The organism is Vibrio sp. TRT 2004 (assembly GCF_050113735.1).
In the GTDB taxonomy this organism is placed as follows: Bacteria; Pseudomonadota; Gammaproteobacteria; order Enterobacterales; family Vibrionaceae; genus Vibrio.
This window is the reverse complement of the sequence record NZ_JBNJOH010000005.1, coordinates 57,672-115,342: the sequence shown is the minus strand read 5'-3', so window position 1 is coordinate 115,342 and position 57,671 is coordinate 57,672. Positions and strand designations below refer to the sequence as shown.

General features: G+C 45.5%; 52 protein-coding genes and 1 other RNA gene (2 of these 53 cut by a window edge). 33 read left to right on the top strand and 20 right to left on the bottom strand.

Features of this window, described 5'->3' with window-relative positions:
• Together ACQEXR_RS03920 and ACQEXR_RS03915 are read right to left on the bottom strand one after the other, a co-directional pair.
• Positions 1-515: the 5' end (the start) of a DHA2 family efflux MFS transporter permease subunit gene (locus ACQEXR_RS03920; RefSeq protein WP_427019779.1), read on the bottom strand. 1,033 nt of this gene lie to the left of the window's left edge; the window shows 515 of its 1,548 coding nt (coding positions 1-515); its start codon is at positions 513-515; its stop codon lies off the left edge, out of view.
• 3 nt (positions 516-518) lie between these two features.
• Positions 519-1,580 (bottom strand): HlyD family secretion protein, encoded by a 1,062-nt coding sequence (locus ACQEXR_RS03915; protein WP_426950423.1) that lies wholly within the window; start codon positions 1,578-1,580, stop codon positions 519-521.
• 128 nt (positions 1,581-1,708) lie between these two features.
• Here ACQEXR_RS03915 and ACQEXR_RS03910 point away from each other — a divergent pair, with 128 nt between their 5' ends.
• Entirely contained in the window at positions 1,709-2,605 is an 897-nt protein-coding gene (locus tag ACQEXR_RS03910) for a LysR family transcriptional regulator (protein WP_427019778.1), read from the top strand.
• Between the two features lie 16 nt (positions 2,606-2,621).
• On the opposite strand, the gene yfbR is transcribed toward ACQEXR_RS03910, so the two are convergent.
• Entirely contained in the window at positions 2,622-3,230 is a 609-nt protein-coding gene (gene yfbR / locus ACQEXR_RS03905) for a 5'-deoxynucleotidase (protein ID WP_138970821.1), read from the bottom strand.
• Between the two features lie 73 nt (positions 3,231-3,303).
• Positions 3,304-4,518 (bottom strand): pyridoxal phosphate-dependent aminotransferase, encoded by a 1,215-nt coding sequence (locus ACQEXR_RS03900; RefSeq protein WP_426950420.1) that lies wholly within the window; start codon positions 4,516-4,518, stop codon positions 3,304-3,306.
• 186 nt (positions 4,519-4,704) lie between these two features.
• Between ACQEXR_RS03900 and ACQEXR_RS03895 the strand changes: the two genes are divergently transcribed.
• From ACQEXR_RS03895 to ACQEXR_RS03865, 7 genes are all read left to right on the top strand, one after another.
• Positions 4,705-6,045, top strand: a complete 1,341-nt coding sequence (locus tag ACQEXR_RS03895) for an isochorismate synthase (protein WP_427019777.1) — start codon at positions 4,705-4,707, stop codon at positions 6,043-6,045.
• Complete coding sequence (gene menD, locus ACQEXR_RS03890; protein ID WP_427019776.1) at positions 6,046-7,776, top strand: 2-succinyl-5-enolpyruvyl-6-hydroxy-3-cyclohexene-1-carboxylic-acid synthase; 1,731 nt, start codon at positions 6,046-6,048, stop codon at positions 7,774-7,776.
• Entirely contained in the window at positions 7,766-8,554 is a 789-nt protein-coding gene (gene menH, locus ACQEXR_RS03885) for a 2-succinyl-6-hydroxy-2,4-cyclohexadiene-1-carboxylate synthase (RefSeq protein ID WP_426950416.1), read from the top strand. The genes menD and menH overlap by 11 nt, the downstream gene beginning before the upstream one ends.
• Before the next feature lie 38 nt (positions 8,555-8,592).
• Positions 8,593-9,459 (top strand): 1,4-dihydroxy-2-naphthoyl-CoA synthase, encoded by an 867-nt coding sequence (gene menB, locus ACQEXR_RS03880; RefSeq protein WP_269375994.1) that lies wholly within the window; start codon positions 8,593-8,595, stop codon positions 9,457-9,459.
• A gap of 163 nt (positions 9,460-9,622) precedes the next feature.
• Positions 9,623-10,612, top strand: coding sequence for an o-succinylbenzoate synthase (gene menC / locus ACQEXR_RS03875; protein WP_426950414.1), 990 nt, complete (start codon positions 9,623-9,625; stop codon positions 10,610-10,612).
• Positions 10,609-11,979 (top strand): o-succinylbenzoate--CoA ligase, encoded by a 1,371-nt coding sequence (gene menE / locus ACQEXR_RS03870; RefSeq protein WP_426950412.1) that lies wholly within the window; start codon positions 10,609-10,611, stop codon positions 11,977-11,979. The genes menC and menE overlap by 4 nt, the downstream gene beginning before the upstream one ends.
• 94 nt (positions 11,980-12,073) lie before the next feature.
• A complete protein-coding gene (locus tag ACQEXR_RS03865; RefSeq protein ID WP_426950411.1) occupies positions 12,074-12,247 on the top strand; it encodes a hypothetical protein in 174 nt (57 codons plus the stop codon).
• Here the strand turns inward: ACQEXR_RS03865 and ACQEXR_RS03860 are convergent.
• The 3 genes from ACQEXR_RS03860 to ACQEXR_RS03850 all read right to left on the bottom strand — a co-directional run bounded on the left by ACQEXR_RS03860 (position 12,244) and on the right by ACQEXR_RS03850 (position 15,773).
• The gene (locus tag ACQEXR_RS03860; RefSeq protein WP_426950409.1) at positions 12,244-13,167 is read right to left on the bottom strand and encodes a YeiH family protein; all 924 of its coding nucleotides are present in this window, start codon (positions 13,165-13,167) and stop codon (positions 12,244-12,246) included. The two genes, ACQEXR_RS03865 and ACQEXR_RS03860, sit on opposite strands and share 4 nt — an antisense overlap.
• A 119-nt stretch (positions 13,168-13,286) precedes the next feature.
• A complete protein-coding gene (locus tag ACQEXR_RS03855) occupies positions 13,287-15,158 on the bottom strand; it encodes an MFS transporter (protein WP_426950408.1) in 1,872 nt (623 codons plus the stop codon).
• Positions 15,159-15,182: 24 nt separating this feature from the next.
• Positions 15,183-15,773 carry a TetR/AcrR family transcriptional regulator gene (locus ACQEXR_RS03850; protein WP_427019775.1) on the bottom strand — a complete coding sequence of 197 codons (591 nt, stop codon included), beginning with the start codon at positions 15,771-15,773 and terminating at the stop codon, positions 15,183-15,185.
• A 193-nt stretch (positions 15,774-15,966) separates the two neighbouring features.
• Here ACQEXR_RS03850 and ACQEXR_RS03845 point away from each other — a divergent pair, with 193 nt between their 5' ends.
• Positions 15,967-16,845, top strand: a complete 879-nt coding sequence (locus ACQEXR_RS03845) for a Tim44 domain-containing protein (RefSeq protein WP_427019774.1) — start codon at positions 15,967-15,969, stop codon at positions 16,843-16,845.
• Between the two features lie 125 nt (positions 16,846-16,970).
• Positions 16,971-17,291, top strand: coding sequence for a DUF1244 domain-containing protein (locus tag ACQEXR_RS03840; protein WP_171052124.1), 321 nt, complete (start codon positions 16,971-16,973; stop codon positions 17,289-17,291).
• Between the two features lie 72 nt (positions 17,292-17,363).
• Here ACQEXR_RS03840 and ACQEXR_RS03835 read toward each other — a convergent pair whose 3' ends face one another.
• Positions 17,364-18,431: a PLP-dependent cysteine synthase family protein gene (locus ACQEXR_RS03835; RefSeq protein ID WP_138970834.1), complete on the bottom strand. Its 1,068-nt coding sequence runs from the start codon at positions 18,429-18,431 to the stop codon at positions 17,364-17,366.
• Positions 18,432-18,548: 117 nt separating this feature from the next.
• Here ACQEXR_RS03835 and ACQEXR_RS03830 point away from each other — a divergent pair, with 117 nt between their 5' ends.
• The gene (locus ACQEXR_RS03830; protein WP_171052125.1) at positions 18,549-19,022 is read left to right on the top strand and encodes an Lrp/AsnC family transcriptional regulator; all 474 of its coding nucleotides are present in this window, start codon (positions 18,549-18,551) and stop codon (positions 19,020-19,022) included.
• Positions 19,023-19,049: 27 nt separating this feature from the next.
• Here ACQEXR_RS03830 and tesB read toward each other — a convergent pair whose 3' ends face one another.
• On the bottom strand, positions 19,050-19,910 hold the full coding sequence (tesB, locus tag ACQEXR_RS03825; protein ID WP_331417276.1) for an acyl-CoA thioesterase II: 861 nt from the start codon (positions 19,908-19,910) through the stop codon (positions 19,050-19,052).
• Positions 19,911-20,104: 194 nt separating this feature from the next.
• Here tesB and ACQEXR_RS03820 point away from each other — a divergent pair, with 194 nt between their 5' ends.
• Complete coding sequence (locus ACQEXR_RS03820; protein ID WP_427019773.1) at positions 20,105-20,530, top strand: YbaY family lipoprotein; 426 nt, start codon at positions 20,105-20,107, stop codon at positions 20,528-20,530.
• Between the two features lie 21 nt (positions 20,531-20,551).
• On the opposite strand, the gene ACQEXR_RS03815 is transcribed toward ACQEXR_RS03820, so the two are convergent.
• Complete coding sequence (locus ACQEXR_RS03815) at positions 20,552-20,854, bottom strand: DNA base-flipping protein (RefSeq protein ID WP_426950388.1); 303 nt, start codon at positions 20,852-20,854, stop codon at positions 20,552-20,554.
• A 49-nt stretch (positions 20,855-20,903) separates the two neighbouring features.
• On the opposite strand from ACQEXR_RS03815, the gene ACQEXR_RS03810 reads away from it, so the two are divergent.
• The 10 genes from ACQEXR_RS03810 (at position 20,904) to ACQEXR_RS03765 (ending at position 32,857) form a co-directional block, all read left to right on the top strand.
• Positions 20,904-21,644, top strand: a complete 741-nt coding sequence (locus tag ACQEXR_RS03810; protein ID WP_138970838.1) for a hypothetical protein — start codon at positions 20,904-20,906, stop codon at positions 21,642-21,644.
• 233 nt (positions 21,645-21,877) lie between these two features.
• Complete coding sequence (locus ACQEXR_RS03805) at positions 21,878-23,887, top strand: diguanylate cyclase domain-containing protein (protein WP_427019772.1); 2,010 nt, start codon at positions 21,878-21,880, stop codon at positions 23,885-23,887.
• Between the two features lie 127 nt (positions 23,888-24,014).
• Positions 24,015-24,111: signal recognition particle sRNA small type (gene ffs / locus ACQEXR_RS03800), an RNA gene on the top strand.
• Positions 24,112-24,796: 685 nt separating this feature from the next.
• Positions 24,797-26,437, top strand: a complete 1,641-nt coding sequence (locus tag ACQEXR_RS03795) for an ABC transporter substrate-binding protein (RefSeq protein WP_426950369.1) — start codon at positions 24,797-24,799, stop codon at positions 26,435-26,437.
• A 71-nt stretch (positions 26,438-26,508) separates the two neighbouring features.
• Complete coding sequence (gene oppB, locus ACQEXR_RS03790) at positions 26,509-27,429, top strand: oligopeptide ABC transporter permease OppB (RefSeq protein ID WP_331417280.1); 921 nt, start codon at positions 26,509-26,511, stop codon at positions 27,427-27,429.
• 15 nt (positions 27,430-27,444) lie between these two features.
• On the top strand, positions 27,445-28,347 hold the full coding sequence (gene oppC, locus ACQEXR_RS03785) for an oligopeptide ABC transporter permease OppC (protein WP_269375978.1): 903 nt from the start codon (positions 27,445-27,447) through the stop codon (positions 28,345-28,347).
• 29 nt (positions 28,348-28,376) lie between these two features.
• Complete coding sequence (locus tag ACQEXR_RS03780) at positions 28,377-29,348, top strand: ABC transporter ATP-binding protein (protein WP_427019771.1); 972 nt, start codon at positions 28,377-28,379, stop codon at positions 29,346-29,348.
• Positions 29,345-30,340: a murein tripeptide/oligopeptide ABC transporter ATP binding protein OppF gene (gene oppF, locus ACQEXR_RS03775; protein ID WP_331417282.1), complete on the top strand. Its 996-nt coding sequence runs from the start codon at positions 29,345-29,347 to the stop codon at positions 30,338-30,340. The genes ACQEXR_RS03780 and oppF overlap by 4 nt, the downstream gene beginning before the upstream one ends.
• 178 nt (positions 30,341-30,518) lie before the next feature.
• Positions 30,519-31,463, top strand: coding sequence for a glutathione S-transferase family protein (locus tag ACQEXR_RS03770; protein ID WP_427019770.1), 945 nt, complete (start codon positions 30,519-30,521; stop codon positions 31,461-31,463).
• 119 nt (positions 31,464-31,582) lie between these two features.
• Positions 31,583-32,857 (top strand): MgtC/SapB family protein, encoded by a 1,275-nt coding sequence (locus ACQEXR_RS03765; RefSeq protein WP_427019769.1) that lies wholly within the window; start codon positions 31,583-31,585, stop codon positions 32,855-32,857.
• A gap of 63 nt (positions 32,858-32,920) precedes the next feature.
• Here the strand turns inward: ACQEXR_RS03765 and pta are convergent, their stop codons facing one another.
• Entirely contained in the window at positions 32,921-35,086 is a 2,166-nt protein-coding gene (gene pta, locus ACQEXR_RS03760; RefSeq protein ID WP_426950365.1) for a phosphate acetyltransferase, read from the bottom strand.
• Positions 35,087-35,207: 121 nt separating this feature from the next.
• Positions 35,208-36,404: an acetate kinase gene (locus tag ACQEXR_RS03755; RefSeq protein WP_426950362.1), complete on the bottom strand. Its 1,197-nt coding sequence runs from the start codon at positions 36,402-36,404 to the stop codon at positions 35,208-35,210.
• Positions 36,405-36,754: 350 nt separating this feature from the next.
• On the opposite strand from ACQEXR_RS03755, the gene yfbV reads away from it, so the two are divergent.
• Positions 36,755-37,207 (top strand): terminus macrodomain insulation protein YfbV, encoded by a 453-nt coding sequence (gene yfbV / locus ACQEXR_RS03750; RefSeq protein ID WP_138973341.1) that lies wholly within the window; start codon positions 36,755-36,757, stop codon positions 37,205-37,207.
• 130 nt (positions 37,208-37,337) lie between these two features.
• Here the strand turns inward: yfbV and ald are convergent, their stop codons facing one another.
• On the bottom strand, positions 37,338-38,462 hold the full coding sequence (ald, locus tag ACQEXR_RS03745) for an alanine dehydrogenase (RefSeq protein ID WP_138973340.1): 1,125 nt from the start codon (positions 38,460-38,462) through the stop codon (positions 37,338-37,340).
• A 174-nt stretch (positions 38,463-38,636) separates the two neighbouring features.
• Between ald and lrp the strand changes: the two genes are divergently transcribed.
• Positions 38,637-39,131 (top strand): leucine-responsive transcriptional regulator Lrp, encoded by a 495-nt coding sequence (gene lrp / locus ACQEXR_RS03740; protein WP_004414493.1) that lies wholly within the window; start codon positions 38,637-38,639, stop codon positions 39,129-39,131.
• A 181-nt stretch (positions 39,132-39,312) separates the two neighbouring features.
• Positions 39,313-42,222 (top strand): DNA translocase FtsK 4TM domain-containing protein, encoded by a 2,910-nt coding sequence (locus ACQEXR_RS03735; RefSeq protein WP_427019768.1) that lies wholly within the window; start codon positions 39,313-39,315, stop codon positions 42,220-42,222.
• Between the two features lie 196 nt (positions 42,223-42,418).
• Here the strand turns inward: ACQEXR_RS03735 and dsbB are convergent, their stop codons facing one another.
• Both dsbB and nhaB read right to left on the bottom strand, forming a co-directional pair.
• The gene (gene dsbB, locus ACQEXR_RS03730; RefSeq protein WP_426950359.1) at positions 42,419-42,940 is read right to left on the bottom strand and encodes a disulfide bond formation protein DsbB; all 522 of its coding nucleotides are present in this window, start codon (positions 42,938-42,940) and stop codon (positions 42,419-42,421) included.
• A gap of 88 nt (positions 42,941-43,028) precedes the next feature.
• Positions 43,029-44,618, bottom strand: a complete 1,590-nt coding sequence (gene nhaB, locus ACQEXR_RS03725; protein ID WP_426950358.1) for a Na(+)/H(+) antiporter NhaB — start codon at positions 44,616-44,618, stop codon at positions 43,029-43,031.
• Between the two features lie 684 nt (positions 44,619-45,302).
• Between nhaB and fadR the strand changes: the two genes are divergently transcribed.
• Positions 45,303-46,142 carry a fatty acid metabolism transcriptional regulator FadR gene (gene fadR, locus ACQEXR_RS03720; RefSeq protein ID WP_138973336.1) on the top strand — a complete coding sequence of 280 codons (840 nt, stop codon included), beginning with the start codon at positions 45,303-45,305 and terminating at the stop codon, positions 46,140-46,142.
• A 61-nt stretch (positions 46,143-46,203) separates the two neighbouring features.
• Here fadR and ACQEXR_RS03715 read toward each other — a convergent pair whose 3' ends face one another.
• Positions 46,204-47,376 (bottom strand): DUF1887 family protein, encoded by a 1,173-nt coding sequence (locus ACQEXR_RS03715; RefSeq protein WP_331417292.1) that lies wholly within the window; start codon positions 47,374-47,376, stop codon positions 46,204-46,206.
• 144 nt (positions 47,377-47,520) lie between these two features.
• Positions 47,521-49,512: a methyl-accepting chemotaxis protein gene (locus ACQEXR_RS03710; RefSeq protein ID WP_427019767.1), complete on the bottom strand. Its 1,992-nt coding sequence runs from the start codon at positions 49,510-49,512 to the stop codon at positions 47,521-47,523.
• A gap of 223 nt (positions 49,513-49,735) precedes the next feature.
• On the opposite strand from ACQEXR_RS03710, the gene hinT reads away from it, so the two are divergent.
• The 7 genes from hinT to ACQEXR_RS03675 all read left to right on the top strand — a co-directional run bounded on the left by hinT (position 49,736) and on the right by ACQEXR_RS03675 (position 55,806).
• Complete coding sequence (gene hinT / locus ACQEXR_RS03705; RefSeq protein ID WP_138973333.1) at positions 49,736-50,086, top strand: purine nucleoside phosphoramidase; 351 nt, start codon at positions 49,736-49,738, stop codon at positions 50,084-50,086.
• A 110-nt stretch (positions 50,087-50,196) separates the two neighbouring features.
• On the top strand, positions 50,197-51,591 hold the full coding sequence (locus ACQEXR_RS03700) for a hypothetical protein (RefSeq protein WP_331426597.1): 1,395 nt from the start codon (positions 50,197-50,199) through the stop codon (positions 51,589-51,591).
• Positions 51,588-51,977, top strand: a complete 390-nt coding sequence (locus ACQEXR_RS03695) for a YcfL family protein (RefSeq protein ID WP_331417294.1) — start codon at positions 51,588-51,590, stop codon at positions 51,975-51,977. The genes ACQEXR_RS03700 and ACQEXR_RS03695 overlap by 4 nt, the downstream gene beginning before the upstream one ends.
• Positions 51,978-52,014: 37 nt before the next feature.
• Entirely contained in the window at positions 52,015-52,605 is a 591-nt protein-coding gene (gene lpoB, locus ACQEXR_RS03690) for a penicillin-binding protein activator LpoB (protein ID WP_138973330.1), read from the top strand.
• A 27-nt stretch (positions 52,606-52,632) separates the two neighbouring features.
• Entirely contained in the window at positions 52,633-53,487 is an 855-nt protein-coding gene (locus ACQEXR_RS03685; protein WP_426950356.1) for a phosphotransferase, read from the top strand.
• 100 nt (positions 53,488-53,587) lie between these two features.
• Positions 53,588-54,127 carry an alpha/beta hydrolase YcfP gene (gene ycfP / locus ACQEXR_RS03680; protein ID WP_138973328.1) on the top strand — a complete coding sequence of 180 codons (540 nt, stop codon included), beginning with the start codon at positions 53,588-53,590 and terminating at the stop codon, positions 54,125-54,127.
• Between the two features lie 389 nt (positions 54,128-54,516).
• Entirely contained in the window at positions 54,517-55,806 is a 1,290-nt protein-coding gene (locus tag ACQEXR_RS03675) for an NAD(P)/FAD-dependent oxidoreductase (RefSeq protein ID WP_138973327.1), read from the top strand.
• 57 nt (positions 55,807-55,863) lie between these two features.
• On the opposite strand, the gene ACQEXR_RS03670 is transcribed toward ACQEXR_RS03675, so the two are convergent.
• The 3 genes in view from ACQEXR_RS03670 to mfd are tightly spaced (at most 50 nt apart) and all read right to left on the bottom strand, a layout consistent with a single transcriptional unit that may run on beyond the window.
• Entirely contained in the window at positions 55,864-56,400 is a 537-nt protein-coding gene (locus ACQEXR_RS03670) for a GNAT family N-acetyltransferase (protein ID WP_427019766.1), read from the bottom strand.
• 36 nt (positions 56,401-56,436) lie between these two features.
• Positions 56,437-57,204, bottom strand: coding sequence for a peptidoglycan binding protein CsiV (locus tag ACQEXR_RS03665; protein WP_138973325.1), 768 nt, complete (start codon positions 57,202-57,204; stop codon positions 56,437-56,439).
• A gap of 50 nt (positions 57,205-57,254) precedes the next feature.
• A protein-coding gene (gene mfd, locus ACQEXR_RS03660; RefSeq protein ID WP_427019765.1) for a transcription-repair coupling factor crosses the window boundary here: on the bottom strand, positions 57,255-57,671 show its 3' end. Its footprint extends 3,045 nt past the window's final position; 417 of the gene's 3,462 nt are visible here — the last part of the coding sequence; its start codon lies beyond the right edge, outside the window; its stop codon occupies positions 57,255-57,257.

Sequence of the window (57,671 nt, the reverse complement as noted above, 5' to 3'; positions counted from 1 at the left end):
AGATTTTCAGTCAGCCATCCGCCAAAAGTCGGCCCAATTGAGGGAGCAAAAGTGGCGGTGACACCAAACAGCGCCATACCGACAGCGCGCTTATTGAGAGGAAGTAGCTGAACCACAAGCGAAAAGGCGAGGGGAATCAAAGCCCCGCCACTGAATCCCTGCATAGCGCGAAAGACGATCATCGAAGTCATATTCCAAGAAAAAGAACATAACAGCGACGACAGCGTAAAAATTGCCGTTGTCCATGTTAGGTAACGGCGTTTACCCAAGGCTTTTGATAACCATCCACTCAGCGGAATCGCGATCATCTCTGCAACCAAATAGGAGGTAGAGATCCAAGAACTTTCATCTAAGGTAGCGGAAAGCGCACCTTGAATATCTTTCAACGACGAGTTGGTGATTTGAATATCAAGGATTGCCATAAAGGCGCCTATTAAACCTCCGAATAAGGCTATCCAGTGGCGGGTCGGCACATGATTGGTTTCTGCTTGCACAGAGACAGTCGCATGGCTCATGGTCTAGCCTCGTGTATCGATGGTTGCTACCACAGATAGGCCGGGTAGTAGGCGTCCTTTGAGTGCTTTTTGATCGGCAATGATGATCTTGACGGGTACACGCTGAACGATCTTGGTGAAGTTACCTGTCGCATTCTCCGGAGGCAGCAGCGCAAACTTAGCACCAGTGGCAGGAGAGAAGCTATCAACGACGCCTTCTAGTGACTCGCCAGGGAAAGCATCGAGTTCAACGGCTACTTTTTGTCCCTGATGGATACCACTTAACTGAGTTTCCTTGAAGTTGGCTTCAATCCAAACACCTTGCTCTGGAACCAAGCTCATTAGCGGTGAGCCAGCTTGAACCAGTAACCCTTCACGTACACTGCGCTTGCCAACAACGCCATCAGTCGGTGCGTAAACCTTGGTGTAGTCGAGATTGAGTTGCGCTTGCTTTAGTTGTGCCTGAGCTTCAGTTACCGATGCTTGTGCTTGTTCAATTTCACTGGCGATGACGATCAACTGATCATTGCTTGCCGCGAGGTTCGCTTTTGCTTCTTCTAGCTCAGCAAGCGTGACCTTTTGCTGCGCTATCATGCTGTCCAGTTCATCTTGAGAGGCGTAATTACGTTTGATTAGGCTACGGGAACGAGTGACTTGTTGAGTCGCACGATCATATTCAGCCTGAGCAGAATCGACCCGACTGGCTGCTTGATTAATTTGACTACGCTGCAAGGTTTGTTGAGCGATAAGATTTTTGACGCTGGATTTCGCAACCACAAGGTGCGCCTGAGATTGAGCCAACGCTGCCTGATAGTCACGGTCGTCAATCTGTACTAACAGTTGGCCTTGCTTGACTTGTTGGTTATCAGAAACATAAGACTGCACAATATAACCAGACACCTTTGGACTGATAGTGGTGATATCACCTTGCAGGTAGGCATTATCTGTCGATTCAAAATACTGACCGTAACTAAACCAGTATCCACTCCCCAATAGACCAAGAGACAACATCAATGCGGTCGCAATCAAAGGCGCTTTTTTACGTTTAGGTGTCGTTGTGGTGCGTGCTTGCGGTGTCTCTGCCATAGTGTTCTCTTTATCGATATGAAGTATAGATGTAACGAATTGTAAATGAATAGCATTGGTTGATAAGATAGGAAAAAAGGGAAACACTGTTGCAATAATTAATCTAATTGACCGTTCTAGGAGGCCACATGGACTTAAATGCAGTGACTGTATTTGCCCAAGTTGTTGATTGTGGGAGCTTTACGCACGCGGCGGAAATGCTCAACATGACTAAATCAACGGTGAGCAGAAAACTGGTCGAGCTAGAACAACACCTTGGCGTGAGATTGATCACGCGTTCTACACGCAGCTTAGTATTGACCCCAGAAGGTGAAAAATTCTATCAATCCAGCTTACAAATGCTTGAAATCATTAATCAGGCGGAACTTGAGGTGTCAGCCAACCAAGATTTAATTCGCGGGCCTCTCAACGTCGTCTTGCCCGTTGAGCTAGGTCATCAAGTATTGGGTAGCTATATTCATCGTTTCTTGCTCGATTTTCCGCACGTCACCATGAACTTAGAGTTGAGCAATCGAGAAGTTGATATTATCGGCGAGGGCGTTGATCTGTATGCTCAAATCGGGGAACTAGAAGATTCAAATCTGGTTTCTCGCTATCTAACATCGTCAAAGCGAGCGCTTGTTGCCAGCCCTGACTACTTAGCTAAGTACGGCGAAGTGACCACTCATAGTGATTTAATTGCACCACACCATATGGTTGAGGTGCAGAACAAAGCCGCTCGATTGCCAAAATGGCATCTCCAGCTTGAAGGTGTCGAGTCGTATCATATTGATCTGCCCTATCGTCTAAAGGTCAACACAATTACGGCTTGTCTTAAAGCTTCTATCGATGGCTTAGGCTTGGCGGTACTGCCTGAGTTTATCTGTCGAGAGCATTTTGAAAGTGGGGCGTTGGTGCGCTTATTACCTGAGTACAAAATGCCTGAAGTACAGGTGAGTCTTGTCTATGCAGATAGGCAACTGATGCCGAAACGTAAGAAAGTGTTGATTGAATATTTGCTTAACGCGTTCCAGCATCGTAATTAAGTGGCAACAAGCTGTATTAGCTGATCTCGTCTAAAGAGAGCTCGAAGCTTGGTGCGAAGGTATTTAGGAAATATTCCATCTCTGGGGTAAAGCGTTGCTTTAAGGTGACATCTAAGCGTTTTTTCGCCAGCGCATACTCATGATTGCCTGCACTCAGTTCTTCGAGACATTTCAGATAGGCGCAAATGGTATCGGCTTGCTTAACTATCATGGCATCATCGGAATGCGCTTGTTGGGAGATTAAATATGGGGTGAAATCATCGTGAAATTCTTCGGGCAGCATAGATAGCAGTTTCTTTTCTGCGGCAGCCTCAATCTTTTTGTATTCTTTGGCTATCTCTGGATTGTAGTACTTAACGGGTGTTGGTAAATCACCGGTTAACACTTCACTGGTGTCATGGTACATACCTAAGATAGCGATTCTTTCTGGGTTAAGGTTGCCGCCAAACTTCTTGTTTTTGATCAGTGCCAAAGCGTGGGCAACGAAAGCAACCTGTAAGCTGTGTTCTGAGATGTTTTCACTTGATACTGAACGCATCAACGGCCAACGCTGAATCAGTTTCATGCGCGCCAAGTGGGCGAAAAAGTGGCTTTCCTGAACAACTTTGTTTGGACTATCTGACATTTCTCTACTCCATGAAATGAAAAAGGGCACTCAGTGAGTGCCCTTTAAGAATATGAGAGATTGAAGCTAATTACTACTGACTATAGGTCGACAGGAAGCGTTCAAAGCGACCGATCGCAACTTCAAGATCTTCGACGTGAGGTAACGTCACGATGCGGAAGTGATCAGGTTTAGGCCAGTTAAACCCTGTCCCCTGAACAAGCAGCACTTTTTCTTGAACCAAGAAATCGAGCACCATCTTCTGGTCATCTTTGATGTTGTAAACCTTAGTATCAATTTTTGGGAACAAGTACATCGCCCCTTTCGGTTTGACACACGATACCCCTGGGATCTGGTTAATCAATTCCCATGCGCGATCACGCTGTTCGAGCAGACGACCACCAGGCAGAATCAATTCATTAATACTTTGATAACCACCTAATGCAGTTTGAATCGCATGTTGCATCGGCACGTTAGCACAGAGTCGCATTGACGCTAGCATATCGAGACCGTTTATATAGCCTTTGGCCATATGTTTAGGGCCCGTCATAAACATCCAACCGCCACGGAAACCACACACGCGATAAGCTTTCGACAATCCATTGAACGTCATCACGATGACATCGTCGGTTAAGGTGGCAACGGAAGTATGCGTTGCGCCGTCGTAAAGAACTTTGTCGTAGATTTCATCAGCGAAGATGATGAGTTTATGCTGACGTGCAATCTCGATCACTTCAAGTAGGAAGTCACGGCTGTATACCGCACCGGTTGGGTTATTCGGGTTGATTAATACGATGCCGCGTGTTTTTGGCGTGATTTTACGCTTGATGTCGTCAAGGTCTGGATACCAGTCCGCTTCTTCATCACACATGTAGTGCACCGCATTACCACCGGAAAGAGCAACGGAAGCGGTCCATAGCGGGTAGTCAGGTGCAGGGACGAGCATTTCGTCACCATTGTTTAGCAACGCTTGCATTGCCATAACGATAAGCTCAGAGACGCCGTTACCAATGTAGACGTCTTCGACGTCTAGTGAATGAATTCCCTTGCGCTGATAATGCTGAACGACGGCTTTACGAGCTGAATAAATTCCCTTTGAATCACAGTAGCCTTGCGAAGTAGGCAAGTTACGGATTACATCGACTAGGATTTCGTCAGGTGCGTCAAAGCCAAATGGGGCGGGGTTTCCGATGTTTAGCTTTAGTATTTTATGCCCCTCTTCTTCCATGCGTTTAGCATGTTTTAGTACCGGACCCCTAATGTCATAGCAGACATTATCGAGTTTCGACGACATCCCGATATTTTGCATTGATTTAAACCTAAAAATAATTGAATTTCTTTATTAAAGTACATCAAAAAGAATTTTTTTAGAATAAAAATCTGGTTGAATGGCAAGAAATAACAACTTGTAGCACGCCCGTTATCACAGGATTTTGCAAAACATTCACCACAACCTTGATTTGAGAGGGGTCTATAAATAGAGTAACCACCTACAATGAATAACAATCCCCATGCATACGAGGCTGATTTGTCTAATTTTCATCAAGCCGTTACTGAACTGATCGAACGCGTAAAGGATGCAGGAGACGGTATCACTCGTCTGGTTCAAGTTCTTGAGGAAAAACCGGACTTTGCGTTTATCGACTGGCTTGAGGCTCAGCCGATTTTCCCTCAGTTCTATTGGCAATCGCGCGATACTCGTGAAGAAGTGGTCGCGCTAGGCCAGTTACATACATTTGTCGACCCTGCGCCCGCTTATGCCATATTGGCTGAAGATCAGCGTATATGGGGAGGGCGTTCATTTGACGGACAGACGAGCAAGAATCGTCGCTGCATGTCTTCGTTCTTTTTTCTACCGCAGATAGAGCTGATTCGCTTTGATAACAGTTGGTCTATTGCGGTGAACTTAACGGCAGAAAAACACCGCACTCTCGCTAGCCTATGCAAGTTGCAGCTTGACGTTAAACCTCTTATGCCCGTTACGGCACATGTCGAAAATATCCAGCATACGCCTGATAAGTGTCAGTGGGGGGAGTTGGTAGATAAAGTTCTGACAGGCATTAGCAATAACGAGTTTAAAAAGGTGGTTTTGGCTCGCAAAACAGAGGTCACGCTTGATGCGCCCTTATGTGCGGCTCAGTTTTTAAAATCAAGCTATCTACACAATCACCATAGTTTTCACTTTTTACTGTCGTTAGATAGGAAGCATAGTTTTATCGGATCAACGCCGGAGCGTCTTTACCTGCGTCAAGATCAGGAACTTTATACGGAAGCGCTCGCCGGTACGATCGGACGAGGTAGCAATGCCACTCAGGATATGGAACTGGCTAACTGGTTGGCCAACGACAGCAAGAACCTCAATGAAAATCAATATGTTGTAGACGATATTATCGAGCGTCTAACTCCGCACTCTGAACATGTAGAGGTGGAACAAGAGGCTCGCTTAGTTCGTTTACGTAAGGTTCAGCACCTAAAACGCAGCATTCACGCCCACTTGAATAAAGGTGTTAATGGCGTGCAGTTGTTGAGTGCGTTACAGCCAACCGCAGCAGTTGCGGGCTTGCCGCGCAAAGAATCGATGGCATTTATTCAGCAACATGAACCCTTTGCTCGTGGTTGGTACGCAGGCTCGATGGGCTTTATCAGTCACCAGAGAGCTGAGTTTTGTGTCGCAATTCGCAGCGCCCTGATCCTCGATGACCATGTCCAGTTATTTGCCGGTGCAGGTATTGTTCCTGGCTCGGTGGCGGAATATGAATGGCAAGAGCTGGATAAAAAAATGTCGACACTGTTGTCTCTGATATCAGATAACGCACCGTTAGGAGTCGCTTCTTAGATGAACGCGGAAGTTTTAAGTGCTAATCAAGCAGTGATAAACCGCATTTGGAGTCAGGTAATACTTGAAGAACTGACCCGATTTGGTGTGCGTGAAATTTGTATCGCTCCTGGTTCTCGCTCAACGCCTTTGACATTGGAAGCGGATGAAAATCCACAACTAAACCTCCACACGCATTTTGATGAGCGTGGGCTGGGATTTTTGGCGTTAGGCCTTGCGAAAGCAAGTGGTAAACCTGTCGCTGTCGTTGTGACATCAGGAACGGCAGTCGCGAATCTTCTTCCCGCTATTGCGGAAGCAAAACTTACTGGCGAAAAGCTGGTGGTGCTTACCGCGGACAGACCCGTCGAACTGGTTGGCTGTGGTGCTAACCAAGCCATCAACCAACTTGGGATCTTTTCTAGCCATGTGACCTGTGCGGTTGACCTACCCAGTCCATCGTTGAATATTCCACTCAATTGGGTGCTAACGACAATCGACCAAGCGCTGGCTGAGCAACAGCAAAAGGGCTGTGCGATTCATGTTAACTGCCCATTTCCTGAACCACTTTATAGCGCTGAACCTAAGTGTTTATACCAAAGCTATAGTGACCAATTGGGCTTGTGGTGGCAAAGCGACAAACCGTTTACGAGTAAGAGTTACCCATTGCAGAGTCCACAACTGAATGTGAGTGATTTTTCGCGAAGAAACGGCCTGATAGTGCTTGGTAGTGTGACGCGCAGTGAAGCATCTGCTGCCAAACAGTTGGCTGAGCGGCTAGGTTGGCCAATCATGTGTGACCCACAGTCCGGACAAAGCTCGGCTTGGTCACACTACGATCTATGGTTGCAGAACAGCAATCAATCGGAAGCCTTACAGCAGTGTGAGTTAGTTTTGCAACTGGGTTCGCGCATCGTATCGAAGCGTCTGAATCAGTGGTTAGCTAAGCATATCAAAACCACTGGTGCTGATTATCACTATGTTGCGCCGAGTTTCGACCGTAATAACGCGAGCCATATGATGCAAGTGCATCATCTTGCCTCTATAGAGAGTTGGATCTCGCACTTGTTAGCGATATTGCCGCCAATTGCTCAAACGAATTCAGGTTGGGCTGATGAGTTGTGTGCTGTCTCTGAACAGGTCAATAGTTTGGCTTCGTTGCATCTCTCGTGCGATGCGCCTTTATCTGAAATCGCTTTGGCTCTAACCGCGCCTCAACTGCCTAAGCAAGCACAATTGTTTATCGGCAATAGTCTGTTTGTACGCCTTTTGGATATGTTTGCCCGTTTTGATGACGTTGAAGTTTATAGCAATCGAGGGGCGTCAGGGATTGATGGCATAGTCGCTAGTGCTGCGGGAGTGGTACGGGCAAATAAACAGCCAACGGTTCTCTTCATTGGCGATACATCGCTTTTATACGATATCAACTCATTAGCGCTGTTTACCCATGAGCAAACACCGGTTGTCATCGTAGTGACCAACAATGATGGTGGTGCCATCTTTGATTTACTGCCTGTTCCAGAGCAACAAAAACAAGCTTTGTATCAAATGCCCCATGGCTTTGAGTTTGAACATGCCGCTCGACAGTTTCATCTTGCTTACGCTAAGCCAGAAACGTTGGCGGAATATCAGCAACTGATCGACAACCATGTTGAGAATGGTGTGGGTGGATTGGTTATCGAAGTGCAAACGCCCGCGGAGCAAGCTTCCCGTCAGTTAAGAGAATTTACGCAACAGATTCATGCTTTATAGTCAGGCTTCTCAGCATTTAGCCCATAACCCAGCACAGCCAGTGCTGGTCTTTTTGCATGGCTTACTGGGTTGTGGAAAAGATTGGCAACAGACAATTGATTACCTAAGTGATTACCCTTCAGTTTGTCTTGATTTACCCGGTCATGGCTTGAGTGGGTTGAACAGCTGTAACAATTTTAAAGAGTGTTGTGATCAAATATCTGACACTCTTCTCACCCAGTTCGAGCCTCATCGACCTATAGTACTGATTGGTTACTCAATGGGTGGTCGCATCGCAATGAATGGTGTGGTGAACAATCACTTTGCGGGGCTTAATATTCAGCAATTGATTGTTGAAGGGGGAAACTTTGGTTTGCCATCCCCAATGGATAGAGCAGCAAGGTGGGAGCACGATGTTCAGTGGGCTGAACGTTTTACGAATCAGCCAATTGAACAGGTGCTAAGCGATTGGTATCAGCAGGCGGTGTTTAGTTCACTAAATCATGCGCAAAGACAAAAACTGATCGCTAAACGCAGTGCTAACCTAGGGCCACAAGTGGCAAACATGATGCTAGCGACCTCGCTGGCCAAGCAAGATTATTTGTTGGATGCGCTCAGCTCATCCGCGGTAGCAGTACATTATATTTGTGGCGAGAAAGACGATAAGTTTAGTCAGTTGGCCAAACGAAGCGGTTTGTCTTTCAGCCAAGTTGCAGAGGCTGGGCATAATGTTCATGTTGAACAGCCCCAAGCTTTTGCCGAAATCGTTAAAACTCAAATAAAACAAACCTTTGTATAGTTTGTTTTGAGTCAATTGGTAAACAAACAGGAATCACCATGGCAAAAACAGTCGGTATCTCAGAAGAAGAACTATACGCACCAGTACACTGGAATGACTGCAGCGGTGAATATGAAGATATTCAGTACCACAAATCTGAAGATGGTATCGCAAAGATTACTATCGCCCGCCCACAGGTTCGTAATGCGTTCCGCCCTCAAACGGTAAAAGAGATGATCAACGCGCTTGCCGATGCACGTTATGACGAAGGTGTCGGCGTTATTATCCTTACCGGTTTAGGTGAGAAAGCGTTTTGTTCTGGCGGTGACCAGAAAATTCGTGGCGATTACGGTGGTTACAGAGATGACTCAGGTACGCACCACTTAAACGTTTTGGACTTCCAACGTCAGATTCGTACTTGTCCGAAGCCTGTTATCGCTTCGGTTGCAGGTTGGGCTGTAGGCGGTGGTCACGTACTGCATATGATGTGTGATCTGACGATTGCCGCTGAGAATGCACAGTTTGGTCAAACTGGCCCTAAAGTAGGTTCCTTTGATGGGGGGTGGGGCGCGTCATACATGGCACGTATTGTTGGTCAGAAAAAAGCTCGTGAAATCTGGTTCTTATGTCGTTTCTATGATGCGAAGGAAGCGCTAGACATGGGGCTAGTCAATACCGTGGTGCCTCTAGAAGATCTTGAGAAAGAAACCGTACGTTGGTGTCGTGAGACATTACAGCACAGCCCAATGGCGCTTCGTTGTCTTAAGGCCGCGTTGAACGCAGATTGTGATGGTCAAGCGGGTCTTCAAGAGCTAGCTGGCAACGCAACCATGATGTTCTACATGACTGAAGAGGGTCAGGAAGGTCGCAATGCTTTCAATGAAAAGCGCCGTCCGGACTTTAACAAGTTTCCACGCAACCCATAATTTGTCGTTAATATCTTAGTTCTAATCGTGATAGCGATTCGAGGATGCGTCATCTTTCACGTCCTCGACTTGCTGTAGAAGCGATAACCTAGATGTTTGCAGACGAACGGGTGAAATATCCAATGCATGCTACATTTATATCAATAATGAAAAGGATATTGCTATGAGATCAGCCAAACTCTATCGCTATGAACTGCCGATGGACAGCGGTGTGATACTGCGTGATCAGAGGTTGAAACAGCGCGAAGGTTTTGTCGTAGAGTTAGCGCTTGACGGTGACACTGGTCTTGGTGAAGTTGCTCCTCTTGCGGGTTTTAGTATTGAGACCATGGATGAAGCCTATTCACAGCTCGTCGAGCAACTGGCTTTGTGGCAACAAGGCGTGGAGTTTAATTTTGATGGTCTGTATCCATCGGTTGCGTTTGGTCTTTCAATGGCGCAAATGGAATTGATGCAACAGCTTCCACAGCACGGTGTGTATCAAGCTGCTCCACTCTGCTCAGGGGATCCTGATGAGCTCATTCCTAAGCTCAACGCAATGAGCGGTCAGAAAGTAGCAAAAATCAAAGTCGGGCTGTATGAGCCTATTCGTGACGGGATGTTAGTGAGTCTATTTTTGGAGTCTATTCCTGACCTCACACTAAGATTAGATGCCAACCGAGCTTGGAGTGCTGAAAAAGCGCAACAGTTTGCTAAGAAGATCGCGCCTTCGTTAAGAGGACGTATTGCCTTTATCGAAGAGCCCTGCCAAGTGCCGGGTGACAGTTTTTCTTTTGCGATTGATACTGGAATTGCTATCGCTTGGGATGAGACGCTTCAGCATGCGATTCGTCGCGATGATTTTAAGCTTGAAGATCTCAATGGTGCTAAAGCGATCGTCATCAAGCCGACTTTACTTGGCTCTGTTGAACGCTGTATCGCGTTGATTCAAAGAGCTAAGGAACTGGGGATCAAAGCGGTTGTGAGTTCGAGTATTGAATCAAGTCTTGGTTTAACTCAGTTGGCTAGACTGGCACATTGGCAGTTACCTGACGAAATACCAGGTCTTGATACTGTGGGTTTGTTCGCTCAGCAGCTAGAAGTTGCTTGGCCAGGTTGCGAATTGCCACTGACTTCATTGTCGGACCAAGCATTGATTTGGCAGTCAGAATGAAAGCAGAGTTATCACCTGTCAATAAATGGGCTCAACTGAGCCCATCTTTGTATGCTTTAGAGACCCCTGAGCAAGGTTACACTTGGCTAGAACTCGCCGAAAAAGTACAACGCCTAGCCGCATCTTTAGGTAAACAAGGCGTATCCGTTGGCGACCTAGTTACTTGCGTGGGTAAGAACAGTCCTCAATTGTTGCTGCTCTATCTCGCCTGCCTCGAACAGGGAGCCATTTGTGCGCTTACTATGCCGCAGAGTGAAAGTGAGCTTAAAAGCAAACTGGCAACCCTGTACCCCAATCCCGACAATGCTTACCTATGGTCGGATAAAGGTACACCTGTGCCTACGACGGGGTATCATGTTCAAGTGTCAGAGCTTGAAATCGAAGATTGGCACAGCCATTACCAAAACAAATCTATCGCTTCGATTGTATTTACATCTGGTTCAACGGGCATACCGAAAGCGGTTGCTCATACATCGCAGCACCATCTTGCCTCAGCGCAGGGTCTACTTGAAAAATTTCACTTCCAGCCAGGTGATACTTGGTTATTGAGTTTGCCTATGTACCACGTCTCTGGTTTAGCGATTGTCTATCGTTGGCTTGCGACTGGCGCCACTCTCAAAATAGGTACAGGTAATTTAAGCGAAGATATTTCGGATGTCAGCCATGCATCACTGGTCGCAACCCAGCTAAAACGCTTGCTCGATAGTAGTGAAACTCTGGCTCTCAGCCATGTTTTACTGGGGGGGAGTCATGTCCCTTTGGAACTAAGCCAGCAAGCCGCTGAGCGCGGGATTGAAACCTGGCTCGGATATGGAATGACAGAAGCGGCTTCAACAGTGACCGCTAAACAGATAGACGCAGTTTATAGTGCGGGGAGCGTATTACCCAAACGCTTGGTAAAACTGGATGGTCAGCGCATTTACATTGGTGGTGATACTCTGGCTTCAGGTTACTACAAGCAAGGAGTACTGACGCCAATAGATGAAAATGGCTGGTTTGATAGTAAAGACCTTGGTCAGTGGTTAGGTGACGAGTTGGTGATCATCGGTCGAGCGGACAACCAATTTATTTCTGGTGGGGAGAACATCCATTGTGAGGAAATAGAAGCAGTGCTCAACCAATTAGATGCTATCCAGCTAGCGATTATCGTGCCTATCGAAGATGACGAATATGGACATCGACCTGTCGCGGTATTGCAGTGTGAAAAGTTACCTGAACAAGCGGAGATTGAATTACTGTTACAACTTAAGCTAACTAAATTCAAATGGCCGAAGGCCTATTATCAGATGCCACTGGAACTGTTAGCGGGTGGGATAAAAGTATCGCGCCAAAAGGTTAAACAGTGGCTGGAAAGTCAACTTAGTTAATTTCGACATTTCATAGTCCAAATGTGAATTTAGCAATCTTATAACCTTAATTCATAATACCTCTATTGAGATATGGAATTGGATATAAGAAGCAATGAAAGCACTCTTGGTTATCGCCGTGTTACTTCAGATAACGGTTGCCCTGCAAAGTGAGGGTTTAGTCAGGGCATTAGCTGAGCTCTCGGCGTTTTTGCTGGTTGTTACTATCGCCTCAAGCACTAAACAGCAAAAACGTCAATCGCTAGAACTTGATACAGAAAAGCGTTAAACCAATGTAAGCCATGCTAATGACGTGGTTGAAATCAGTATCCACAAAGTCACACCAAACATCAGTGGTTTGGCGCCCGCCGACTTGAGTTTCTCGACAGAAATACCGCAGCCAATCAAGAATAAACAGACCACTAACGCACGTTTCGCTACGTCAAATATGCCCTGATAGAGCGCATCAAATTGGGGGAGGGCATCACTTACCGCGATCGCGACACAGTAAAACAAGATGAAGTATGGAATGGTGACTTTCTTTGAGTCGCTACGGAACAAAAACGCGCTGAACAGTGCAACAGGGATGATCCATAGTGCTCGAGCCAGTTTAAGCGTTGTCGCCGTTGTCAGTGCTTCTTCACCATAAGCAGACGCGGCACCAACCACGGATGAGGTATCATGAATCGCGATGGCTGCCCAGGTGCCAAACGTGTGCTGGTCAAGGTTCAACGCATGACCAATCACCGGGAAGATAAACAGGGCGATAGAGTTAAGAACAAATACCGTCGCGAGAGATAAACCTATCTGTTCATCGCTCGCTTTAATCGCTGGTGATACAGCAGCGATCGCACTGCCACCACAAATGGCTGTGCCAGCAGAGATCAGATACCCCGTCTCTCTGTTGAGACCGATCCATTTTGTAACCCACCAACCAATTACCAAGGTACCAAAAATGGTGGTGACAATCAGGCCGATACCATTCGATGTTACCGCTAGGGCCTGTTCAAACTGAATACCGAAACCTAAGCCAACGATCGAGTAGGCAAGCAGCTTTTTAGTGACCTTGGCGAGATTGAATTCCGCAGGAACAAAGCCAAGCGAAGCGAGCAAGAAGCCAATCACAAGTGCAGTAGGAGAGGTGATAAAAGGGGTCAGGCAAACTGCAAGAGCAAGCCAAAATGGCAACTGTTTGGTAAGCTTATTCATTATTGATTTGGTGAGTTGAGATCAACCGCAAGTGTAGCGTACCCAAAGCGATAAATAGAGCTGAATGTTTTGAACGGCTGTTCAGAAAAACTGAACAGCCGTGTTTTGTTATGATAGACCTAGCGCCAGTCGCCCCTTAGTGTCGAGACCTTTTCAAACATCGTCTCCGTAGACGCTGATTTAGGGTCAACCGGCTCACCCACTTCAATTTCAATCTTTGACCAAAATCGCGTTGGTAACCCTTTACAGGCTGCCCCTTTATGACGGCTGAAGTAACTTCCCCACATTCCCTTTAGCGCAATAGGAATGACAGGAACAGGGCTACGTTTGAGGATCAGATCCATACCGCGCATAAATGGATTCATCTCACCATCGGAGGTCAAGCGACCTTCGGGGAAGATACAGACAATGTGTCCTTCGGCCAGTGCCTGATCCACTTCTGAAAATGCTCTTACTATTGAGCGGCGATTAGTTGCCGAAATGGGAATAACTCCCGCGCGCTTGAGAAAACGGCGCAAAGGAGGTGCATTGGCATAATCTTCTTCCATTACAAATCGAATGAGCCTTGGACAAACGGCGCTGAGCAACAAAGCATCCATATAGCTGACATGGTTGCAAACCAGTAGAGCGCCCTGTTTATCTGGCAAATTATGCAGATTCTTATGGGTCACTCGGTACATGGTGTGAGTAAGTATCCAGACTAGAAAGCGGACGACAAAGATAGGGACTTGAGAAAACAGGTAAGTCGCCACCAACATGTTGAGTACCGCCAGCAGCAAGAATAACTGAGGAATAGAAAGGCCAATAACAGATAGGCAAATAATTCCTAGAATGGCACTACCGACCATAAATAGAGAGTTGTAAATGTTGAGTGCGGCAATAACCTGTGCCCGTTGATCGACTTTTGCTCGTTGTTGCATCAGCGCATATAGTGGGACGATAAAGACACCGCCAGAAGCACCAAGTAGAAATAGGTATGCAAATACTGGCCACAAAGGTTGGTATGCCACAAAGTCTGAAAAATGAGCAAATTCTGGTAACTGTTGTGGAACCGCTAACGCCATTAATGCGCCAAACACGGTGATCCCAAAACTGCCGAGCGGCACGATACCAACTTCAATACGATGGTTTGAGAGTTTGTCGCACGCTAGCGAACCTAGCGCAATACCTATGGAAAAGAGCGCAAGTAAAAATGAGACGGCACTTTCACTGCCATTAAGGTAGATCTTAGTGAAGTTAGGAAATTGGGTCAGGTATGCCGCGCCCAGAAACCAAAACCAACTGATGGCCATTAATGAGCGGAAGATTGTCTGATCTGATTTGGCGATGGCGATGGTTTGTTTGGTTTGTTTGATTGGTTGCCAACGGAACTCGAGCGTTGGCGCACTGGCAGGTGCTACAGGAATAGAACGGCTCGCGAGGTAGCCAAGCAGCGCGAAGATAACGACGGACGCTGCCGCGACGTATTTGGCGCTTTCAGAAGAGGCGATAACCCCGGCTCCAAGAGTGCCGATTAAAATCGCGAGAAATGTGCCGGTTTCGACTAAAGCGTTGCCTGGGACTAACTCATTGGGTTTGAGTTGCTGAGGCAGAAGCGCATATTTTACCGGACCGAAAAACGCAGATTGCGTACCCATCAAGAACAGCAGTATCAGCAGTATAGTGTAACTTTCGGTGATAAAGCCGATTGCCCCTAAACACATGATGCCGATCTCAGCGAGTTTAACCTTGCGAATAAACCAAGATTTCTCATATTTGTCAGCCAATACACCCGCGGAGGCTGAAAAAAGGAAAAAGGGCAGAATAAACAGACCTGCCGCGAGATTGATGAATAAATCACTGGAAATGGGTAAGGTACCTGCGCCAGCAAAAGCGACGAACAGCAGCAGAACATTTTTAAAAATGTTGTCGTTGAAAGCGCCGAAAAACTGCGTGACGAAATAAGGCAGAAATCGTTTCTGCCTTAGTAAAGAGCTTTGGCTATCAGACATTAGTGATCCTTAACATTTAGGATGTTACCAATTGGTCAGGTAGTTTGAGAGCAAATTCTCGATCAACTCCTTGCCATCGATAGGCTGATCGCTGAAGAACTTGTCATCGACGCTTAGTAGCGTAATACCGTGCACACCTGACCAAAGCACGCGACTTGCTTTTAGCACATCGGCTTCACTGCGATGAGGGGCAAGTGCTTGTAACAGGTGTTCTAGCATACCAGTCATGGCATTAATTCGTTGTGCTTGCCACTCCGGCAGCGTCTCGCCATTCATATTGTGCTCGAAGATAAGTTGCCAACGATTTGGATGGCGAAGTGCAAAGTCATGATAGCAATAGGCCAGTTCGTATAGTGCTGACTGGTTATCTTTGCTGCCGTTAACGACATGGTTGGCTTCAGATGATAGCTCGTCTAAGGTCTGCGCTACGGCATGCAACAACAGTAAATTGTAGTTTCCGAACACATTGACCAGTGTACTCGGTACATAACCAATCATGGTTGCGATCTTACGCAAGCTAAGCTCATGATACGAATTGGTCGTGAGAAACGCCTTTACCGTTGATAGTGTAAGGGCGATGAGTTCTTCGCGAGTGTGATCGTTTCTTCTTGCCATGGTGAATAATCTAAAATGAACATTGTTCAATATTCTAATGAGCCAATGCCTATAGCGCAACTTTGCTAAGGACAATTTGCAATATTCTGATACATGTCGCGCCGACGTTTTTGTATGAATCTAGTTCCGCTGAGGGTAAGATGTCATAATAAATATAAATTCAATACCTCGATACGAACTTGAAAGGAAGAATATGAAACGGCTCTTTTCTCTCGTTGCTCTACTTATGGTCTCAGTGGCTATCACGCCGATTGCCGAGGCAAAGAAGTTAGGTGGCGGAAAATCATTCGGCAAAAGTCTTAAAACTGCGCCTGCGCCGAAACAGCAACAACAAAACACCAATACTATTGGTAAAGATCAAACAACTAAGACTCAAAGCTCAACCAAGAAAGGTTTGATGGGCGGCCTACTTGGTGGCTTGTTAGCTGGTGGACTGCTTGCTGCCTTCTTTGGTGGTGCATTTGAAGGTATCCAATTCATGGATATCTTGATCATCGGTTTGATTGCTTTTGTTATCTTCAAACTTATGCGTGGCATGCTTGGGGCAAAGCAGGGCAGTATGAATCAGCATCGTCAGCAGCCTGCATTCGGAGGTTCTGCGCCTAAATTTGAACAACCAAATGTACATAATTTCGAGCAGCCTCAGTCAGGTGCACAAAGCGGTGGTTTTGGTTTTGGTACTCAGAGTGATGTTCCTCATAACTACCCACCGGGTTTCGACCAAGCGGCCTTTATCAATGGATCTCGTGAACACTACCGTATCCTTCAAGGTGCTTGGAACCACAACCAGTTAGATACGATTGAAGAGTATGTTTCTCCAAGCTTATTCGAAGATCTGAAATCAGAACGTGAGAAACTCGGTGGAGAGCAACATACCGATGTGATGTATGTTGATGCTGAAATCGTGCGTGCGGATTATGATGCAAGCAAAGCGCAACTAAGCTTACAGTTTAGTGGTCGTTACCGTGACTCAGTAGAAGGTATTGAAGAGAACATCGAAGATATCTGGCACTTAGAGCGTGATTTAACCACACCAAATGCGCCATGGCTAATCGTTGGTATTCAAGGCTAATACCGATACCTAACCGTTAAAGTTTAACGCCCAAGCTCATAGCTTGGGCGTTTTTGTATTGTCTAAAGCTGTCAATGCTTGGTAGTATTTTTAGCCTAGCTAAAAATCATACTAAGGTAAGTAAAGTGGCTGAATTTAAATACAAAAACCTCACTCAAGAGCAGCAAGACAAACTGGATGCTGCGGCTTTTCGTCGTTTACTCGCGCATCTAGATGACAACAAAGACGTACAAAACATCGATTTAATGATTCTGGCTGGTTTCTGCCGTAACTGTTTCAGCAAATGGTACAAGGCTGAAGCAGATACCCAAGGGATCGATCTCGATATCGATGATGCACGTGAACGCGTTTATGGCATGACTTACGATGAGTGGAAACAAAACCACCAGCCAAAAGCAACGCCTGAGCAGCTAGCTGCGTTTGAAGCGCGCCAAAACAAGGGTTAATCAACCTGAGTGAATACAAAAAAGCCCCGTTACTCGTAGAGTGAACGGGGCTTTGACTTTTATCGTATTAGGCTAGCTTAATTGGCCAGTGACCTCGAATTCTTCAAGTTTGGCTATGTATGGCTGAAGGTCACCGATGTTCTCTTCAACCCACTCGGCGTTGTAGTATGTATCTAAATAACGTTCACCGCTGTCACACAGTAGCGTCACAATCGAACCTTTTTCACCACGGGCTTTCATTTCGCAGGCTAGCTGGAGTACACCGTATAAGTTTGTACCAGTTGATGCCCCGACCTTACGACCTAGGATTTTTTCTAGCCAGTGCGCCGTTGCGACGGATGCTGCGTCAGGAATAGTGCGCATCTCATCAACAACACCAGGAATAAAGCTCGGCTCAACTCGCGGACGACCAATGCCTTCAATTTTGCTTCCGCAATCGCCAGTGAGATTTTTGTTACCTGTCTTGAAATACTCATGGAACACTGAGTTTTCAGGGTCAACAACACAGAGCTTAGTGTCGTGTTGTTGGTAGCGAATAAAGCGCCCAATTGTAGCTGAAGTTCCCCCCGTACCCGGACTCATTACGACCCAAGTTGGTACTGGGTGATCTTCCATTTCCATCTGACTAAAGATCGAGTTGGCTATATTGTTATTACCACGCCAGTCTGTTGCTCGTTCTGCGTAGGTAAACTGGTCTATATAATGCCCATTCAACTCTTGAGCTAGGCGGTGAGATTCTGCATAGATCTGATCAGAACGATCAACCAAATGGGCTTGACCGCCGTAGAATTCAATCTGCTCAATTTTTTTGCGTGCGGTACATTTAGGCATCACAGCGATAAATGGCAGGCCAAGTAGGCGAGCAAAATAAGCTTCAGAAACCGCGGTACTACCTGAAGAAGATTCGATAATCGTGGTTTCAGGACCCACCCAACCATTACAAATCGCGTAAAGGAATAGAGAGCGTGCGAGACGATGTTTTAGAGAACCTGTCGGATGTGTACTTTCATCTTTTAGATAAATATCAACGCCTTCGATACTTGGCAAATCGAGTTTAATCAGATGTGTATCAGCACTGCGCTGATAGTCTGCTTCGATTTTTCGTACAGCATTGTTAATCCAGTTATGGTCGGTACACATAGGGTTTCTCCTTAGAATCGTTATAGCGTTAATGTAGCGATTATTAGGGAGAAAAACTTTGCTTTTTTTACTCCGTTTTGCTTTATTTGGAGAAAATAATTCTATAAATGTGATTCTATGGATATCGAATTAGACAAAATTGACCGAAAAATACTCGATCTATTACAAAGTGATGGAACATTGTCTCTCAATGAACTGGCAGACGCAGTCAATCTAACAACGACACCATGTTGGAAGCGCATGAAGAAGCTAGAAGAGATGGGGGTTATTCAAAAGCGAGTTGCACTACTCAATCCCGAGAAATTGGATTTGTCGTTCACGGCCTTCGTACTGATAAAAACCAGTGACCATTCCCATGAATGGTACAGCCATTTTGTTTCAACCGCTTCTGAGTTCCCTGAAGTGATGGAGTTTTATCGAATGGCGGGTGAATACGACTATATGATGAAAGTCTTAGTGAAGGACATGAAGTGTTTTGATCGCTTCTACAAAAAACTGGTCAACTCAGTGGAAGGTATTTCTAACGTGACATCTACTTTTGCCATGGAACCTTTAAAATACACCACGGCTCTGCCGATCTGCAGCGATTAAAAGCCTCCCGCAGGAGGCTTAATGGCTTTAGCTGGTAAAACGCATCACACCCTCTTGTACTGCGGTAGCAACAAGATCGCCATTACGATTGTATATTTCGCCACGGACCAGTCCCCGTGTATTGCTTGCAGTTGGACTTTCTATCGCATAGAGAAGCCAGTCATCGACTTTAAATGGTCGGTGGAACCAAATGGAGTGGTCAATGGTAGCGACCTGGAATTTCGGTGTCATTAGAGAGACACCGTGAGGGTGTAGCGCAGTGACAAGGAAGCCCCAATCAGATGCGTAGCCTAATAAATATTGATGGATAAGTTGGTTGTCCGGTACTTTGCCGTTGGCTTTTATCCAAAGATATTGCTTGGGATCCGCTTTTTCAGGTTTCAACGGATTCACCACTGTAACCGGTCGCATTTCGATAGGTTTTTCTCCGCAAAACGTTTTCTGCAATTTTTCTGGTAGCAAATGAGCAATGCGGCCAGCAAGCTCTGACTCTGACGCAAAGTGCTCTGGCCCTGGGATATCAGGCATCACATTTTGGTGTTCAAACCCCGGTGCTTCGCCGTGATAAGATGCGGTGAGGTAGAAGATTGGACGCCCATTTTGAATCGCTTTAACACGACGAGTACTGAAACTACGACCATCGCGTAGGTTTTCCACATCGTAAATAATAGGTTTCTCGGGATTACCCGGATAGAGAAAATAGCTATGAAATGAGTGAACCGTACGATCCGCATCAACGGTGTAGCGAGCCGCTGATAATGCCTGACCGATAACCTGACCACCATAAACTTGTGGTAGCCCGAGGTTTTCGCTTTGACCTCTAAAAAGTCCTTCTTCAAGTTTTTCTAATTGCAATAAATTCAACAACTCGTTTAGAGGTTTACTCATATTTGTGACCTTCTAATACCATATTTGAGACCCATTTTACGCAGTTACTGACAAATAAAACAGCTGTTTAAATTTTAATTGTCATCATAGAACTAGCATAGTCAAAACTTTGTCAGTAATCGTTAGCGTACAATGACATTCATATAATAGCCTTCTATAATCCTCGTGAATTTAATTAGTTATAGAGAGGCTTTATGAAAAAGGCACTAGCGTTAGTAATGTCAGTGGTACTAGGTGCAGTATTGGTTGGCTGCCAATCTTCAGAGAAACAAGAGCAACCACGAGTGGATTCAGTGACAGGCACACTTGCTTACCGTGAGCGCATTGCGTTGCCGGATAGTGCAGTGGTGACAGTGACTCTACAAGATGTCTCATTGGCGGACGCTCCAGCAAAAGTTATCGCTAAACATCGTTTTGAAACCAATGGTGCGCAAGTTCCTTTCGAGTTTGACCTCGCTTACGATACTAACAAAATTGAAGCTCGCCACCGTTACAGTGTGAGTGCGCGTATTGAAGTAGATGGCCAGCTTCGTTTCATTACTGATACGTCTTATCCGGTTATTACTGATGATGCACAGACGGACAATGTCAATCTGCGCCTAATCGGTGTGCGTAACTAAAGAGTATTGAATGGCAGCCCATCAGGGCTGCCATTTATATTTTCTCAAGCTCAACTTTCCCTCTTCACTGACTTCAACACCTTCTGCAATAAGCTTGGCTCTTTGTCTCAGTAGATCCTGTCCTTTTAAAGAAATCTTGCCCTGACTGTTAATCACTCGGTGCCAAGGCAACTTGGTCTCTTGTGGAAGATTGCCAAGGGCTTTACCAACGTGACGGGCATAGCCAGGATAACCTGCGCGTTTTGCGATCTCACCATAGGTCGTGACTTTTCCACTAGGAATTTGGTGAATTACAGCAAAGATTTGCATTAAAAACTGGTCCATAATCAGAGTGTCCTAGTACAGAGTTCCAAGGAATGGATAAGGAGAGGGCATGGTATTTTCTACATTTCAGTTCTTAGTGACAACGTTATTGGCTGTGGTTTGTGCTCGGAGTATCAGTCTAAGCGAAGGCGATATCCCCGTTTTAGCCTTAATCATCCCCGCATTGTGGATTTTTCCCCAGGGCGGTGTGGTCGGTCTTGTATTGATGGCCGCGATGACCACTTATGGTCTTACACTACCTCATCAACCGTTTACGTTATCCGTGAGTCTATGGGTACTGTTCCCGTTATTAATGGTCGCATTTTCTAAACGAAGCAGCTTGGGGGTGGTGCTGACAAGTGCTTTGATCGTGACGACCTTAATGGTGGGGATTATGGTGACACAAGCGGGAGGAAAGCTCGCTGGTGAACCCGTTGTCACCTTTGTCCAAACTATTGCCGTGATTGCTATTTGGTGGTCAGTCTCTCACTGGAAGCCATCCAATAAACATAGCTGGTGGGCTCTGGGTTTAATTCTGCCGTTATGGATAGCTGATTTGTCTTACGCCGCGCTGTTGGCTCTATGTATTACAGGCATTATGGCCTCGATGGAAAGTTTGTCGAAGTTGACCTCATTCCGTTGGAGTAAATTGTTATGTTGGACATTACCAACGGTTGGCTTCGCTGCCTTAGTCGTTACCCCTACCATCGAAGTGCCCAATCCCGTGTTTGTCGTGTGGATCTGTTTGCTCGGTACAGCTTGGATGACAGACTACATTTTGCGAAGTGTTGAACAAGAGCAAGATATATAAATAGTCAATCAGAGCTCGATGTATATGCGGTTGGCATATTCAACTATGTGTGTCAAAATTGCGCATGTTTTGAACGGTGAGTGGGTTGATAAGGACAATACTTTTAAACAAGTGCTTGTTTGTCCGACACTTTAGTTCGGCATCCGACTCGATGATATCCCCAGGGCATCTTTGTTCCTTGGTCATCTTTGAGATAAGAGAATTCATAACTATTCAAATAGGAACAAGCAAGGATGACCTACCTCTGGCGCATGTGGTGCACTGTGTTTTGCATGCTATTGATACCCACAACGTACGCAAACACCAAATATAAGGTCGCGATGGAGGCGGATGATGTCGTCTCACGGATACTTTTTGATGCTGTTTCTGAGCAATTTGGGTTGCAGGTGGAGTATGTCTATTATCCAAGCTTTAATAGTATCCTAAATGCCGTAAAGACTTCGCAAGCCGATTTTGCCGCCAACGTTACTTATACTACTGAGCGCGCTGAGTTTTTTGAGTTCTCAAGCCCAACCAATATTGAATACACCTATCTTTTTAGTTTGATCAATGCCGACTTGGATGAAGTCTCAACCGTCGGAGTACCCGCCGGAACCATTTATGGCGAGTTGATTCACGCTAACTATCCAGAAATGAGCTTGGTAGAATATCGTGGACATGACCAAGCTAAATCCTTGATTGAGTCAGGGCAAGTTGATGGTGTTGTTGACGCGATCAATCAGTTAAAACCCATGCTTCTCGCGGGTTACGATGCACAATTGCTTAACCATCAACTGATGATTAAGCCCGTTTCAATTATTGCGCCAAAAGGCAAACATCAAAACTTACTCAAAACGATTGAACATTATGTGCACGGCGCAGAGGTACAAAAACTTCTGCGCGAGTCGGTGAAGCAGTATCAATTTGATTTGAGAAAACAGGCGTTACGTCAGGATGTTATTGATAGCCTGATCAACTATCAAAAGCCCTTGAGAGTTAAGATTGAAAATATAGGTCAGTACGCCAAATACCAACCAGACGGCAGTATCAGTGGCATTACTGCCGATGTGGTTTTACAGGCATGTGAGATCCTGATGCTCAAATGTAACCTCGTAAGTACCTACGATGAATCTTGGGAGAGCATGTACCGTGACTTGATCGAGCAAGAGATTGATGTTCTATCACCTATTGTGGCTTCTGAATCACGCAAGAACATCGCGTATTTTAGTGTGCCTTACTATTTCCCAGAAGCCATTCTGGTCAAAAGGGAAGGGTACAAAGAGAATGTTTACAGCAACGTCTCAGAGTTAATCGCCGAGAGAATTGGCGTGATCCGAGACGACTTCTATCAAGAGTTACTTTCGCAGCGTCTACCTAATAAAGTCCTCCATGCTTATCCAAGTGGTGATGCAATCTATGAAGCGCTATTAGACGGAAAAATTGATTATTTGGCGGTCAGCCGAGCTAACTTCAATAAACGACTACGCGAATCCAATGATCTCCTTCCACTCGCAGAGGAAACATTGATTGGCAGCTACTACAAATCACCGATTGCGATAGGTTTTGCCAAGAACGATCTAGGAGAAACGCTAGCGCCACTCTTTACTCGAGCAATCAAAATGATCGATGTTGAGCGCATTATCAGCAAATACGATTATCAACCGGACTGGAAAGCCACCTTACATGCAGAACAGGCGTTCTCACGAAATAGCCAGTTTCTCTTCTTATTGGTGCTAGGGTTTTTAGTGGTCGTGGCGATGTATCTGCATAGTCAATCAAATACCGATAATCTAACCAGGTTACGTAATCGACGAGCGCTAAAGCAGAAATATAGAAGCGGCATCAATGGGGATGAGACCTTAATCTATTTAGATGTAAACCGATTCAAACAGATCAATGACAGCTATGGTCATGAAGTCGGTGACCAAGTGTTAAAAGCGGTGGCGAGCTACATTAGTCGTTATTGGCGTGGATCGAGCTATCGAATTGGTGGCGATGAGTTTGTGCTGGTCGGTAAGGTTACGCCAGAAGAAGTCAGCAAGTTAAAAAGCCAGTTTGAGTTGTTTCCGTTCGCTTCTGATGACAAAAGCATTGCGTTCAATGTCTCCCTAGCTTTCGGGGCTTCACCTTCAGGAAGACACTTTATGAGCATTGAAGAAGTGATACATGAAGCCGATGTAGAAATGTATCAGCACAAGCAAGCGCAAGCAGACGGAAAAAATGGGGCGAGACAAGCTGCGAAAGTGGTTTCTCTCAACTCATAGTGGTTACTCACTAAGCAGTTGAATCGAAAAGATGACTTTTCTGCCTTGTTTGACTTGAAATAGCCCTGAGGATGACTGATAATCCCCTCACTCCTTAGCTCTGCTAAGGAAAACGAATCTATGGAGGCCCTGGTCCTCCCGCAACAATAGCTCGTGAACTCGGTCAGGTCCGGAAGGAAGCAGCCGCAGCGAGTGACTTGTGTGCCGGGATGTGGCTGGGGCTTCCACCCATTTGAAAAGCCGCTTTTATTAGCGGCTTTTTGCTATCTGAGTTTCTCATCTTTGTGCCTCGCCCCATAACTCCAACACTACTATTACTCTTCGCCTCCAGTGGCTATTCGGTTAATGACTTGAATGGCAATAGTCAGACTAACCTTACAAAAAAACATAAAGAAATCGCCACTCGCAATTGATATAAATATTTATTGTTTGGTGGTTCGCCGTGAGTGACGTCTTATCTTAAGCGCTTAGACTTAAGTAAAGTATAGAGAGGTGACTGGTTTCACAGAACGCAATTTTTCCAAAGGCAAATGTAGCTATTTGTTATCTAGATTGCATTACTTATGTAAAATTTTCCGCACAATATATAGCATAAGATGCTAAAAAAGCTTCTTATTAGATAATTTGGCACTTCAATCTGCTTGGGAGAGAATTTTTATTTTATTCAACTAAGGAATTCTTGATACCTAGAGATTCTTACCAATTTATTGACGTAATCGGGTGTATATACGACTTTTTGCTACATTTTTATGGCAAATTACTTCAATGATTGCTAATGTGTGCCGCAATCTTTGTATTATTTTAGATTTTTATGCTTAATTTTTGAGCTAAACAGTTCTAAATCACTGGCCGTTCTAGTGAGATACAAAGAAGTCATGGATGCAATACATAAAACTCGGAGTTTAATGCATGTACAAGAATAAAATCACACAAGCCCTACTTCTAGGCGCTGGTTTGGCAGTGGCTGCCACTTCTACTACTACACTTGCAGCAGATGTTCCTGCTGGCACTCAACTAGCTAAAGTTCAAGAACTGGTCCGTGGTAACGGTACTGAAGTTGCGTCTCTTGACCCACATAAAGTTGAAGGTGTTCCAGAGTCACACGTTCTACGCGACTTAATGGAAGGGCTAGTGATTCAAGATGGTCCAGGTAACACAATCCCTGGCGCAGCTGAGTCTTGGACTACAGAAGACAACCAAACTTTCACTTTCAAAATCCGTAAAGACGCTAAATGGTCTAACGGTGACCCAGTAACTGCGTACGATTTCGAATACAGCTTCAAGCGTGCAGCAGATCCAGCGACAGCATCACCATACGCTTGGTACATCGAATATACAAAGATGAAGAATGCAAAAGACATTATTGCTGGCAAAAAAGACGTAAGCGAGCTTGGTGTTAAAGCTGTTGACGATCACACTCTAGTACTAGAAACCGAAGTACCACTACCTTACTTTGTTAAGATGATGGCACACACAACAATGTACCCAGTTCACAAGGCAACTGTTGAAAAATTCGGTAGCGATTGGACTAAACCAGGTAACTTCGTTGGTAACGGTGCATTCGTACTTGCTGACTGGGTTGTGAACGAGAAAATCGTACTTGAGCGCAACACAAATTACTGGGACAACAAAGACACAGTCATTGATAAGGTAACTTTCCTACCTATCGAAAACCAAAACGCGGAAATGAACCGCTTCCTATCTGGTGAAATTCACCTAACATACGAAGTGCCAAACGAGCAATTCCGTCGTCTATCTAAAGATTACCCAGAGAACGTTGTTGTTTCTCCAAACCTATGTACTTACTACTATGGTTTCAACACTCAACGCCCTCCATTTGACGATGTACGCGTACGTAAGGCACTGTCTTACACGATCGATCGTGACATCATCACTAACGCAATTCTTGGTCAAGGCCAGAAGCCAGCATTCGCGCTGACTCACAGCGGTATCACAGGTTTCTCTCCTGAAGCGCCTGAGTACGCATCTCTATCTCAAAAAGAGCGTATAGAGAAAGCGAAAGAGCTTCTAGCAGAAGCAGGCTTTGGTCAGGGTAAACCACTAGACTTCACACTTCTTTACAACACTTCAGAGAACCACAAGAAGATCGCTGTAGCGGTACAATCTATGTGGAAGAAATCTCTAGGTGGTTTCGTAAACGTGAAACTTGAAAACCAAGAGTGGAAAACGTACCTAGACAGCAGCAAGCAAGGCAACTTTGATGTTCGTCGTGCGGGCTGGTGTGCTGACTACAACGAAGCATCTACTTTCCTAGCAATCGCTATGACTGAGAATGGTTCAAACGATCAGAAATACTCTAGCGCTGTTTTTGACAAAGCGATGAACGACGCTGTAAACGTAGCGAAAACGGATGAAGAACGTAATGCGTTCTATGCAATTGCTGAAGCTCAGCTTGCGCAAGACATGCCAATCGCTCCGATTTACCAGTACGTTCAGCCTCGCCTAGTGAGCACAGTGGTAGGCGGCTATCCTGATCAGAACCCTCAGGACAATATCTACTCAAAAGATATGTACATTATTAAAAAATAGTAATTTGAAGTAGATAAGAATGCGCCCATAGCCTGCGCTATGGGTGCATTTTTTTAGATGTGAGATGCATTATGTTGAAGTTAATTTTTACTCGTATTGTGGAAGCAATTCCGACCTTACTTGTCCTAATAACCGTTTCTTTTTTCCTTATGCGTTTTGCTCCAGGTAACCCTTTTTCATCAGAAAAGACTTTGCCACCTGAAGTAATGCAAAACATCAATGAGAAATATGGTCTAGACAAGCCTTTATTTGAACAATACACCACCTATTTAGGCAATATTTTGCAAGGTGATTTTGGCCCTTCATTCAAATACAAAGACTACACCGTTAATGAGTTAGTCGCTGAAGCATTACCAGTTTCAGCTAAAGTGGGCTTTTACGCGTTTATTTTTACCGTGATCGTCGGTGTGGCGGTCGGTACACTGGCTGCACTGAAACAGAATACTTGGCTTGACTATTCGGTCATGTCCACGTCCATGATAGGGGTGGTGTTACCCTCCTTCGTATTTGCTCCTGTTCTGATTTATATCTTTTCGATCGGCTTAGGCTGGTTCCCAGCGGGCGGTTGGAACGGTGGTGCGATTGAGTACATGGTACTTCCAGTGTTAGGTATGTCATTCCTGTACATTGCGACCTTTGCTCGTATCACTCGTGGTTCAATGATTGAAACTCTCAACAGTAACTTTATCCGTACAGCACGAGCTAAGGGCTTGAGCTACCGTTACATTGTTCTTAAGCATGCGCTGAAACCTGCGCTGCTACCTGTAGTTTCTTACATGGGTCCTGCATTCGTAGGTATCATTACTGGTTCTGTTGTTATCGAAACGATCTTTGGTCTGCCAGGTATCGGTAAGCTATTCGTTAACGCAGCATTTAACCGTGACTACTCGCTAGTAATGGGAATTACCATCTTAATTGGTTTCCTATTCATCTTGTTCAACGCTGTTGTTGATATTTTACTAGCGTTAATCGACCCGAAAATCCGTTACTAACAGGGAAGTATCGTTATGTTAACGAAAAAAGAGAATCTAGAAGCGATCGAAAAATTCTCAGAGAATCTTGAGATTGAAGGTCGCAGTTTATGGCAGGACGCGCGAATCCGCTTTATGCGTAACAAAGCGGCTATGGTGAGTCTTTTCATCCTATTTATCATGACATTGGCGGTGATTTTCTTGCCAATGATCGCGCCATACACGTTCGATGATACGGATTGGTATGCGATGCACGTTGGGCCAAGCGCGGAACACTGGTTTGGTACTGATAGCTTAGGTCGTGACCTATATGTTCGTACCCTTATTGGTGGTCGTATCTCGTTAATGGTTGGTGTACTAGGCGCACTTGTCGCTGTACTTATTGGTACACTTTACGGCGCGGCATCTGGCTTCATTGGCGGCAAAGTAGACCGTCTGATGATGCGTGTACTAGAGATCCTATACGCGGTTCCATTTATGTTCCTAGTTATCGTACTAGTTACATTCTTTGGTCGTAATATCATCCTTATCTTCGTAGCGATTGGTGCTATTGCATGGTTGGATATGGCGCGTATTGTACGTGGTCAGACACTAAGCTTGCGTAGCAAAGAGTTTATCGAAGCTGCCCATGTTTGTGGTGTGAGTAAATGGAAAATCATCACTCGCCATATCGTACCAAACGTATTGGGTATTGTAGCGGTTTACTCAACGCTGCTTATTCCTAGCATGATTCTAACGGAGTCATTCTTATCATTCCTTGGTCTTGGTGTTCAGGAGCCAATGACAAGTTGGGGCGCACTACTTCAAGAAGGGGCACAGACAATGGAAATTGCTATCTGGCAACTTTCATTCCCAGCAGCCTTTATGGTCGTGACTCTATTCTGCTTCAACTATGTTGGTGATGGTCTGCGTGACGCGCTTGACCCGAAAGACCGCTAATTAAAAGTATAAAGATTAAGGAAGCAATGATGAGTCTATTAGATGTCAAAGACTTGCGTGTCGAATTCACCACTCAAGATGGTATCGTCACCGCAGTAAACGATTTGAACTTCTCTCTCAAGCAAGGTGAAACACTTGGTATTGTAGGGGAGTCTGGTTCAGGTAAATCTCAAACTGTATTCGCAATCATGGGACTGTTAGCTAAAAACGGTATCATCTCAGGTAGCGCTAAGTTTGAAGGTAACGAAATCCTTAACCTACCAGAAGCTGCTCTGAACAAGGTGCGTGCAGAGCAGATTGCAATGATTTTCCAAGACCCAATGACCTCACTTAACCCATACATGAAGGTAAGTGAACAGTTGATGGAAGTTCTGATGCTGCACAAAGGCATGGGCAGAGCAGAAGCGTTCGAAGAGTCTGTACGCATGCTAGAAGCGGTGAAAATTCCCGAAGCTCGTAAGCGTATTACTATGTACCCGCATGAGTTTTCTGGCGGTATGCGTCAGCGTGTAATGATCGCGATGGCACTACTATGTCGTCCGAAGCTGCTTATCGCCGATGAACCAACAACGGCATTGGACGTGACTGTTCAAGCGCAGATCATGGATCTATTGAACGAGTTGAAACGTGAGTTCAACACGGCAATCATCATGATCACCCACGACCTGGGTGTTGTCGCGGGTTCATGTGACAAAGTACTCGTTATGTATGCAGGTCGTACCATGGAGTATGGGGCAGTCGACGAAATCTTCTACAACCCAAGTCATCCTTACGCTGAAGGTCTACTTAAAGCGATTCCTCGTCTTGATACTGAAGGCGAAATTTTGCCAACAATTCCAGGCAATCCACCGAACTTACTTCGTTTGCCACCTGGCTGTCCTTATCAGGAGCGTTGCCACCGTGTAACAGATCGTTGTAAGAGCGAAACGCCAATCCTAACTCCGTTTGGAGATGGGCGTCAGCGCGCATGTTTTTCTGATTGGGAGGCTTGGAACAAATGAGTTTAGAGAACAAATCGTTATTGTTGGACGTAAAGAACCTAAAAGTTCACTTTAACATTGCTGCCAAGTCAGCATGGCCATGGGCTAAGCCTGCTAACCTTAAAGCGGTAGATGGCGTAAACGTTCGTCTATACGAAGGTGAAACGCTTGGCGTAGTAGGGGAATCAGGCTGTGGTAAGTCAACCTTTGCACGTGCAATCATCGGCTTAGTCGAAGCGACCGACGGTGATGTAATGTGGCTTGGTCAAGACTTGACTAAGATGAAAGAAGTGCAGCGCCGTGAAACTCGTAAAGAGATTCAGATGATTTTCCAAGACCCACTCGCGTCTTTGAATCCACGTATGACGGTTGGCGATATCATTGCGGAACCTTTAGAAACGTTCTACCCAGAGCTATCTAAGCTAGAAGTGAAAGATCGTGTAAAAGAAATGATGGCTAAAGTCGGTCTACTACCGAACGTTATCAACCGTTACCCACACGAATTTTCTGGTGGTCAATGTCAGCGTATCGGTATTGCCCGTGCACTGATCCTAAAACCTAAGATGATCATCTGTGATGAACCTGTATCGGCGCTAGACGTATCGATTCAGGCGCAGGTCGTTAACTTGCTTAAAGAGCTTCAGAAAGAACTTGGACTTTCGCTGGTATTCATCGCTCACGACTTGTCAGTTGTAAAACACATTTCCGATCGTGTGCTGGTTATGTATTTAGGTAACGCAGTAGAGCTTGGTGAGTCTGACGCTTTGTTTGCAGATCCTAAGCATCCATATACTCGCGCACTTATGTCTGCGGTACCAATCCCAGATCCTAAGCTAGAGCGAGCTAAGCACATTGAAATGCTTGAAGGTGATTTACCATCGCCAATCAATCCACCTTCTGGCTGTGTTTTCCGTACTCGTTGCCCACAGGCAACCGATGCGTGTGCGAAGACTAAACCAACGATTGAAGGTACCGATGTTCACGCTGTTTCGTGTTTACACGTAAGCGTATAACTCGCTTTGTCACTATTAACGCGGCGTCCTAGAGGACGCCGCGTTTTTTTGTGCCTGACCTACTCATCAACCAACTAATTCAAATAATTTGAACAACTAAACCAAGACTGCCTAATTAATCTTATCGAGGTTTCTTTTTATACTGAACTCATCAACATATTGGCGTGAGGAGTGGAAGATGGGCAAACTAGTCGAAGGCGTGTGGCACGATGTTTGGTATGACACCAAATCAAACAACGGCAAATTTGTACGCGAAGATGCGGGTTTTAGAAACTGGATAAAAAACCGACCCGATGCGCAGTTTCAACCAGAGTCTGGTCGCTACCACCTATTTGTCTCTCTTGCCTGTCCTTGGGCACATAGAACCCTTATCTTTCGCAAGCTCAAAGGTCTAGAAGAGCATATCGATTTAACCATTGTCTGCCCAGACATGATGTCTGAAGGCTGGCAAATGGGACTGCCGGAGCCACTTTTCGGTCATACTCGCCTGCATCAAATTTACACCCAAGCGAAAGCAGATTACACAGGGCGAGTGACGGTGCCTGTGCTGTGGGACAAGAAGCACAACACCATCGTTAGCAATGAGTCTTCAGAAATCATCCGAATGTTTAACTCAGAATTCAACCACATTACTGGCAATATGGATGATTACTACCCAGAGCACGAGCGAGCGTTAATTAACGAGTGGAATGCTTATATTTATCCAAACGTGAACAATGGTGTCTACCGATGTGGATTCGCAACAACGCAAGATGCGTACGAAGAAGCGTATGAAGGTTTGTTTGCCTCACTAGATAGGCTGGATGCCCACTTAGCCAATCATCGCTATTTAACGGGATCTAAAATTACGGAGGCAGACTGGCGTTTATTTACGACTTTGATCCGTTTTGATGCGGTTTATGTCGGCCACTTCAAATGCAATAAACAACGTATCGCGGACTATCCAAATCTTAACGGATATCTCAAGGAGCTATATCAGATTCCAGGTATTAAGGAAACCACAGACTTCTACCATATTAAGAGACATTACTACTACAGCCACACTGGGATTAACCCAACTCAAGTTGTGCCAAAAGGCCCCAAACTGGATTTAGACACGCCTCACGGCAGGGATAAAAGTTAACGACTCAGCAAAAACGCCACACAAGTGGCGTTTTTTTCAGTTTTATACGGCGAGTCACGATTTTAGCCGCCAAATTGCGTAATCTTATGATAGTAAAGCCAAAGTTTGAGGGCTGAGGGATGGATATCAACGGATTAGTCAACGGCGAACACCTGATGTGGAATCTTTTTGTTGCCTTGTTACTCGGTGCGATTGTCGGTACTCAGCGTGGTTGGGTAATGCGTAACAGTGTTGAGGGCAGTCGGGTTGCAGGTATCCGTACTTTCTCATTGGTCGGCCTTCTCGGTGGGCTTACGGCAATTTTGGCGAAGCTCTATTCGCCATTACTGATTGGCTTTGCGTTGATCGCTTTAGTCGTCTTGGCTTGTATCGCGTTCGTTGTTCAACAAAAAAAGAACGCCGACGTGAGCATCACTGGCGTGGTGAGTCTACTGGTCACGTTTGTGCTAGGCATACTAGCTGTATCCGGTGAAGCTGTGCTGGCAGCCGCATCTGCTGTGGTGACGGCGGTCGTTTTGGATAACAAAAGAGAGTTGCACCAAGCGCTACAGCGACTTAAAGAGTATGAATTGGATGCGGGATTACGCTTATTGCTAATTTCCATCGTGATGTTACCTTTGCTGCCGAATGAAACCTACGGCCCTTGGAATGCGCTCAATCCCTATGAAATATGGTGGATGGTGGTACTGATTGCCAGTATCTCATTTGTTGGTTATTTCGCGATAAAAATCGGTGGCGCGAAACGAGGTATCTTGTTTACCTCGGTGTTTGCGGGTTTAAGTTCTTCGACTGCGCTTACACTCCAGTTTTCTCATCTATCACGTGAACAACCAAGTATAAGTCCTCTGCTTGCGAGTGGCATTTTGCTCAGTTGTGGAACTATGTTCCCGCGTCTCTTAATTGTACTTTCCGTGATTAATCCTCAGCTAGTTACCTTGCTATGGCCAATTGTCATCGCCATGATGATCGCGCTCTATCTGCCAGCATGGTGGGTTTGGCGTAAAAGTGGCGTTAACAATATTGAACCTTCAAACAAGCAAGCCAATCCCCTTGCTCTGCAATCAGCGTTGTTTTTTGGTGTCATATTGGCGGTGATCATGTTGCTATCTCAAGCACTATTGCAATGGTTCGGTGATACCGGCGTTCTACTACTCTCCGCTTTATCGGGTATCACAGATGTTGACGCAATATCCTTGGCTTTAAGTCGTCAGAGTAACGATACCCTGAGTGTTACAACCGCTATGCTAGGCATCATTATTGCCGCTTCGGTCAATACGGTGGTCAAAATGGGTATGGTGGTGGCTATCGGCGATAGACGGCTGTGGATTAGGGTTGCGCCCATTATGGTCGGGTGCGTTGCGACTGGTGGTGCGATGTACTTAGCGATGTATTGAGCGGATTTGAATAAAAGAAACCCCCGCCGAAGCGAGGGTTTGTATCACTAATAAGAGATTGGGTTAGTTAACCGCTTTCTCTTCCGCTTGTTCTGCTTGAGCCGCCTGAATCGCTGTTAGTGCAACCGTGTAGACGATATCGTCAACGAGAGCACCGCGAGATAGGTCGTTTACAGGCTTACGCATACCTTGAAGCATTGGACCGATAGAGACTAGATCTGCTGAACGCTGTACCGCTTTGTATGTCGTGTTACCAGTGTTTAGGTCTGGGAATACGAATACTGTTGCTTTACCCGCAACTGGAGAGTTTGGCGCTTTAGAAGCCGCTACGTTTTCCATGATCGCTGCGTCGTATTGTAGAGGACCGTCGATAACAAGATCAGGACGCTTCTCTTGAGCAATCTTAGTCGCTTCACGTACTTTGTCTACATCAGCACCCTTACCAGATTCACCAGTAGAGTATGAGATCATTGCAACGCGTGGTTCGATACCGAATGCGGCTGCTGAATCAGCAGACTGGATAGCGATTTCCGCCAACTGTTCAGCTGTTGGATCAGGGTTGATCGCACAGTCACCGTAAACCAGAACCTGGTCAGGAAGCAGCATGAAGAAAACAGAAGATACGATAGACGCATCAGGTGCAGTCTTGATGATTTGGAACGGAGGAACGATAGTGTTCGCAGTCGTGTGAACTGCACCAGAAACTAGACCGTCTACTTCGTTATTTTCAAGCATCATAGTGCCTAGGAACACTGAGTCTTGTAGCTTCTCACGAGCAACAACTTCAGTCATACCTTTCGCGCCACGTAGCTCAACGAGACGCGCGACGTAATTTTCACGTACTTCATCAGAGTTGATGATCGTTACGCCCGCACCGAGTTCGACGCCTTGCTGCGCAGCAACACGTTTGATCTCTTCTGGGTTACCCAAAAGCACACATTCAGCGATACCACGCTCTGCACAGATAGCCGCAGCTTTAACTGTACGTGGCTCATCACCTTCAGGAAGAACGATACGTTTACCTGCTTTACGAGCGAACTCAGTTAGCTGGTAACGGAATGCTGGAGGGCTTAGACGACGAGACTTCTTAGTACCTTCAGTCATAGACTCGATCCAGTTGCCATCGATGTTGCCAGCAACGTGCTCGTTGATGAACTCGATACGCTCTTTATCGTCCGCTGGAACTTCAATGCTGAAACTCTGTAGGTTCAGAGAAGTCTGCCAAGTGTTACCTTGCGCTTTGAAGATAGGCAGACCTGAATCGAACGCAGGCTTACATAGGCCAACGATCTGTTCTGGGATATCGTAACCACCAGTCAGAAGGATTGCACCGATTTCAACACCGTTCATTGCAGCTAGAGCCGCAGCAACGATGACGTCAGGACGGTCTGCTGAAGTGACTAGCAGTGAACCTGGCTTGAAGTGTTCAATCATGTTTGGTAGCGAACGTGCACAGAAAGTGATGCTCTTAATGCGGCGAGTTTTAATATCACCAGCATTGATGATATCCGCATTCAGGTGCTTAGCCATATCGATAGCACGTGTCGCGATTAGGTCAATGCTCCATGGCACACAACCTAATACACGGATTGGAGATGTGTTAAAGATCTCCATTACTTTCATTTCGTTTTGCTTCGCACTATCAGCATCGTCAAAGATTTCTGATAGGTCAGGACGCGTACGACCTGCTTCATCAACAGGCGCATTCAGTTTGTTGATGATAACGCCTGAAATGTTCTTATTCTTAGTACCGCCGAAGTTTGAACATGCAACTTCGATGCGCTCTTTAAGTTGCGCAGGGTTGTCTGTACCTGGAGTGGCAACAAGCACGATTTCAGCGCCAAGTGTTGCCGCGATTTCTGCGTTTACTTGGTTTGCAAATGGGTGCTTGCGAGTTGGTACTAGACCTTCAATAAGCGTTACGTCTGCATCATTGTTGATCTGGTTGTAACGCTCAACCACTGTTTCTAGTAGTTCATCCATGTTGTCATTACCGATTAGGTTTTCGGCAACAGACATTGTCATAGGTGTACCAATCTTCATATCGCTGTTAGCGCCAACGATTGTTGACGTTAGATCTGGCTGATCACCGCCAGAACGTGGTTGACAGATTGGTTTGTAAAAAGAAACTTTAACGCCTTTGCGCTCCATTGCGCGCAGAACACCCATGCTTACGCTAGTAAGACCAACACCAGCACTTGCAGGGATAAGCATAATAGTACGAGACATTCGTAGAGTACCTTTAGCTATTGGGGGGAAAAGCTCAACTGCGTGTTCCTGACTAAAACGAGGATAGAAGTTGAGCCCCATAGTAAGAAAACCGGCTGACGAGGTCAGCCGGTTAAGTCAATTAAAGACCTGCTAGACGAGCAGTGTCTTCAGCGATAACTAGCTCTTCGTTTGTAGAGATAACCATTGCTGGAATACGGCTGTTTTCTGTTGTGATAGTGCCTTCACCACCGAAACGAGCTTTAAGGTTTGCTTCGCTATCGACTTCGATACCGAAGATGCCTAGACGGTTAAGAACCATTTCACGGATTGGGCCTGAGTTTTCGCCGATACCGCCAGTGAACACGATAGCGTCTAGACGGCCTTCAAGAGAAGCTGTGTAACCCGCTACGTACTTAGCTAGACGGTGACAGAACACGTCCATAGCACGAGTTGCTTCTTCTTTCTCACCGTAGTTGTCTTCAACGAAACGACAGTCAGAAGTCACTTCAGTTAGACCCGCTAGACCAGACTCTTTCGTTAGCATGTTGTTGATTTTCTCAACTGAGTAACCAAGAGTGTCGTGTAGGTGGAAGATGATTGCAGGATCGATGTCGCCACAACGAGTACCCATTACTAGACCTTCAAGAGGAGTTAGACCCATAGAAGTGTCTACTGACTTACCGTTCTTAACCGCACATACAGAAGCACCGTTACCTAGGTGACAGTTGATGATGTTTACTTCTTCAACTGGCTTGCCAAGGATGTTAGCTACTTCACGTGTGATAAATAGGTGAGAAGTACCGTGCATGCCGTAACGACGGATACCGTGTTCTTTGTACAGGCTGTATGGAAGAGCGTATAGGTAAGACTCTTCTGGCATCGTTTGGTGGAAAGCAGTATCGAACACAGCAACGTTTTTCAGCGCTGGGAAAGATTTTTGAGCTGCTTTGATACCGATGATGTGAGCAGGGTTGTGAAGAGGTGCCAGTGTTGCACAGTCTTCGATGCCTTTAAGTACGTCGTCAGTAATTAGTGCAGACTGAGTGAACTTCTCGCCGCCGTGTACAACACGGTGACCGATTGCTGCTAGGTTCTCAGAAAGCTCTGGCTTAGAAGCAAGAATAGTTTCTACCATGAACGCTAGTGCTTCTTCGTGAGCTGCACCGTTGCCCAGTTGAGCTTCGTGCTTACCGTCAAGTTTCCACTTGATACGAGCTTCTGGAAGGTGCAGACATTCTGCAAGACCCGTTAGATGCTCATCACCGCTTTCTGCATCAACAACAGCAAATTTAAGAGAAGAACTACCGCAGTTTAAAACTAAAACTAGCTTTGACATGAGTGACTACCTGTAATAATCAGTTAGGATAAAAATTAATCACAAGAATAGACGATGCATTACAAGCTGCGTACTAATCTTGGTCAAAAAAACTTAGAATTCCATATAAAAAGACAGTGGCGATCCAGATCAACCACTCTTGCATCCGCTGCAGAAAGGTCTCAAGAGTTGCTTAAATTGTAAATAACGGCAACAATGAGATTGTGGGTCCGCAAAGGATAACGATAATAACCAATGATAACAAAAAAAATTTGAAAGAATATTAACTTTCATCAATTTTTTGTCCTTATAGTTGAATCTTTCAACTAAATTTTAGTTTTGGACCCACGGACGAAGTGAGAGAGCCCCCTATGAGTAATAAAGTCGGTTTAGTTCACAGCCTACGAGACGGGCAAAAGTACATGGATATTTGGCCCATGCGCAAAGAGCTGAATATGCTATTCCCTGAGCAGCGGATCATTAAAGCAACTCGCTTTGGTGTAAAAGTGATGCCCGCTATTGCCGCGATCAGCGTACTTACCCAAATGGCGTTCAATAATTACCAGTCGATGCCTCAGGCCGTGATCATTGCATTATTTGCGATCAGTATGCCGATTCAAGGCATGTGGTGGTTAGGGAATCGATCTAATACTCAGCTTCCGCCAGCACTTGCCGGCTGGTACCGCGAAATTTACCAAAAAATTGTCGAAAGTGGCTGTGCGTTAGAACCGATGAAATCGCGTCCTCGCTATAAAGAGTTAGCACAGATACTCAATCGTGCGTTTCGTCAGTTAGATAAGTCAGCGTTGGAGCGCTGGTTCTAAGATAAGCGACGAGCTTCTAGTGAAAAGTGTTGGCATAGCAAATGTTGTGTCAATAATTGCTCGCCACTCGCCACTCAAACAAAAAAACGCCCACCGAAGTGAGCGTTTTTATCAATTCAATCATTCAACATTAGTTGAACATAGCGATTGCTTGTGCTGGTTCTACATACTCTAGGTTGAAGCTTTCAGCCACTTCTTTACACGTTACTTTACCGTGAATGACGTTCAAGCCTTCTAGGAAGCCTTTGTCTGCGAGTAGGGCTTCGCGGTAACCTTTGTTAGCAAGTTTAACAATGTACGGCAGTGTTGCATTGTTAAGAGCAAACGTAGAAGTACGAGCAACTGCACCTGGCATATTTGCAACACAGTAGTGAACTACGTCGTCAACGATGTAAGTTGGTTCTGCATGCGTTGTTGCGTGTGAAGTCTCGAAACAGCCGCCTTGGTCGATTGCTACGTCAACAACCGCTGAACCTGGCTTCATCTTAGCGATATGCTCTTTTGTTACTAGTTTAGGCGCTGCTGCACCTGGGATTAGTACTGCGCCAATAACTAGGTCAGCTTCTAGAACATGCTTCTCAATGGCATCTTCTGTAGAGTAAACCACTTTTGCACGACCTTGGAATTCTTCATCCAAACGACGTAGAGCGTCTACGTTACGGTCAAGGATAGTTACGTCAGCGCGTAGACCTACAGCCATACGTGCCGCGTTAGCACCAACGACACCGCCGCCGATAACTACAACTTTAGCTGGCTCAACACCAGGTACACCGCCAATCAGAAGGCCGCTACCACCGTGAGATTTCTCTAAAGTTTGTGCACCCGCTTGAATAGACATGCGACCTGCTACCTCAGACATTGGCGCAAGTAGTGGCAACCTACCCATATTATCTGTTACAGTCTCATATGCTATACAGACAGCTTTGCTCTTGATTAGCTCTTCAGTTTGTGGAAAATCTGGTGCTAGGTGCAAATAAGTAAATAAAATTTGCCCTTCTCGAAGCATAGCTCGCTCGACAGCTTGAGGTTCTTTAACCTTTACAATCATTTCTGCTTTCGCGAAAACGTCAGCAGCGGTAGGAAGAATGGATGCGCCTACAGCGATGTAATCATCGTCTGAAAAACCGATGCCTGAACCGGCATTAGTTTCAACAAAAACTTGGTGACCTTGAGACACTAGCTCGCGAACGCTCGCTGGGATCATACCAACACGGTATTCGTGGTTTTTGATTTCCTTAGGTACGCCAATAATCATCCTGAATCCTCATTTTATGTTAGTTGTATAAACTATGATGGTTGTATTAACTGTTTGTAGGGTAATTCTGTCGAATTAATATCTAGTATAGATATGTTTGAATAAAATTTGATACTGAATATTAAAAAGTTGTAGTATATTTTTTTGCAAGGAAGTAATAAGGTGGAATAAAAAATGGCAGACAACAATAAAAAGCCGTCCAAGGATCTAGATCGCATCGACCGCAACATTCTTAATGAGTTGCAGAAAGATGGTCGAATTTCGAACGTAGAGTTATCAAAACGTGTAGGACTTTCTCCTACACCGTGTTTGGAACGTGTACGTCGTTTAGAGCGCCAGGGGTACATTACGGGTTATACCGCATTGCTTAACCCGCAATATCTCGACGCGTCATTACTCGTGTTTGTAGAGATTACGTTAAACCGAGGTGCACCAGACGTGTTTGAGCAGTTCAACACTGCGGTGCAGAAACTGGATGATATTCAAGAGTGTCACCTAGTTTCTGGTGACTTTGACTATTTGTTAAAAACACGTGTATCAGACATGAGTGCTTACCGTAAGCTTCTGGGTGATACGCTTCTTCGTTTACCAGGTGTTAACGACACACGAACATACGTGGTAATGGAAGAAGTCAAACAAACCAACCAGTTGGTGATCAAAACTCGATAGTTCTGACATGATCTCAAGCCTAAAGTCCTAATAGCTTTCGATATTCTGACTTTAAGCAATTGGGTTTTTGCGCCTGATATGGTTAAATCGATAGTCCGAGTAGCGTTGCTGCTCGGACTATTTTTTTCTTACCGATCAGAGCCTCTTCGCTCATTGGTGTTTCACATAGATAAAGTTGGTTATGTTTAAAGAAACCAAAAATAAAGTACATACGATCATTAAGACGGGTGAGGAATCACCGACGTCCCGCCTCAGCGGTCCACAACGCCTTCAGGAATGTAGCTTGATCGTGATTGTTTTAATTTCGATATTCCTATCAGTGGCATTGACGACCTTTAGTGCCGCCGATCCTTCGTGGTCGCAAACCGCATGGGGGGGAGAGATAGATAACGCTGGTGGGCTCGTGGGAGCTTGGTTGGCGGATACGCTGTTTTTTGTTTTTGGTTCTTTAGCTTATGTGATTCCATTTGTGGTGACGGCAACGGCCTGGGTCATGTTACGCAAACGCGAAGAAGGTGAAACGCTCGACCTCATGCTTTGGGGGGCTCGATTGTTAGGTCTCACGGTCATCATTTTGACCAGCTGTGGTTTGGCGGATATCAACTTCGACGATATCTGGTATTTCTCCTCTGGCGGGGTGATCGGTGATGTCTTGACCAGTCTTGCCCTTCCGACACTGAATGTTTTAGGTACCACTTTGGTCTTTCTTTTCCTGTGGGGGGCAGGGTTTACCTTGCTCACGGGTATTTCATGGCTGTCGATAGTTGATTGGCTCGGAGAGAAAACCATCCAACTCATTACTCTGTTGGTTAACAAGATGAGAGGTCGTCAGGATGAAGTTCTCGAAGCGGAACTCAATCATTACGAAAGTGCGGATTCTCTATCCATTGACCCTGAAGAAGCCCAACCACAAGCCCAGCCAGCAACGCAAAGTGAAAGACGCTTTAATATCCATATGCCAGAGATGGCAACGGTCAAAGCCGTAGAACCTACGCCTCAACCTCAGGTTCGTGAGACAGCAGAACCAGAGTGGCAAACGACGGTTGAACCATCGATGGAATTCTCCGCAATGACCAATCATGCGGAGGTAGAACCGATCGACCCAGCACCAACGCTTGAAAGAACCAAGCAACTTGGTGCTACGATTGAAGAGTTAGAAAATGCTGCGCGTAGCGTTGATGATCTTGCGCCAAGCCCAGAGGTTACCGCGAGTGTGGAAGAGCAACTCAGTGTTGTTTCCGCACAAGAGTCAGCACCATTACCGTCAGAATCATCGAATCAAGAGAGGGTTGATCTGCCTTGGCACACTGACTTGGTTGAAGAAGAGATTATTCAGCCTTCAATTAGCGATTCTGACTTGGCACAAATCTCTTCTGAAATTACCCCTGACGAAGAGTATCAGGAACCTGTTATTTCATCCTTTGATGTCGTTGAAGATTCTGCGGCTGAAATGGTTCATCCACTAGAGGCAGAAGACATTGCTGATAAAGACGCGGCGGCTCTGCACAACCTAGTTGAAGAAGCGAAAGCAAAAGTGGTTGCCCAGCAGAATCCATTTTTGGTTCAGCACGAGCCAAATCTGCCAAAACCTCTTGAGCCGATGCCAACTCTTGAGCTGTTGTATCATCCAGAAAAACGAGAAAACTTTATTGATCGCGAAGCGCTGGAGAATATCGCTCGTCTGGTAGAAGCCAAACTGGCAGACTACAAGATTCAGGCAACCGTTGTTGATATCTTCCCAGGCCCTGTCATTACAAGATTTGAACTCGATCTCGCACCGGGTGTTAAAGTAAGCCGAATCTCTAGTTTGTCGATGGATTTAGCTCGTTCGCTATCTGCGATGGCGGTTCGTGTTGTCGAAGTGATTCCAGGCAAACCTTATGTTGGTTTAGAGCTACCCAACATGAGTAGACAGACGGTTTTCTTCTCGGATGTGGTTGGCAGCCAGCAGTTTATTGAAGCCAAGTCTCCAACGACGGTTGTACTTGGTCAGGACATTGCCGGAGAGGCCGTGGTTGCCGATCTGTCTAAAATGCCACACGTTCTGGTGGCGGGTACCACAGGTTCCGGTAAGTCTGTGGGTGTCAACGTCATGATTCTCAGCATGCTATATAAAGCCACACCTGAAGAGGTTCGCTTTATCATGATTGACCCTAAAATGCTGGAATTATCCGTGTATGAAGGGATACCGCACCTCCTTTCAGAAGTTGTTACCGACATGAAAGACGCATCCAACGCACTCCGCTGGTGTGTGGGTGAGATGGAACGACGCTATAAGCTGATGTCGTTACTCGGGGTACGTAACATTAAAGGTTTCAACGATAAGCTAAAAATGGCAGCAGAAGCGGGGCATCCGATTCACGATCCGCTTTGGCAGCCGGGCGACAGTATGGATGAACATGCTCCGCTATTAGAAAAGCTACCATATATTGTTGTTATCGTTGATGAATTCGCTGATCTTATGATGGTAGTCGGCAAGAAGGTTGAAGAACTGATTGCTCGACTTGCTCAGAAAGCCCGTGCCGCCGGTATTCACTTGATTCTGGCGACACAGCGTCCTTCCGTTGACGTTATCACCGGCTTAATTAAGGCCAACATACCAACACGTGTGGCATTCACCGTTTCGACTAAGACGGACTCTCGTACCATCTTGGATCAGGGTGGCGCAGAGTCGCTACTTGGCATGGGTGATATGCTCTACTTGCCTCCAGGTTCTAGTCACACTGTACGTGTTCACGGCGCATTCGCCTCGGATGATGATGTTCATGCGGTAGTGAACAACTGGAAAGCGCGCGGAAAACCAAACTACATTGATGAAATCACTCATGGCGATCAAGGGCCTGACGCGCTGTTGCCGGGTGAGAAATTGGAAGATGATGAAGAGATGGATCCACTGTTTGACCAAGTCGTCGAACACGTGGTTCAGTCACGTCGTGGCTCAGTTTCAGGGGTGCAGCGCCGCTTTAAGATTGGCTACAACCGAGCGGCTCGAATTGTCGAACAACTTGAGGCACAAGGTATCGTCAGTGCGCCAGGTCACAACGGCAACCGTGAAGTGTTGGCACCAGCTCCCGGTAGGGAAATGAACTAGCGGGCGTCGCCCGCTGTTTAGAGAGGGCGAGAATGCTTCGCTGCGAGAGTCGAGAACGAACTCCGCCCTGCGAGACATATCTGTGGTGAGTGAGTCGCAAGATACTGGCAGGTCAGCTCCTTTGTAATTTAATCCTCCAGATATAAAAAGAAAGGGTTGACACCATGTGCCAACCCTTCAAACTTTTCACGACTCTCTATCGCTTACTCTTCGCCAATTGCGCAACCACTACAACAGCCAACGCCACTAAGTTTGCAGCAAAAATCACCACTAGCCACTGTGGCATTGATAGAGTCAGGAATTGCCACACCACCTTGCTGCAGTCACCGTAAGCTTCAAACATCCATGGAACCCACTTGTTGAGCGGTGCCCAGTCTGGGAAGGTCACAAACAGGTCACAGGTAGCGAATGGTGATGGATTAAATTGGTAATCAACGTGCTGTAATGCCAAAGTCAGACCTTTGTATGAGCTCGCGCCCCATGCCGCAAGACCTAGCCAACGAATAACAGGGTTGTTTGGGGCAATTAAACCAACTAATGCTGCTCCACCAATGCCGAGCATTGCAACGCGCTCATAGATACACATCACACATGGTGATAGCATCATCACATGTTGAAAGAAGAGGGCGCATGCTTCAAAGAAAACAACGAAGAGTAACAGCAACAACCAAGACAGTCGTCTTTGTGAAAATGTTTTGATACTGGAAAGAATGTTCACACAGATATCCTGTAGTAATAAAAAAGCTCTGAGTTATCAGAGCTTTTTATCGCGGAAAAGTTTCTCTATCAACAAAAACTTTTACTATTTAGTGTCCAGAAGATACTGCTGGGGCAATATCACCCACGTGAGGCATAATCCAACCAGCGTCGTAGAACCAAGCGGTCATTGGTTCTACCAAGAACACAATACCTGCTAAACCAACCAGTGCTAGCACTAGGGTATAAGGCAGTGCCATCAGCACCATACGGCCATATGAAAGGCGGACTAGAGGAGCTAATGCAGACGTCAGCAAGAACAGGAATGCTGCCTGACCGTTAGGGGTAGCAACTGATGGTAAGTTCGTACCTGTGTTGATTGCAACCGCTAGTAAATCAAACTGCTCGCGAGTAATAACACCTTCGATAAGAGCCGTCTTAACTTCGTTGATGTACACCGTACCAACGAATACGTTGTCTGATACCATCGACAGCAAACCGTTCGCCACGTAGAACAGAGCCAACTGAACTCCCTTATCTTCAACATGAAGTACCGCGTCAATCACTGGCTTGAATAGTTGCTGGTCAATGATTACCGCTACGACAGCGAAGAATACCGCGAGTAGTGCTGTGAACGGCAGAGCCTCTTCGAACGCTTTACCCATAGAATGTTCTTCAATTACGCCCGTAAACGCAGTTGCGAGGATAATCACCGAAAGACCGATCAAACCTACTGCTGCTAAGTGAAGCGCTAGACCTACAATCAACCAGACAGCGATGATGCCTTGGATCCATAGTTTGGCAACATCTTGGTTTGTACGTTTTTTGCGCTCTTCGTTGTCGAAGTCGACTAGGATCTGACGTACGTTTTCAGGTAAGCGTGCGCCGTAGCCAAAAACTTTGAGCTTCTCGACTAATACACAAGTCACCATACCGCAGATGAAAACCGGCGCCGTCACTGGCAGCATGCGAATGATGAACTCACCAAATTGCCAGCCTGCTTGGTCGGCAATGATTAGGTTTTGCGGTTCGCCAACCATGGTCATTACACCACCAAGTGCCGTACCGACACCTGCGTGCATAAGCAGTGAGCGAAGGAAAGCGCGGTAGTTTTCTAAGTCATCACGAGTTAGCTCTGAGAGGTGATCATCTTGAGTATGGTCGTGTGATGCATGCGGGCCTTGTCCTGATGCGACTTTGTGGTAGATAGCGTAGAAACCCACTGCAACACTGATAACAACAGCGATAACGGTCAAAGCATCAAGGAATGCCGATAAGAAAGCCGCCGCGAAACAGAAAGCTAGCGATAGCATGCTCTTAGAGCGAATACCAAGCAGTATCTTAGTAAAGATAAACAGCAGTAGCTGCTTCATGAAATAGATACCTGCAACCATGAAGACCAGCAGTAACAGTACTTCGATGTTGGCGACAAGTTCGTGCTTAACCTGCTCTGCGCTCGTCATACCGATAGCAACCGCCTCAATTGCCAACAAACCACCAGGCTGAAGTGGGTAACACTTTAATGCCATGGCAAGCGTGAAGATAAACTCAGCGACGAGTAACCAACCAGCGACAAATGGGTCGACAAAGAAGAAAACGAGAGGGTTAATGATTAAGAATGAAATGATGGCAATTTTATACCAATCTGGGGCTTTACCAAGAAAGTTCTTAATAAATGCATTTCCGAGTGACATCGGCATGATTCAAATACTCTTATATGTTGTTATGAATAGACACTGCAAGTGCTTGTATCTATTAACCAGCAGGCTACTTGTTCTGTCTAGGGGGGAAATACCCCTAAATAGGAACCAACCTGATTCAACAGTGACTTAGAAAAACAACATCGAGATCACGTTCATGTGGTCTTGCCAAGTCACTCCCTGAGAAAAACAAGCACTCCTTTACTTTGGTCGCCACTGTACTCTTCGAAGAAATTTAGTCAATGGGAAAAATAACGCTAGCGTTTTTATCTACAAACTTTTGTTTAAAAACGCGATCAAAGTGGCGTAAAAACAGGATGAGAGTTGTGAAAAACAAGGTTTAATGAGAGCTGACGTTTGAAAGCTTAGAATAAGAAAGAATATGTAATAATAATGAATGAAAATTACCTGTAAAGATTGCAATTATTAAATCTTAAATTTTGCGGATGGAGCTGGATATATAAGGGGTGATCAATGTTTATAATATGTTAAAATTGAAAATTCCGCTATTTCGTTGACCAATGTCTGTCAATGAATTCTGCATATATTTAGAGCTATAGCTCTATTGTGGTTTTGACGCACGTTTACTGAGTGTTTACAGAGTGATGGTTTCCGATATGTTAGAACTAGTGGTATGATGAGTTTCATTAGACCCATAAAAATACAAGATTGGATAAGTTATAAATGGTCATTAAGGCAAAGAGCCCAGCAGGATTCGCAGAAAAATACATTATTGAGAGTATTTGGAAAGGGCGTTTCCCTCCAGGTTCTATTCTACCAGCCGAACGTGAGCTCTCTGAACTGATTGGTGTTACACGCACTACTTTACGTGAAGTACTGCAACGCCTTGCACGTGATGGCTGGTTAACCATTCAACACGGTAAACCGACACGTGTAAATCAATTCATGGAAACGTCAGGTTTGCACATCCTCGATACGTTAATGACGTTGGATGCAGATAATGCGACCTCGATTGTTGAAGACTTGCTTGCAGCACGGACAAATATCAGTCCAATCTTTATGCGCTATGCATTCAAAGCGAATAAAGAGAGCGCGGAAAAAACCATCTCCAACGTAATCAATTCATGTGAAGCACTGGTTGCCGCGGAATCTTGGGATGTGTTTATGGAATCGTCTCCATACGCAGATAAGATCCGTCAACATGTAAAAGACGATGGTGAAAAGGATGAAGCGAAACGTCAGGCAACTTTAATTGCTAAAACGTTCAACTTCTATGATTACATGTTGTTCCAACGCTTGGCGTTCCATTCAGGTAATCAGATTTATGGTTTGATTTTCAATGGCTTGAAAAAACTGTATGACCGAGTGGGCAGCTACTACTTCTCAAACCCAGAAGCACGTGAACTTGCACTGCAATTCTACCGTGATTTGCTCGAAGTCTGTGAAACAGGCAATCGCGAGCAGATTTTAGTTGTTGTTCGTCACTATGGTATTGAAAGTGCGCAAATCTGGAATCAGATGAAGACCACCTTACCAACGAACTTCACAGAAGATGATTGCTAATTCAGTTGTTTTCGACAAAATTGAAAAAACCGCCTAAAAGGCGGTTTTTTTTGTTGTGGCTTTAGCAGTCAGAGCACTGATCGTCGCTACCACCCGCTTCGGTAAACCACTCAGTCAGGTGACGTTTTAGATCTTTTAGCTCGTCTGGACCAATCAGAGCTAAACCAAGATCCTCAGCGCGAGTAATGTCATTATGTCTTAGTGGACGGAAGCTAACCAGCATGGCGCGAGCTTGTAACCCGCCCAATAAATCACGCAATGATTCAAGTTTGTAAAGAGTGTCATCACCATCGTCACGCATTCCCTTCGTCTTACATTCGATGATGTGTAGCTTGTTATTCACTACCGACGCGACATCGAGCTCATTACGTACTTCTCTATCGCCGAGCTGACGATAAACCTGTACGTTCAGTGAATGGTCTTGGATAGTGGGCATATCTTGCTGAATCTGACGAACGGTACTGTGTACTAAGGTTTCTAGCCATTCACCATTAGAGAAACGACGGGCATCCTCATTGGCAAACGTTAAGACGCCATTGTCATAAGTGGCAATTTCTGCCGCGACAAGATCAGAAAGAAGCATATTGAGCTCACGATAACCTTGCTGTTTTTCCGATAGCTCCACATCTAAACGTTGCTCTTTACGACAGGTTGTCGCGAGATAGTTAAGCGTCGCGAGACCAGGACCAAGTTCTAAAGCGTTGCTAGCCCATTTCTCACCAAGCTGATAAAGCTTTTGGTCAAGCTGTTCCGGTAGATGGTGGTCGTTGAATTCTCCTCGAGCGCCAAAAACAGTGAGGTAATCATCAATGGTAATTCGATCTTGAACTTGGTTGTCGTCGAGCCCGTCAGGATATAGCCAGCACAAGCGATCGCTGTTTGGTTCTACAACAAAAATTGGCCAGTGATAAGTACGGAAAATTTCGTAGACAGAGAGTAGGCGGTGACGTAATCCACAACTGGCATTGAGCTTAACCTGCTCACCACGAGCTTTGAGGTTTTCGGCTAACTGAGTGATGGACTGTTTTATCTTGGAGGTGTTTGCAACATTTGGAATTTCAAAAAACTCAGAGGTAATGTTACGTTTTCCCAGCACGCTATGAAGGCGGTGATACATATCTTGTTGGGCTTTGACGCCAATAAAAACGATGTGGTCACTGATGGTGCGATGGTCTAGAAGTGGGGTCACCAGACGGATAGGATCTTGGTCTATGATGCCAACATGAACTGCCATATATATTCCTCATGTTAGGCTTGCGAAAAGGTAAATGAAAAGTGGACAAGCCTTACTAACCATATAATGACATGGGGTATAAAAAACAAGGGCGACTAAGGAAAATAGTCGCCCAAACTCAATAAATTACACTGAGTTGACTTACTAGAGCTTAAATCGGTGCACCAGTTCGCCTTGCTGGTTAGCCAGAGTGGAGAGGTTATGACTGGTCGCGGCTATCTCGGCCATTGCTTGGTAGCTCGAATCGGCGATAGCGTTTATCTCTTCGATGTTTCGAGCAATATCATGGGTGGTTTCGCTTTGCTCGTTGGCGGCTTGAGCAATGTGACCACTCATCTGACTGATTTCCATGATCAAGCCTTGAATCTCTTCCATTGCGCTATTGGCGCTGGATGCTTGTTCAACCGACAACACCATATCATCCATACAGCTCTGAATAACTTTGTTCGCCGAGCTTGAACTGCCTTGAAGGTTGCTGATCATGTTTTCTATTTCAGAGGTCGACTCTGTTGTTCGTTGAGCCAACACACGGACTTCGTCTGCTACCACGGCAAAGCCACGTCCTTGCTCACCCGCTCGCGCCGCTTCAATCGCAGCGTTGAGAGCCAATAAGTTGGTTTGTTCGGCAATGTTGCGAATAACATCAAGGATGCTACCAATCTTACCGCTCATGGTTTGTAGATCTTTCACGGCATCTACTGACTGATTCAATCTGGTTTCAAGCTGATTAATCGTAGTGATATTGCTGCCCATGATTTGGCGACCAGATTCTGCGGAAATCTCTACTTTCTCAACCATTTGTTGTGAGTTCTGCGCGCTTTGAGCGACTTCTTGGACAGAATGCGCCATTTCAGTCATCGCTGTCGCAACATTGGCTGTTTGCTCGCGCTGTTGGCTGAGTTGACTTTGTGCTTGTGTCGAAGTGGTTTGGTTTGTCTCTGCGGTCTGGGTCAGATCATTAGAGGCATCATTAAGTCGAACGAGGATGCCATGCAGGTTCTCAGCCAGTGAATTGATATGGCTACTGACTTTACTGAACTCATTATTGTAGCGGATGTCAATTCGCTGCGTCATATCGCCTTGGGTCAAGGACTCAAGTGTGCCAAGAATTCGCGTAAGAGGCTGACGAACACTTTGGGCGATGTGATAACCGATACCAATTGCCATTACAATAACCACGGCGCCAATCGAAATTGAACGTAATACGCCTTGTTCATAGACTTGTCCTGCTTCCTCAAGTGAGGCGGTTAAACCTTGTTGAGCAATTTCGGCGAAAGAGGTCAGTAAGGCCATGGTAGCGTCGACTTGTTCTGTCAGATTGGTAATGTTGGCATAAAGTGCATCTTTGGCTATTAGGTAGGTACTGTGTTGATCAAGTACCCCGCCTTTTTGACCGACGTCGCGAGTAAATTGTTGTACAGACTCGTCGAAGGCATTTTTAATCTCAGGCATCTGAGCAGTCAGGCCTCGATATGCATAATTGAGGTGAGTGACGGCTTTCTTGTTTTTTGCCACAGCTTGGTTAACCAACTCGGTATCACTGCTGGCTAACGCGTCTGATGTCGTGAGCTCGGCATCCTTGAGTTTGATGAAGTAACTCTTAGCCATGACTTTTACGGAGATACTACTTTGGTCATCAACGTACTCCTTCATGCCAAGAGTTAATTCCGAATGTAAACGTTGGAATTGGCGAGTGGACTTTTGAACTTGGGCTTGCGCTTCAAACATCGCGCGGTAGTTAGCCATTGCTTGTTCGGCTTCGGCGAAGTAACCCTGTTCCATCTCTCTCAACTGAACGAGCGATTGCTCCAATTCAGTCTGACCGCTACTTACTTTTTGTAACGCGTCGAGTTGTTCGCTGTAGGCCTGTTTGGTCGCGACAAATTGTTCAGCCAACTGCTCCATACGTTCGAAGCTTTGAGTCGTCAAAAAGTCTTTGAAAAGTTTGTCAGCAGACAACAGAGCGACGCTAGTATTGTTGGCTTGTGAGACCAAGGGTAAAGAAGTGTTGGACACCTCTTCGAAATTATTATGAATTTGCTGCATTCCCCGCATCATCATTAACGTGGTAATGATGAACAAAACAATGATCAATGCAAAGCCCGCGTACATACGCCTAATTACTGAGCCTTTCATAGACCTCTCCCTAAATTAATAAAGTCTTAAAAAAGTAACAAAAAGGAGGCCATTGTATTGATTACGAGACGCGCATTTTATGACGCACAATACAAAATTAGATACGGTAGTTTATCCGTACGCCGTTTAAGAGAAGTGAACACTGTTTTTTATTGTGATCTTGCGAAGCTTGACGCATACTCGAAAGCATTCATTTAATAACACCATAAAGATGGAGTGCTTCATGGCTGAAGAAACCATTTTCAGTAAAATCATCCGCAAGGAAATTCCAGCAGACGTCGTTTATCAAGATGATTTAGTCACTGCGTTTCGTGATATTAACCCACGTGCGCCAAGTCATATCCTTATCATTCCAAACAAGCTTATTGCGACAGTGAATGACGTCGCAGATGAAGATGAATTGGTAATGGGGCGCATGTTTACGGTCGCGCGTAAGCTTGCAAAAGAAGAAGGTATTGCCGAGAACGGTTATCGTCTCATCGTAAACTGTAACGCACACGGTGGTCAGGAAGTTTATCATATCCACATGCATCTAGTCGGCGGTCGCCCGCTAGGCCCAATGCTTATGAGCTAATACCGTCATTGACGATTCCGAACCAAAACGGACTGTTGTTGTCCTAGAACTACATCAAATTAAAGCATGGTCGGTGTAACCATGCTTTTAGCATAACTTTGGGGTACGAAGTGCATAACCACATTCGACTCGCGTTCATTTTGGGGTGCTCATTAGCGCTCTCTGCTTGCGCAAACTTATCTGCAGGTAATCTCTTTAGTCATTACAGTGCACAAAATGGCGAGTTACATCAGTTAGTAAAAAGCGGTGATTACCAACAAGCGGAGGCGGCTCTGCCTGACTACGTCGCAGGCGATATTCTGGATAATTTTGAAAGTGGCCGAGTCTACTTCCTGAACCAGCAATATCCTGAGAGTAAGGAAGCACTTGGGCTAAGTGATAGAGCTGTTCGAGTTCAGCAAGATCAAGCGACTGTGTCAGTCACTCAAAGTGCGATGAGCCTGAGTGCGTTGGCGGTCAATGATAATCTCAACACCTACCAACCTGCTGACTACGAACTTGGCTTTCTCCATCTCTATCTAGGATTAAACTACCTGAAGCAAAATGACTTGGAGGGGGCTTTGATTGAGATGAGACGAGCCAACCAAGTTCAGGAGCAAGCGCGTAAGGATCGAGAAAAAGATCTCGAGTCAGCCCAGAATCAGATGGAGCAACAGGGTTTAACGCCAAACTTAGGCTCTGTATTGTCGAACTACCCAGACGCAGGCAAAACCCTTCAGGCGGTACAAAGTGGTTATTTACTTTATTTATCGGCTTTACTGTATGAAGCTGACAATGATTTGAACAGTGCTTATGTTGACTACCGCCGAGCGTTGGCCGTAATGCCGGATAATCAACAAGTCATAGATGGCACCAAACGAGTGGCAAAGCGTCTCGGCATGAGAGAAGACTTGGTAAAACTCGAACAACGTTACGGCAAGGCCAGTTACTTAGAGAGCGGCAAAGGAAGGGTCATCGTCATTGATGAACGTGGTGTTGTTGAGGCATTGCAGGGCTGGAAACAAGCTTTGCCGTTATATGACAGTCGTGGAGATGGCGCGTGGTATTCTATAGCCTTGCCATATTATCCTCAGGTGCAGAGTGAGGCTTTTTCACCAATAACCTTGAACAATGACCATCTTAGTGGAAGTCTGTTGACGGATGTTAACTTGATGGCACAACGCGACTTGTCTGAACGTATGCCGTCGATCGTGATTCGACAGGCGTTGCGAGTTTGGGCTAAGGATCAATTGAGGAAAGAAGCGGCTAAAGGTGATGATGTCGGCAATCTGCTGTTCAATGTTTGGAATACGTTAACAGAACAACCCGACACACGTAGTTGGCTTACTCTGCCTGGTGAGATATACAGCGCTAGCGCTGTCGTTGAACCGGGTGAGCAAAAAATGAAGATTAATGGTCAGGACTACACCTTTAATGTCGAAGCTGGTCGAACCGCGTTAGTTTGGCTGTCTCGTCAAGGTGAGAGTTCAACCATCTGGCATAAACAGTTAGGGAACATACGATGAAAAAATGGCTTATTTCAGCAGTGATGGCATTAACTCTGCTAGGTTGTGCAGAGAATACCGCTGGGCTTCGTATTGATGGAGCGTCACAAACCGTTTTATTTGGTGACAATGTACTTGCCGGTCGCTTAACCATAGACGATATATCGACCACTCAGGTGGATGGTAGAGCGCGAGGCGTAGTTCGATTAATCAGTCAGTACACTGGTGACCAGTATGTCCAATACCGTTTTTACTGGTATGACGATCAAGGTTTAGAAGTTAACAACAAGCAAGGACCATGGCGTCAGGCAGTGATTCGTGGTACTGAAGAGATTTCAATTTCTGAGGTATCTGTCAATCCAAACGGAACCCAGTTCCGAGTACAGATTCGTCAACTTAATAATTAACAATATAACTAAACTTTAGAGATTTAAGGAACCAACAATGAAGAAAAGTGTTATTGCATTACTTGGTTTAGCTGTCGTTTTGGGTGGTTGTTCAAACCAAGTAAGCTACGGAGACGCTCAAGCCGTTGAAACAACAACGATTGACTTTGGTTCAACTGACCTACAGAAAATCGCTGGTGAAATGGTCGACAGCATGATGATGTCTGGTTCTGTTTCCGCTATTACACGAGATTCGCGTCCGATCGTGTTTGTCGAGCGTATCAAAAACAAAACCAGTGAGCATATTGATACTGAATCCATCACCGATACCATCAGTACTAAGATGTTGAATTCTGGTAAATTCCGCTTCGTCGATATGGATCGAGTGGAATCTGTTCGTGAACAATTGAACTTCCAGAATAACGATGAACTCGTCAATCAAAGTACCGCTATTCAGTTTGGTAAGATGGTTGGCGCTCAGTACATGCTTTACGGAAACCTCTCTAGCATCGCGAAAAACGCAGGTAGCGACAAAGACGTTTACTACAAGATGACAATGCGTCTGATGGATCTTGAAACTGGCTTGATTGAGTGGGCGGACGAAACAGAAATCCGTAAACAAGAATCGAAAAGCTTTTTAGGTCTGTAATGGCTCTCTAAGCGGAAGGAGTGAACTATGGCGCGTATGTCTTGGAATGAAGCATGTTCTCTGGACCGTTCATTGTCGTCGTTAGATCACTTCTTCGCTATGCCCCCTGATTATGCCCAAACGCTAACCGGGGGGCTGACAAATCGTTGTTGGAAGGTAGTGACCAGCGACGGTCAAGCCTATGTATGGCGACCTACCACCCATATTACCCAAGCCTTTTCGATATCTCGTTTTCAAGAGTATCAAATCCTCTCCGCTATTGAATCCAGCCATTTGGCTCCGAAAGCCATTCATATCAACGATCAAGGACTACTGGTTGATTGGATTGAGGGGCAACCCTTGACCAATGATCTCACTTTTGACTCGTTATTAAAGACAATGGTGAAAGTTCATGAAGTCGATATTAAGCGCATTCCCGTAGCGCCTTTTAATTATACGGCGCGAGTGGATCACTATTGGATGTTGCTTAATGATGAATACAAAGTGGATCCTTATCTTGCTATCTATACTCAGTGGCGTTCGGCACCGAGTCTTGCCGATGTAGGGCATACCTTGTGTCATTTTGATTTAGCTGGCTACAACATGGTCAAGACAGAGCAGGGTAATAAGGTTATCGACTGGGAGTATGCGGCAATTGCCGATCCGCGTCTTGATCTGACGTTGAGTATTGACGTCATGGAAGAGAAGCCACTTGAAGCTGTGTATCGTTACTGTCAGTTACGTGGCGTTGAAGGTGTTGATGACTGGGTTGAAGGTGTTATGGCTTGGAAGCCGAGAGCAACCATGATGGCCATGCTATGGTATTTACTGGCATACCAGTTATGGGGCGATGAACAATATTTAACCCAAGCGCGTGCACTGAAAGAGACGTTTTGTTGCTAAGATCACTGTTTAGTGTATTCGGTCAGCGAATCTCATAATGACGACTTTTAAACCTTAGTTTTCGTGGTAGATTTAAACCACAAGGATCGGGGGATATACAATGATTATTTATTTACATGGTTTTGATTCGACCAGCCCAGGCAACCACGAAAAAGTACTGCAACTGCAGTTCATCGACGATGACGTGCGTTTTATCAACTACAGTACTCTCCATCCAAAGCACGATATGCAGCACTTACTCAAAGAAGTACACAAAGTTATCGAGCAAGCAGGTGATACTCAGCCGGTGATATGTGGTGTGGGTCTTGGTGCTTACTGGTCAGAACGAATTGGCTTCTTGTGTGGTATTAAGCAAGTCATGTTTAATCCAAATCTTCATCCTGAGCTAACCATGCAGGGGCGAATTGACCGTCCTGAAGAGTACGAAGATATTGCGACTAAGTGCGTCTCTGAGTTCAGAACCAAGAACAAAGGCCGCTGCCTAGTGATTTTATCGAAAGAGGATGAAGTACACGACAATCGTAAAACCGCAGCTGAGTTAGAAGATTACTACGACATCATCTGGGATGAAACGCAGTCTCATAAGTTTAAGAAGATCTCTCAGCACCTCAAAACGATAGAGGCATTCAAAAAGAGTTAAACACCACTATTTTGTTTAAAGCGGCATGAAATCACTAGTGCCGCTTTTTTTTGTTCTAAATCTATGCTGAGAATATAAATATCGCTGAGATAAGTGCAATCTTTGGTTGCGTGTCCTATTAAGCTAGATATAATGAGCTAATTACAAATTTTTTGATAAATATCAAAAAAAATTGAGAGCGGATGGAAAATCTGCCCATCAACGAGTGATTGTTTTAACAATTGGCTCGGAGTCTAATGACTCTTTATCCATTAGCATGTCACATTTTATGTCCCTCTAGGTCGGAACCTCTGATGGGTTAAAACCCTAGGTGTCCCAAAAATACAGAATTCCATCGAGGCGGAATACCGACTCGATTAAGTTTTATTATAATTTTGAGGAGAGATGCTGTGACACGAATTATCGTAGTAGGCGGCGGTGCAGGTGGTCTTGAGCTTGTGACTAAACTTGGTCGCACATTAGGCCGCAAAGGACGAGCAAAAGTCACCTTGGTTGACCGCAAGGCAAGCCATTTATGGAAACCACTTTTGCATGAAGTTGCGACAGGCTCATTGGATGAAGGCGTTGACGCGTTAAGCTATCGCGCACACGCAAAAAACCACCACTTTGACTTTCAAATGGGCGGTCTGCAAGATATCGACCGTGAGCGTAAGGTCATTAAGCTTTGCGAACTGAAAGACGAGCACGGTGAACTTTTGATCCCGAGCCGCGAGCTAGAATATGACATTCTAGTGATGGCGATTGGCTCCACTTCAAACGACTTTAACACTCCTGGTGTGCGTGAACACTGTATCTTCCTTGATAGCCCTGAACAGGCTCATCGTTTCCGTACAGAAATGAACAATGAGTTCCTTAAACTTCATGCTAAGAACGGTAATGGTACGGTTGATATTGCCATCGTCGGTGCGGGTGCTACGGGGGTAGAGCTTTCTGCTGAATTACACAATGCTGTCAAAGAGCTAAGAACGTATGGTTTTGGCGATCTAGATTCAAGCAAGCTAAATGTCAATCTTGTCGAAGCGGGCGAACGTATTCTTCCTGCTTTGCCTCCACGTATCTCTTCAGCAGCACATCAAGAGCTGACTAAATTGGGGGTGAATGTTCGCACCGCGACCATGGTAACCCAAGCTGATGAAGATGGTCTGACGACAAAAGATGGAGATAAGATCCCAGCTCAGATCATGGTGTGGGCTGCGGGTATTAAAGCACCAGATTTCATCAAAGATATTGCAGGTCTTGAGACTAACCGCATCAACCAGTTAGTGGTTAAAGATACACTACAAACCACTCGTGATGATGACATTTTCGTTATTGGTGATTTGGCTCAGTGTACCCAAGCCGATGGTTCATTTGTGCCACCACGCGCTCAGGCTGCACACCAGATGGCGACCCGAGCTTTCTACAATATCGTCGCGAAGCTGAACGGTCGTGAGCTAAAACCTTATGTCTACAAAGACAAGGGTTCATTGGTGTCACTGAGCCGTTTCTCTACGGTAGGTAGTTTGATGGGGAACTTGACCAAAGGCTCAATGATGGTTGAAGGTCGCATTGCTCGTGTGGTTTACATTTCACTATATCGCCTCCACCAGATGGCGTTGCACGGTCTATTTAAGACCGCACTGATCATCTTGATGGGTCGTATTAACCGAGTTCTACGACCAAATTTAAAGCTTCACTAATAAGCTTCATGTGTAAAAAAAGAGCGCTTAGCGCTCTTTTTTTATGTGTGGAATTGGTTACGGAATGATCGAGTAAACCAAGCCATCTTGAGCAAGACCATCAAATATAAACCGATTTCGCGCACGCGTTTCAAATAGCCCACCACATTTCTCGATCAGCTTTTGACTGGCTAGGTTCTCAGGGGAACAAACCACTTCTATACGCGTGACTTTTAGCTGTGAAAAGCAAAACTCAATGAGGGCGTTGACTGCAGCAGTACCGAACCCTTGACCTTGGTAATCGTCAGCAATCCAGTAACCAATGCTCGCCATGTTAAAGGTGTGATAGAGCTCGTTGATCGCCACCATTCCAATGAGCGCATCGCTTTTTCGGCAGAAAACACCAAACCCGTAGGCTTCGGATTTTACCCAATTCAGTCTGGTTGCGAGGATAAAACGCTCTGCATCATCATTGGTGAAATCTGCATGGCACCAATCAACCCATCGATGAAGGGTGGGGGAACGCACGATACAAGACTGCAACTTATCGCTGTCTGAACTTTCGATAAGGCGCAAGATTAGTCTGGGTGTAATGATTTGGTAATCTGGGCTCATAAAAGAATAGCCCTCAGTAGAGGGCTAAAAGCAAGATTAGTTAACACGGCGAACCTGAATGATCATGCCCATAAGTGGGTGATCGAGGAAGTGTGTTTCACTGCTGCGCATACGGCGCTTCTGATCGAGTCGGTAGCTCTTGAGATATTCTTCTTTGTGAACGATGGGAGTGACATCCTCCATCAGTCCGATCTGAACAACCTGATTTTCGTCGCTGCTCTGATCACTCAGTGATTCTGGTTGATGCTCTTCTAACGTGACTTCACGTACGCTTGGCGCTTTAAGGTCGAGTTCAACGTCAGCATACAGATAATGTTCTACGTAAATCTGGAGTTTTCCGTCGAGTTGATAGATGGCTTTAGGAATAGATTGCTCTGTGACGCCCTCTAACACCTGTTGGCCGGTCGTGCCGATCATTGAGCCGTCAGTATTAAACTTGCCTGAAAAGTCATAGCCAGCTTGAATGTGGAAGGTCGGGGCAGACAGTCTTCCCTGATCACCTTGACGCCATGCTTTATGCATCAACACTTCGAAACCAGCGTGCTGCTTAAGCTTTTGCACTTCATCGGTTAGCGCATACTCTGAATAAGGGAGCATTTGCACCCCTTTTTTTGCACGATAGCTCGCATCCGCAAATGTTCCAGCTCGTTCTAAATCGATTTTTGGCAGGTTAGCCGGCCATGATTCAGCGGTTTGCTCCGCATCAACGGCACGTTTAAAAATGATCACTTCGATATCGAATTGACGCTGCGCCATTGACGGCATTGCTACAAGCATTAGCAACAGCGGGATCAGTTTCTTCATTGCAACTCCATGAAAAGGTGCATGGCACCTTAATTTAATTTTGTAAACACTCAAGCCTTAGGTAATAGATTCTGCTGGAACTCGCCCAGCATGTCATTAACAAATTGAATGCGTTTGCGTCTATCCACTAATGGTATCGTAAACTTGAACTTAGTTGGTCCATCCATTGCGAATTTTTGTGGCTGAGATTGCAATAGTTTAACCAAATACATAGGGTTAATGTCAGCATCCGGATAGAATTCAATAAAGCCCCCTTTATCGTGAGCCTCAATCTTCTTCACTTTTAGTGATGCTGCCTTCAGTTTAAGTTGTGCGACTGAGAGTAGATTTTGAGTTGCTTCAGGCAACAGACCAAAACGGTCAATCAGTTCAATCTTCAGTTCGCCTAACTCATCGTCAGTACTGACACTCGCTATCTGTTTGTACATAGAGAGGCGAGTATTGACGTCTGGTATATAGTCGTCAGG

Coding starts and splice junctions, on each gene's coding strand:
- menC (WP_426950414.1), top strand. CDS start 9,623: ATGAGATCAGCCAAACTCTATCGCTATGAACTGCCGATGGACAGCGGT.
- ACQEXR_RS03770 (WP_427019770.1), top strand. CDS start 30,519: ATGGGCAAACTAGTCGAAGGCGTGTGGCACGATGTTTGGTATGACACC.
- ald (WP_138973340.1), bottom strand. CDS start 38,462: ATGATTATTGGCGTACCTAAGGAAATCAAAAACCACGAATACCGTGTT.
- menB (WP_269375994.1), top strand. CDS start 8,593: ATGGCAAAAACAGTCGGTATCTCAGAAGAAGAACTATACGCACCAGTA.
- oppC (WP_269375978.1), top strand. CDS start 27,445: ATGTTAACGAAAAAAGAGAATCTAGAAGCGATCGAAAAATTCTCAGAG.
- ACQEXR_RS03915 (WP_426950423.1), bottom strand. CDS start 1,580: ATGGCAGAGACACCGCAAGCACGCACCACAACGACACCTAAACGTAAA.
- menH (WP_426950416.1), top strand. CDS start 7,766: ATGCTTTATAGTCAGGCTTCTCAGCATTTAGCCCATAACCCAGCACAG.
- ACQEXR_RS03810 (WP_138970838.1), top strand. CDS start 20,904: ATGGTATTTTCTACATTTCAGTTCTTAGTGACAACGTTATTGGCTGTG.
- ACQEXR_RS03735 (WP_427019768.1), top strand. CDS start 39,313: ATGTTTAAAGAAACCAAAAATAAAGTACATACGATCATTAAGACGGGT.
- nhaB (WP_426950358.1), bottom strand. CDS start 44,618: ATGCCGATGTCACTCGGAAATGCATTTATTAAGAACTTTCTTGGTAAA.
- pta (WP_426950365.1), bottom strand. CDS start 35,086: ATGTCTCGTACTATTATGCTTATCCCTGCAAGTGCTGGTGTTGGTCTT.
- ACQEXR_RS03710 (WP_427019767.1), bottom strand. CDS start 49,512: ATGAAAGGCTCAGTAATTAGGCGTATGTACGCGGGCTTTGCATTGATC.
- ACQEXR_RS03780 (WP_427019771.1), top strand. CDS start 28,377: ATGAGTCTATTAGATGTCAAAGACTTGCGTGTCGAATTCACCACTCAA.
- ACQEXR_RS03670 (WP_427019766.1), bottom strand. CDS start 56,400: ATGAGCCCAGATTACCAAATCATTACACCCAGACTAATCTTGCGCCTT.
- ACQEXR_RS03910 (WP_427019778.1), top strand. CDS start 1,709: ATGGACTTAAATGCAGTGACTGTATTTGCCCAAGTTGTTGATTGTGGG.
- ACQEXR_RS03715 (WP_331417292.1), bottom strand. CDS start 47,376: ATGGCAGTTCATGTTGGCATCATAGACCAAGATCCTATCCGTCTGGTG.
- ACQEXR_RS03815 (WP_426950388.1), bottom strand. CDS start 20,854: ATGGACCAGTTTTTAATGCAAATCTTTGCTGTAATTCACCAAATTCCT.
- hinT (WP_138973333.1), top strand. CDS start 49,736: ATGGCTGAAGAAACCATTTTCAGTAAAATCATCCGCAAGGAAATTCCA.
- menE (WP_426950412.1), top strand. CDS start 10,609: ATGAAAGCAGAGTTATCACCTGTCAATAAATGGGCTCAACTGAGCCCA.
- tesB (WP_331417276.1), bottom strand. CDS start 19,910: ATGAGTAAACCTCTAAACGAGTTGTTGAATTTATTGCAATTAGAAAAA.
- ACQEXR_RS03820 (WP_427019773.1), top strand. CDS start 20,105: ATGAAAAAGGCACTAGCGTTAGTAATGTCAGTGGTACTAGGTGCAGTA.
- ycfP (WP_138973328.1), top strand. CDS start 53,588: ATGATTATTTATTTACATGGTTTTGATTCGACCAGCCCAGGCAACCAC.
- ACQEXR_RS03665 (WP_138973325.1), bottom strand. CDS start 57,204: ATGAAGAAACTGATCCCGCTGTTGCTAATGCTTGTAGCAATGCCGTCA.
- ACQEXR_RS03900 (WP_426950420.1), bottom strand. CDS start 4,518: ATGCAAAATATCGGGATGTCGTCGAAACTCGATAATGTCTGCTATGAC.
- yfbR (WP_138970821.1), bottom strand. CDS start 3,230: ATGTCAGATAGTCCAAACAAAGTTGTTCAGGAAAGCCACTTTTTCGCC.
- lpoB (WP_138973330.1), top strand. CDS start 52,015: ATGAAGAAAAGTGTTATTGCATTACTTGGTTTAGCTGTCGTTTTGGGT.
- ACQEXR_RS03860 (WP_426950409.1), bottom strand. CDS start 13,167: ATGAATAAGCTTACCAAACAGTTGCCATTTTGGCTTGCTCTTGCAGTT.
- ACQEXR_RS03755 (WP_426950362.1), bottom strand. CDS start 36,404: ATGTCAAAGCTAGTTTTAGTTTTAAACTGCGGTAGTTCTTCTCTTAAA.
- fadR (WP_138973336.1), top strand. CDS start 45,303: ATGGTCATTAAGGCAAAGAGCCCAGCAGGATTCGCAGAAAAATACATT.
- oppB (WP_331417280.1), top strand. CDS start 26,509: ATGTTGAAGTTAATTTTTACTCGTATTGTGGAAGCAATTCCGACCTTA.
- lrp (WP_004414493.1), top strand. CDS start 38,637: ATGGCAGACAACAATAAAAAGCCGTCCAAGGATCTAGATCGCATCGAC.
- ACQEXR_RS03895 (WP_427019777.1), top strand. CDS start 4,705: ATGAATAACAATCCCCATGCATACGAGGCTGATTTGTCTAATTTTCAT.
- ACQEXR_RS03835 (WP_138970834.1), bottom strand. CDS start 18,431: ATGTGTACCGACCATAACTGGATTAACAATGCTGTACGAAAAATCGAA.
- menD (WP_427019776.1), top strand. CDS start 6,046: ATGAACGCGGAAGTTTTAAGTGCTAATCAAGCAGTGATAAACCGCATT.
- yfbV (WP_138973341.1), top strand. CDS start 36,755: ATGAGTAATAAAGTCGGTTTAGTTCACAGCCTACGAGACGGGCAAAAG.
- ACQEXR_RS03865 (WP_426950411.1), top strand. CDS start 12,074: ATGAAAGCACTCTTGGTTATCGCCGTGTTACTTCAGATAACGGTTGCC.
- ACQEXR_RS03795 (WP_426950369.1), top strand. CDS start 24,797: ATGTACAAGAATAAAATCACACAAGCCCTACTTCTAGGCGCTGGTTTG.
- ACQEXR_RS03830 (WP_171052125.1), top strand. CDS start 18,549: ATGGATATCGAATTAGACAAAATTGACCGAAAAATACTCGATCTATTA.
- ACQEXR_RS03765 (WP_427019769.1), top strand. CDS start 31,583: ATGGATATCAACGGATTAGTCAACGGCGAACACCTGATGTGGAATCTT.
- ACQEXR_RS03805 (WP_427019772.1), top strand. CDS start 21,878: ATGACCTACCTCTGGCGCATGTGGTGCACTGTGTTTTGCATGCTATTG.
- oppF (WP_331417282.1), top strand. CDS start 29,345: ATGAGTTTAGAGAACAAATCGTTATTGTTGGACGTAAAGAACCTAAAA.
- ACQEXR_RS03685 (WP_426950356.1), top strand. CDS start 52,633: ATGGCGCGTATGTCTTGGAATGAAGCATGTTCTCTGGACCGTTCATTG.
- ACQEXR_RS03845 (WP_427019774.1), top strand. CDS start 15,967: ATGAAACGGCTCTTTTCTCTCGTTGCTCTACTTATGGTCTCAGTGGCT.
- ACQEXR_RS03855 (WP_426950408.1), bottom strand. CDS start 15,158: ATGTCTGATAGCCAAAGCTCTTTACTAAGGCAGAAACGATTTCTGCCT.
- ACQEXR_RS03695 (WP_331417294.1), top strand. CDS start 51,588: ATGAAAAAATGGCTTATTTCAGCAGTGATGGCATTAACTCTGCTAGGT.
- ACQEXR_RS03850 (WP_427019775.1), bottom strand. CDS start 15,773: ATGGCAAGAAGAAACGATCACACTCGCGAAGAACTCATCGCCCTTACA.